Genomic DNA, 57,671 nt, shown 5'->3' with positions numbered 1-57,671 from the left:
TATATAAACAGTATATGTTCCGGCAGCCAAACCTGTTGCTGTCTGACTTGTTTGTCCGGAAGGACTCCAGGTGTATGTAAAAGGCCCTGTACCGCCAACCGTTGTTGCACTGATACTTCCATCATTTTTACCGTTGCAACTAATGTTTGCAGTAATATTTGCACCTGCTGTTATTCCTGTATGGGTATTGGCAATTGTCACTATTGTTACATTTGTGCAACCCGCATTATCGCTCGCGGTTACAGTATAAATGCCGGCTGATAATCCTGTAGCAGTTGTAGCTGACTGATTTCCGGGCATCCAGCTATATGTATACGGACTTGTTCCTCCTGAAGGGGTGATAGTAGAACTTCCAGGACTATTACAATTTGCATTATTCTGAGTAGCAGACAAAGAGAAACTTCCACTTCCACCGGTTATAGTATAAGTAGCTTTCACGCTGTCACAGCTGCTATAAGCAGTTACTTTATATGTTTCGGCACAAAGTCCGGTAATAGTATTTGTTGCATTGGTATTATTCAGTGTTATATTACCATTACTCCAAACATAATTATAACCGGGAGTTCCGCAACTTAAATTAATTGTCGCCGTTCCATTGCAGGAGCATCCGGTCGCATTTACCTGTGACTGTGTAAATGCAGGAGGAACAGGATCGAATCGTACAATAAAAGCATCGTGATTTCCTGTATGCGTATTGTCGAAATAGGCTCCGCCCCCTGGATTCACAAGAGGGGCCGGCGCCTGAATAACTTCTCCTGTAGCAAACAATCGGTTCTTGTCATCCACATCTATGCCTGGCCAATCCTGATTATTCCCTCCGTAATAGGTTGACCATACTAGAGAATTATTTTTGTTGAATTTGGTAAAAACAGCATCATACGCTCCCGCCAGTGTATTATCCAGGTAAGCTCCGCAACCGGGGTTTAATGCAGGGTAATCCGTGGAATAAGTTGTACCTGAAATAAAAATATTATCACAATTATCCGCAAAGATCGATTTAGTTGTTCTGTTTTGACCCTCAAAACTTGACCCTCCGACATAACTTGACCAAACCAGATTTTTGACCGGGGTAAATTTACTAATGAAGAAATCTATTCCGCCACCCAATGCATTATCAAAATAAGCACCTACTCCGGGATTCCGAAGTGGGAAATCCAGTGAACCGGTTCTGCCGAAAACAAAAACATTACCACCGTTATCCGCACATATTCCATATGCGCTTTCTGTAGCGGTTCCCCCTAAATAAGTACACCATGTTAAATTTCTTGATAAACCAAATTCGGCTGCAAAAACATCAGCTCCTCCGGCAATTCCAGGCTGAAATGCTCCTGCGGTTACAGGCAATGTATTTGAAGTAGAAGATCCTGTTACCAATAAACTTCCGGCAGGTGTAAATCTGATATCATTAATCTGCTCTGTGCTTCCGGCAAAAAAAGTTGACCAATTAAGAACGCCGGCGGGAGTAAATCCGATAAGCGCGGGAGCACTGGTTCCTGTTCCGATAATTGTCGGCTGATAATATGCTCCACCACCCGGATTAAAAAGCGGTGAGCCGGCGCTTAAGGCTCCGCCGATTAAAATATTTCCTGTTAAAGGATCGATGTCTATGGAATTACCGCTGGATGGGGTACCACCGGGATCTCCATAAAATGTGGCCCATTGCCTTATTCCGGCGCTGTTGAATTGCACTAAATACAGTTGAGCTGCTCCGTAATTGGCTGCCTGATTATACGCTCCCGCCTTTGCCTGTAAAGGAAAATTGCTTCCGGGAGAACTCCCAACAACAAACAGATCGCCCGCGTTGTTTAAAGTCATATCACCTATTGCTTCACTGCCGTTACTGCCATAATATGTTGACCAAACAAAGCTGTAATTCGCATCAAACTTCGCTATCCACCAATCCTGCATCCACCCACCACTTGCAGCTCCTGTATTAAATACACCCTGGAAGTAAACACCTCCACTCGGATTCAGCAACGGAAAACTTCCGGCGTTCTGCGTATATCCCCCGATGTACACTTCACCGGATTTACTGACAACAACTCCATAAGCACCGGTTGTTCCTCCTGAACCAAAATAGGTACTCCAATATATTTGAGGATCTATGTCAAGCCTTCTGGACATAGTATGATCCGGAAGTGAAAAGGAAATTGTTCGTCCATTCAGAACAAATTTAGTTTTGAGTTCCTGTCCATCCTGGTAGCTTATAGGTGCAGCCTCCGAAATAGTACCCATACCAACTTTTATGCGAACACTGCCATCGGCAAGTAATTTAATGTCCTTGTCTTTAATATGGTCGTATTGAATTTGAATTTGAGAAGCGGATGCTCCGGGGTTAACAATAAAGTCATACTTGATCCCATCTTCGGTGGTTTTTAATACCCAGTCAATACCGGGATAAATATTCTTTATAGTAACATCTTTATATTTCTTAACATCATATATGCCATCGGGGCAATTGGGATAGAAGAAATTATAATGTTCCCCTCCGGATCGTTCACCCGGAATAATATTTCCCCGATCAATTACCGCATCCTGAAGATTCGCGTCAACAAGTTGCCATTTCATATCTATTTCCTCCTGCTCCTCATTACTATCCAACTGGCCGGATCCAGCTTTAATATCATTCTCTTCATCTTCTCCTTTTTCAATTATTTTAATCTCCTTAAATATATAGCTGAGACCTTTTTCAGTGACATAAATATCCATATCAGGTGTTTCCAATCTGAATAACACAAACGGAACAGGCCGGCCATTCATGTCCACCATTTGCCCCTTATTTTCAAGAAAGCCGATCGAACTTTGCTGCACGGCCATACATTTATCAGCTTTGGCTTTTTGCTCAGGGTCAACCGTCTTATTACCACCGGCAAAAATGGCGTTCGTAATATGCAGAACTACTATAAGGAAGTAAACGTTTTTCATCGTCACATCTGTTAAGAAATGTATCAAACGAAATTTACTAATTAAATGAAGGGAAGACAAATAAAAAACACTTCAATTATTAAAAATTGATGCGCAAGATTTTTTGTATATTTATCTATTTATCAGATATTTATATAATCTAGAATAAATTTTCGATGAAACAATCTCAACTATTTACTCTTATAAGATCAATGAGCAGATCAGAGAAAGGGTACTTCAAAAAGTACTCCACCCGACATGTGATCGGGGGAGAGAATGACTATATAGTACTTTTTAATGCCATTGAAAAACAAAACGAATATGATGAAACAAGGCTTATAAAAAAATTAAAGAAAGAAAAATTCATAGCTCACCTCGCTGTTCTGAAAAAATATTTATACAAACTCATTTTAAAAAGCCTGAGAAGTTATTACGAAGAGGGCTCCATTGATTTTCAAATTAAATCATGGCTTGCCGAAATATCTATACTATATGAAAGGGGTTTGCCCGACCAGGCGGCAAGAGTTTTACAAAAGACCAAACGAATTGCAACTGAAAATGAAAAATTAATATTGCTGCAGGAAGTCAACGAATGGGAACGAAAAATAATCAAAAATAATCTTTACAAAGATCAAACCCCGGACCGGCTTTCTGCGCTGGAAAAAGAACAAGATCTGCTTCTTAGAAAATCTGAGCTTCTCAATAAACTCCTCAGTCATAGCGAAAGAACATTTTTCGCTGATTATCATCTTGGCAATGAACAGAAGAAAGTACAAATGAAAAAAATAAGTTCCGAACTGGATGCTCTTTATAAAGGGAGGAACATTGCTCACACTTCATTTCAATCTGATTTTTTATACTATAGAATCCTCAATAAACATGCTACTATACTGGAACCTCAAAGCGATCCGATAGACACTAAAAAAAAATTGCTTCATTTACTGGAATCACATCCACACGCTATTCTCAATGATCCGGATAGTTATATTGTTACCCTGTTCAACATTCTGGCAGGGGCCGAGCATTTGGTTGATACAAAAGTGCAGGTAGATATTTTGAATAAAATAAGTGAATTCGAAAACGCTAACAGGAGATTTCTATCGTTCAAAAATCAGATCAAAATATTTTCCTATTTAAGCATTATCCGGACTCATTTATTTATTTCCACTGCCAATTTTGAAGAAGGCCAGGATTATATCAACAATCAGTTGCTTAAACAAATGAAACGCTATGGGGAAAAAATAAACAGCTATGATAAAATCATTCTCAATTTTAACATACTATACATATACTTTGGAGCACAGAACTATAAAATGGCTCTGCGTTGGAGCAATAAAATCATCAATGAGTATTCCGAAAATATTGCGGATGAGGTGTATGAAACAACTAAACTGATAAATCTTATTATACATTATGAACTGAAAAACATGCTTACCATCTCCTCGGTCATATCATCGGCGGAAAGATATTTCCGGTCACGACCCTCCTCGGGTACTATTCCTCATTTTTTACAGGGAATAAAAAATATATTTTCGGCACAGGGGCATCAACAGGCAACTGAGGAAACAGAAGAATTTAAAAGGTTAAAGGACACAATACAAGAAAGTATTCGATCAGATCACGATGACAGATTTTTAAAAAATTTTGATTTCATCTCCTGGATCGAAAGCAAAATACAAGGTCGACCATTTTCGGATGTTTTGATGGAGAAAACAAACCTCTTACCATCAGGTGGCAGGAAAATCAGTGATTGAAAAAAATCAGAAAATGGTATTTAATAAAATATAACACCTCTGTGATAATCCGTCGTTTTACATTTGTAACTATTTATCTACATTTACAAACCCAATTCACCAATTAACATATATCAGCAATGACCGGAGTAAACAAAGTAATTTTAGTGGGCAACTTGGGTAAAGACCCTGAAGTACGCTACCTGGAAGGGGGAGTGGCCGTTGCTCATTTTTCAATAGCTACTTCCGAAACATATAAAGACAAAACAGGAAATAAAGTTGAATCCACCGAATGGCACAATATAGTAATGTGGCGCGGACTTGCCGAAGTAGCCGAAAAGCATTTGAAAAAAGGCATGCAGGTGTATATTGAAGGTAAATTACGCACCCGATCATGGGAGGACAAAGAAGGCCATAAGCGATACACCACCGAAATATTGGCGGATAATATGGTCATGCTGGGCCGTAAAGAAAACAACCCGCAAGCGGGTGTCAATCTGCCTTTGCCCGATAATTCTGCTCTACCGACAAGCAGTAATGATTCGACTGAGGATCTGCCGTTCTAGTTCCCGCCGTCAACAAATAAGAATAAAAAAATTACGAATGTATTTCCCTGTTCGCAATTATCCACTCCTGAATATTCAGAATTATACCGAGGGAATTTGATTTTAAGGATTTTGAGTCTCGGCATATACGGTTCTATGCCAATTTGGCGGATAAAAAATCCTTAAATTGACTAAGAACCGGTATAACGGGTTCATGAATCTTCGATTTCGTACATTCGCATCTTATTCGTTATTAATTGATGCTAAACACAATTCAATTATTCTTAGGTGAAATTATCATCCACCCATTATCGCCAGCCATAATTTTTGCGCTCTTGGGGATGCTGTTATTATTGACATTTACCACAGCAATTTCAGCGGCCGAAAGCGCCTTTTTCTCCTTGAACCCAGGCGACATCGAAGAACTGAAAAAAACAGGACACAAAACGGATGCGCTTATTATCGAACTTATTGACAGGCCCAAACGGCTGCTGGCAACTTTACTCATCAGCCTCAATTTTGTGAATATTGCCATTGTCATTCTTTCAACATTTGTGATGTCCGAACTTTTCGATTTCACCGAAAACCGAACATTTGGATTTGTCCTCCAGGTTGTGGTAGTGACTTTTTTGATCCTTATTCTCGGTGAGATCATTCCCAATGTTTACGCCATTCAGAATCCGCTTTCAGCCACGCGCCTGCTGGTGTTGCCAACACTTTTTTTTGAAAAGGTATTTTACCCGGTCAGCTCATTTCTTATTTTTTCCACTTCATTTATAGATAAACGCATTAAGAAAAAAACGCATAACATATCCGTTGAGGAATTATCACATGCCCTGGAACTTACATCAGAACAGGAAACGCCGCAGGATGATCAGAAAATTCTTCAGGGTATTGTAAAATTCGGCTTCACCGATGTTAAACAGATCATGTGTTCGCGGGTTGATGTTACGGCATTTGATCATTCCACCCCGTTCCCTGAACTGATCAAAAAAATTGAGGACTCTGTATATTCACGGATCCCGGTATATAAACAGTCGTTTGACAATGTTGCAGGTGTTTTATATATAAAAGATATTTTACCCCATCTCGAAAAACCGGATTTTGAATGGCAAACGCTTTTACGTTCGCCCTTTTTTGTTCCTGAAAGCAAAAAAATAGATGATCTGTTGCGTGAATTTCAACACAAAAAAATACACCTGGCTGTGGTTGTTGATGAATACGGCGGAACCTCAGGCATTGTAACCCTTGAAGATATCATTGAAGAGATCATCGGTGAAATAAATGATGAGTTTGACGATGACGACCTTGTCTATTCGAAACTGGATCCACAAAACTATGTATTTGAAGGCAGGATAGCTCTTAAGGATATATACAGGATCCTGGATATTGACGGAAAAAAATTTGAAGAAAGCAAAGGTGAATCAGATACGCTGGCCGGATTTTTAATTGAACTGGAAGGGCGTATTTTAGCAAGGGGCGAAAAAGTAAGTTTCAATAACCTTTTGTTTACGATAGAAGCAGCTGATAACCGGAAAATAAAACGCGTAAAGATCACTTTACCTAAAACCGATGAACACAAATAATTCTTTCCGCTTTTTAAGGTTTTCTGCCCTCTTACTTATTGTTTTGTATTTCTCTCTGTTCATTTCCTGCGATTCCGATGAAGACACTCTTTTACCCAAGCCGCGTGGATATTTCCGTATTGACCTTCCTGAAAAAAAATATCAGTCCTATAATTCCGATTGCCCTTTCACTTTTGAAGTTCCCACCTATGCTTTCATTCACCCTGATGAAGGGAAAAACGCAGAACCTTGCTGGCTGAATATCGACCTTCCCCGATTCAAAGGACGCGTCCATATCAGCTATAAACAAATAGAAAATAACCTGCCAACTTACCTGGAAGATGCCCGTTCGCTTGCCGCCAAACACCAGTTAAAAGCATCCGCGATAAGCGAAATGGTTGTTAAACACGATTCGTTAAATGTATACGGACTGATTTATGATATTGAAGGAAATGCCGCATCATCCCTCCAATTTTACCTGACCGACAGCACCCGGAATTTTTTGCGCGGAGCGTTGTACTTTATCGTACCCCCCAACAGCGACTCTTTGGCTCCCGTCGTTGAATTCATACGGAAAGATGTTTTCAGGCTTATCGATACCTTTCATTGGAAAGAAGGCGACCAGCTCACAAAACCCGCTTCCCGCTGATATCCAATTTTGATCCAATGTCGTTTAGTTAAGAAAATGCTTTGGTGAAAACCTGCCTGACCGGCAGGTTTGGAGTTTTGGTGGCAAAAATCAACTCGCCACCAAAGCACTAAAGCACCAAATCCAACTAAAAAGAAAAATACGAACGGCCAAATCCTTAACTAAACGACATTGAATTTTGATTTACATTTAAGTCAATCAATGTTAGTATTCCCGGTGGGATAGTCGTTTAAGCTAATATAATCGCATCATTTCAGGTATAACAACCATATAAATTCAAAATTTGACTTCTAATTAGGCTGAAATTGTACTTCCGGATAAATTCTTTCGAAATATCCTTTCATACCCCGACATTCTGTTTTTGCGAAATAAAAGGGGGCAAAAATTCCATTTTTACCTGAACACCAATGCCTTACATTAAATTAACTCATTGATTTTGCTGATAAATTATTGTAATTTTGGTAAACAGCATGTTGAACCCAAAATTTTATAGTGTCAGGATTATTATTTTGCTAATAGTTGGTGCTCCTCAATTATTTGCTCAGCTTACTATAAATACTTCTTTAACTCCTTCGCAACTTGTTCAAAATGTGCTTTTAGGGAATGGTGTGATAGCGAGCAATATTACTTATACCGGCTCACCCAACGCCATTGCAGAATTCGGCGGAACTACCAATATCGGAATTGCAACAGGAATAATCATGACCACTGGTGTTACCACCGGAATAAATGGCCCGCAAGGCCCAAACGGTTCACCAAGCAGTGGAATGGATAACGGTTACCCCGGTGATTCTCTTCTTAATTCAATTATTTCCGACAGTACACATAATGCATCTGTACTTGAGTTTGATTTTGTTCCCACAGGCGATACAATTAAATTTCATTATGTCTTTGGTTCGGAAGAATACCCGACTTACGCATGCAGTGCTTATAACGATATTTTCGGTTTTTTTATCAGCGGCCCGAAACCAATATCAGGTTCTTATATAAAAGAAAATATCGCCCTTATTCCCGGTACAATTCTGCCGGTATCTATCAAAAATATAAATAACCAGGGGTGTTCTATGTATCCGCAATATTATGTTAACAACGGAACGGGCAACACTCCGCTTGTGAACACAACTATACAATACAATGGCTTTACCAAACGCTTAACCGCAATTGCACCCGTAGTGTGCGGCTCCACCTACCATATAAAACTTGTCATTGCTGATGTTAAGGATGCGAACTTTGATTCGGGCGTGTTTCTTGAAGCAGGAAGCTTTTCAAGTAACAGTATTTCGATCAAAGCAAAAGTAGGATTCGGAAGTAATGACACTACTATTTTTGAAGGTTGCGGCAAATCAACTTTTATTTTAAGACGCAGCAAAAGCATGCTTTCAAAAGCTGATACGGTTAACTTCTCCTTAACCGGAACAGCTTCAAACGGAACCGACTATTCACTTACTTCGTCGAACATTACCGGGAGCAATATAATTTTTCCGGCCGGGCTGGACTCGATCCAGATAGACCTGAATGCCATGCAGGACCTTATCGCTGAAGGTATTGAATATTTCACATTAACATTGAATATCGTTCAGTGCAATAAAACCATTCAAAAGAGTGTGACAATTTATATCAACGATGTTGCCCCCCTTACTGTTTCAACAGGAAACGATATAAATCTTAGTTGCCCGGGCACAGCAATCACCATTAATGCTGTTGCCTCAGGAGGAGTCGGCATCGGCAATTACAGGTACAGTTGGAGTACCGGATCTTCCGGAAGCGGTATTTCCGTAAATCCTGCGGCAACAATTACCTATATTGTAAGTGTTACAGATACATGTGGTATATTCAGCGCAATAGACACCATTGTTGTAAACGTAAATTATACACCGCTTACTCTGAGCGTTTCCGCCAATACTGAAATTTGCCCGGGTGACAGTACAACACTTGCTGCCACTGCTGCATTGGGCATGCCCGGCTATAAATTAATATGGCTGCCGGGTAACGACAGCCTGAACAGCATTGTTGTAAAACCAAATGCAACTACAACATATTCCGTAACAGCAGCTGACAGTTGCGGACAAAAGGAAACAAAATATATAACCGTAACCGTTTCAGAAACAAATGCCGACTTTAATTATTCATTCGCTTCGGACCTGAGAGTTGATTTTTCAAATATGTCGACTGATGCGTCGAATTTTTTCTGGTATTTTGGCGATACTGCGTCTTCAACGCTCACTAATCCCAGTCATACTTACGCGGATTCCGGGACCTATACTGTAACCCTTATTGCTTCAAATGCGATCGGCTGCACTGATTCTGTTTCACGCACTTTTGTTTTATTTCCCGACCTGTATTTCTATTTCCCGAATAGCTTCACACCTAATAACGATGGCAACAATGATGTGTTCGCCGGAAAGGGCTACGGCGTTTTACGTTACACCATGAAAATATATGACCGTTGGGGAAATTTAATATTTACAGGGAATGAAACGGAACCCGGCTGGGATGGTAAAACCAAAAATGGCAAGGCGCAAATGGACTGCTATGTTTGCATATTTGATGTTGAAGATCATTTTGGACATAGTTACCACAAAATGGGAAATATAATGTTGATACGGTGATCAATTGATGAAATAAATAATTGCTTTAATTTATGCAAAACAATAAAAAATTATTTGAACTTATCCAATCCCTTTCCAAGTCAGAAAAGATTTATTTAAAAAAGTTTGCTTTCCTTCACGACAGAAATAAGAAAAATAATTACCTCGAATTATTCAACATCCTTCAAAAACAACGCACCTATGATGATGATAAACTTGCGGAAGCCCTGAAGAAAAAATCGATCTCGAAAAATCTGTCATCCATTAAGCATTACCTCTATAAGCTTATTTTACGAAGTCTGAGAAACTATCACCATGGCGACAATACTTCCATGGAAGTAAAAAACCTCATCGCAGATATCCATATTTTATATCAGAGGGGATTATACAATCAATGCAGATCTCTTATTTCCAGTACCAAGAAGATAGTTTTGAAATATGAAATGTATTCTGAATATTATATTCTGCTTAAATCTGAGATCAATTTAGTTATTGCGATACAGGGAGATGCCAACGAAATGAAAGAAATTGTTAAAGAGCAGAAAAGGGTATTGGCTATTCTGGCGAATAGCCTGACCTATCAGGAACTTTCAAACGAAACTTATTTTTATACAGCCCTTTCGGAGCAAACTGCTGCCCTGGATCAAAAAAAAGTACAGGAATTATTTCGCCATCCGTTTTTAACGGACATAAAACACGCGCAGACTTTTTACGACAAATCGAATTTTTATTTTTCCAACGGCCGGAAAAGATATTTACTTGCCGATGATAAAGCTGACGATTACCTGATTAAAAATATGGAATTATGGGAATCCAAGCCGCATTTTATCAAAGACAATGTATCTGATTATCTGGTTCTCCTGCATAATATTATGTTATTAAACGCACATAATGTAAAGAAAGCCGGGTTCATGTCGGAGCTTATCAATAAACTAAAATCAATTTCCAGTAATTCTCTTCACATTCAGGCAAAATTATTTCAATTTGCTTATATGACTCAACAAGATCAATCTACCTATTTTGGCACGTTTGAAGAAGAAAAAAAATCAATTCCATATATCGAAAAAGAATTAAAAAAGTATGATGCTGTGACCCCCTATAATATGAAGCTTGTATTCTACTTTAATACCGCTTACGTGCTTTTTGGATGCGGAGATTATAAAGCAGCGCTCTTGTGGATAAATAAAGCGCTGGACATTGAATCAAAAACAACTTCTAAATTATACATCATGATCTTAAAAATTATCAAGTTGTTCGTATTCCTTGAATTGAAAAATTTTGAATTGCTTGAATTCTCATTGAGGTCGGTCACCCGGACACAACGTAAATCATTTCCAAAAGGATTAAGCCTTATGCTGGATTTTATCAGAAAGTATCCTTCGGCAAATTCTGATAAACAGCTGATGCATCAATTATTACAAATAACGATTCAAAAATTAAACGAGATCATCAAGGATCCTGCGGAAAAGCAAATCATTGAAGCGTTTGATTTTCTTTCTTTGATTGAATCGAAATTCACAGGTCAGTCATTCGCCAGGATAGTTCAGGGAAAAGTGCAAAATAAAATCAGGGGGAAAGACCTGGTTTAAATACCCGGAGTTTTATTTTCTACGTTTCCCGGGAAGCCAAAATGCCGATATTTTCGATTGAAATTTCATTTTCAAATCCAATTTAAAAATTTTGCGTAACAAATACAAGGTAAAAATCATTCTTGCCCGGTCTTCTTTTCAAAAGATCATTCAGACCATCCCTGATCCCATTTCATGCACCCATGTGACCTTACTTTTCAGTATTAAGATTAAAATACGTGGATCGGCATTCTAATTAGACACCTAATTTTGAGAGCAATGTGGTTTTCGTTCAAACCTTTCACGATCTACATTTAACAAGCGAAAAATACCTTTGGCGAATAGGAACCTGAACTTATTGTAAATCATTCAAAGATTTCATAAGCAAATGTGATACTTGAAAATGGTGCTTGACTTTGTAAAATACTAACCACAACATACCACATGATCAAAAGAAGTATAGTATTAGCAGGAGTAATTCTCATAACCTGTTTCAGTTCATTTGCAACACATATTGTTGGCGGAGAACTCTGTTATGAATACCTTGGCGGAAACAATTACAAAATAATATTAAAAGTATACCGGGACTGCAACACCGGGAATGCCCCATACGACAGCCCTGCATGTGTAAGTGTTTTCAGCTCTTCAGGAACACTTTTAGATACCCTTAAATTAGCACTCCCTCCCACTAATGTGATCGTAACACCGCCTTCACCCTGCTTTGTTCCTCCATCAAATGTATGTGTAGAAGGGGCTATTTATACGATCACCGTTAACTTTCCTCCCAGGGCAGGAGGTTACGATCTTGTTTACCAGCGCTGCTGCCGCAACAGTACGATACTAAACCTTATTAATCCGGGCCTGGTTGGTTCGAGTTATATTGCGCACATACCTGACCAATCAACATTTGCAGTTAACAGCAACCCCCGTTATAAAAACTTTCCGCCGGTTTTTTTATGCGCCCGGCAACCCATAAAATTTGATCACTCTGCATCCGACCTTGACGGAGATTCACTCGTATATGAACTTTGTGATCCATTTGTCGGTGCCACCGCTTGTTGCCCTGTATTTGGTCCGGCCAAACCAACTGCTGCAAATTCAACTTGTCCTGCTCCTCCTTCATCATGTCCCAAAATTCCAGATGCTCCTCCATATAATTTTGTTCCATGGAAAGCGCCTTATAATGCACAATATCCCATGAGCGCTTTGCCCGCACTTTCTATTGATCCGTCAACCGGTTTGTTAACAGGTACGCCTAATATGATAGGGCAATGGGTGGTCGGGGTTTGTGTCAATGAATACAGAAATGGCATTTTGATCGGTAAACACAACCGCGACTTCCAGTTCAACGTGATCAATTGCGTAGGACTTGCCACCGTATCCATTCCGGCGCAAAGTTCTGTATGTGCCGGAAAAACAATCACTTTCCAGAATAATACCACCAACGCATCCAAATACCACTGGGATTTTGGTGTTAACGGCTCTTCAACTGATACATCCAACCTGGTTACACCCACATTCACCTTTCCCGATACCGGCAAATATACTATTACACTTATTGCCAATCCGGGATCCGGCTGTGCCGATACAGGGAAAACAACTATATCAGTATATGACCCAATTAATGCGAGCTATACTGTCCCTTCGGGCCAATGCCTGTCAGGAAATAGTTTCAATTTTAACGCTGCCGGCAACTTAACCGCCAAAGCTGTTTATTCGTGGACATTTGGAACGAATGCTTCTCCGTCTGTTTCATCAATTGTAAATCCATCGGGTATAAGGTATAATGCAGCGGGTACTTATGCGGTAAAATTAAGCGTTACCGATAATACATGTAGTGTCACTCTTATTGACACCATAAAGGTCTTTGCCCCGGTCGAGGCTTCTATACCAATCCAAACTCCTCTTTGCAACGGCAAGGTTATTACATTTCAAAACACAACAATAAACGGATCCAGGTACTTATGGGATTTTGGCGTGAATGGTACCGGAACTGATACTTCCGGCCTGTATTCGCCAACTTACACTTATACCGACACAGGTATGTATACTATTTCGCTGATCGCGAAGTCTGGCAATGCATGTCCTGATGACACAGCGAAAACCATGGTTAAAATATATGGCCCGCTCAACCTGAATTATGTAATTCCTCAGGGGCAATGTATCCAGGGTAATAACTTTAACTTTAACCTGAGTGGCAGTTTATCCGGCAAAGCCACCTACGCATGGTCGTTTGGTTCAGGCGCTACACCCCCTGCATCTACATCCAAAAATCCTACAGGTATCAGGTATAGCACGGTAGGCACTTACCCGGTTACAATAAGTGTATCAGATATTGGCTGTAATGCTGTTCATGCCGATACTGTCCGCGTATACGGAATGCCTCAAGCACAATTTACCTACACACCTAAACCTGCATGTCCACCTTTCGAATTGCAATTCACTGACAATTCAACACATAATTCTAATGGCACGCTAAGCTACGTTTGGAAATTCGGCGATGGTACAACTTCCGCGATTCAGAATCCAGTCCATTACTATGCAAGCGGAACGAATATCCATGGGTACCTGATCGTTTCTACAGACAAGGGTTGTAAGGACTCCATTGATTTCCATTTATCGGACTCTTTGTGTAATATTCGTATTCCAAACATAATTACTCCTAACGGAGATGGCAAGAATGACAAGTTTTACGTTGAAAACCTGGAGTATTATGCCGGCAGCAAATTGGTTATTTATAACCGCTGGGGACGCATTGTTTATGAGAATGGTAGCTATGTGAACGATTGGGATGGTAATGGGGTGTCGGATGGCACTTATTACTTTATTCTTTATGTATCAGATGGCCGCAAATTTCCAGGCTTCCTGACCATTTTGCGGTAACACATTAGTGGCACGATCGTTTTAAAAAACCAGCACACAATACAGATGTCATTTAAACTTGTCGGGCTTCCGCTTATACCTGACTCCATTAGAAAGGAAACCTTAAATACTGTCCATTTTAGTATACTTTTGTCTTTGTACTTTAAGGATTATGCTTTTACCTGCGGTTTTTGTAACTTAAGGTTTAGTTAGTTCCCGTTATTTAGCCAATGATCGGTATATTGATTGATCATTATCTGAATAACAGAAGTTTTCACCTGCCGGCCTTATCAAACAATGCTCAAGCGTTTAATTAAAATAGTTGTTTTTTTACTTTTCTATTCTATACCCGTTTTTTCAACGCATATTGTAGGAGGAGAAATTTACTATGAGTGCTTGGGTAATAACCAGTACCGTATTGTTTTAAAAGTTTACCGCGATTGTTACAACGGACTTCCCTGGTTCGATTCACCTGCTACTGTTGCGGTTTATGATTCGGGCAGCGTTCTTATCAGGACCATCGATCTTATTCCTCCCGGATCTGACACTTTGCCTATTAATATTACCAATCCATGCATAGTCCCCCCTGCAAACGTTTGTGTTGAACAATGTATTTATTCAGACACAGTTACTTTGCCACCAATTCCGGGCGGATATACATTGGTATATCAAAGATGCTGCCGCAACAATACCATTCTTAACCTTGTAAGCCCCGGTGACGTAGGCTCTACATATTTTACAACAATACCGGATACGACTATTGTCAAATGTAACAATAGCCCGCATTTTACAAATTATCCGCCGATCTATATCTGTGCCGGAGTGCCTTTACAATTTGACCATTCTGCAACTGATGCCGATGGCGACTCGCTTGTATATGAACTATGCGACACCTATCACGGTGCAAGTAGTTTTTCACCAATGCCCAATCCTCCATCGCCTCCACCATATACTGCGGTGCCCTGGGCGCCGGGATTTAATGGCTCATATCCCATCAAATCAAATCCCGCAATTAAAATTGACCCGAAGACAGGGATGATAACCGGTACTCCAACAATGATAGGACAGTGGGTAATTGGTGTTTGTGTCCGCGAATACCGGAATGGCGTATTGGTTGAAATACACAAACGCGACTTCCAATTCAATATAATCAATTGTTCCCATGTTATTGTATCATCTATTCCCGCACAGCAAACCTTTTGCTTCGGGAAGACCGTTAACTTTTTAAATAATAGTCTTAACGCTAATACATTTCATTGGGACTTTGGCGTACCTACTCTTACAAACGACACTTCCAATCTTAAAGCACCGGGTTATACTTATCAGGATACAGGCGTTTATGTTATTACACTTGTTGCAAACCCCGGCACCATTTGCGCTGATACGGCCACCAGTACTTTCAAAATCTATCCGCCCCTGGAGCCCAAATTTATTGCGCCGCCTGCCCAATGCTTATCCACCAATAGTTTTAATTTTAACGGCAGCGGAGTTACTTCTACGAAATCAACATACGCCTGGAACTTCGGACCAAGCGCTATACCTTCAACATCAACAAAACAAAATCCGACAGGGATAACCTTTATAAAAGCGGGAACATTTGCTGTTACTTTTACGATCAGTGATCATGGCTGTACACAAATATTTACAGATTCTGTAAGTGTATTGCCTTCTCCTACATCACAGTTTTCTGTCCTGCAAACGACTTGCTTCGGAAAAGTTGTAACCTTTATTAACCAGAGTACTAATGCAACGAATTATCGCTGGGACTTTGGTGTACCCGCATTACAAAACGACACTTCACGACTCATACAGCCCAATTACACATATCCTGATACAGGAACTTACACCATTACATTGATCACAGATCCACGAACCATATGCGCGGATACTATTACCGGCACTGTTAGAATCTATCCGCCCTTAATGCCAAAGTTCGTTGTTCCCGGCCCTCAATGCGTGTTAACAAACAGCTATAATTTTAACGGCACGGGTATTACAACATCCAGGTCCACCTATTCATGGAACTTCGGGGTAAATGCAACTCCGGCAACATCAACACAACAAAATCCGTCAGGAATAATTTTTTCCAATGCAGGAAAACAAGTTGTTCAATTTACGATTACCGATCGCGGCTGCTCACAATCATTCATAGATACAGTTATAGTGTTGCCGGCACCCATACCACAGATCTCCGCTCAGGTTGGCCAATGCATAAACAACAACAATTTTAATTTTAACGGGACAGGAAACTCTACTTCGTCGGCTACCTATTCATGGACATTCGGATCCAATGCCATTCCTACGGCTTCAACATTAAAAAATATGTCCGGCGTTAAGTTCAATGCTGTAGGAAAATTCCCGGTCACATTCAGTATTACAGATCATGGCTGTACAGTGTCAACTACCGACACTGTCACTATTTATCCTTTACCAACAGCTAAATTTGATATGCCGCCTAAAACGGGCTGCAAACCGTTCAGAGTGCAGTTCACGGACAGCTCTCTTTCACAACTTGCGCTAAATTATCTCTGGAAATTCGGCGATGGACAAACCTCAACACAACGGGATCCTGTGCATATATATACTTCATCAGGCATTTTCAATGTTTCACTAACAATTGTAGCGACCAATGGCTGTGTAGACACTATCACATTTACAAAACCTAATATAATAACAGTATTACCCGGACCCGATGCCGCTTTGAGTGCAGATCCGACTTCTACTACCATTTCTGATCCCGCCTTTGCATTTACCGATGAGAGCCTGCAATCCATACGTTGCAAGTTGTTTTTCGGAGACGGTGACAGCTCCTTTGATTGCAGTACACATCATGTATATAAGCAAGTGGGCACATATACAGTAACTCAGGTTGTGATCAATGAATATGGCTGCCTGGATACCAACTTTATTACAGTTGAGGTTACGCCTGATATCCGGGTTTGGATACCAAACGCATTCACGCCAAACTCAAGCGGATTAAATGATGTATTTATGCCAATTACCGAAGGCATTGCTCAATATCATTTTATGGTCTTTGATAGGTGGGGACAATTGGTTTTTGACACAACCGAACAGGCAAAGGGTTGGGATGGAAAATACAAGAGAGATAATTGTCCTGAAGATGTTTATGTATATAAAATTGAACTTACCGATATCAAAGAGCATAATAAAACGTATATAGGACATGTTACTCTAATAAGATAGCTTATATATTCACTGATCTTTAATATTGTCTATAAATCTACGATGAAAAAATCAAGGCCTTAGTCCAGGATTTTAGGTTTTATTTAAAATCTTTTTAATAGGAGACCTTTTTTAAGCAGCTTTTAAAGGAGTCGAAAAACTACTTCAAAGGATTTGTTGAAGGTTTTGTCGGAATTCGAACAATTAATAAATTAGAGTAAGAAGGGTTTTTGAAGATCACTTCTCATCCCTCAACTTAATACCCAACTCCTTCAACTGTTCCTCACTAATCTTAGAAGGGGCATCAATCATTACATCACGTCCGGAGTTATTTTTAGGGAACGCAATAAAATCGCGTATCGATTCGGCTCCGCCAAATAAAGAGCAAAGGCGGTCAAAGCCAAAAGCAACGCCGCCATGGGGTGGGGCACCATATTCAAAAGCATTCATTAAAAATCCAAATTGTTCATGGGCTTCTTCATCGGTAAAGCCAAGTCGTTTGAACATCAGTGCTTGTAATTCTTTGTTGTGGATACGTATAGAGCCGCCGCCCACTTCAACGCCGTTTATTACCATGTCGTAGGCGTTTGCACGCACCGCGCCGGGGTTACTTTCAAGCAGGTCCATATCCTCAGGATTTGGGGAAGTAAAAGGATGGTGCATAGCGAACCATCGTTTTTGTTCTTCGTTCCATTCCAGCAAAGGAAAATCAACTACCCATAAGCATGAAAATTTGTTTTTGTCGCGTAGGCCAAGGCGTGTGCCCATTTCGAGGCGCAGCTCATTAAGCGCTTTACGCGTTTTATTGGTTTCGCCGGCGAGTATAAGCATAAGGTCATTGGGCTGCGCGCCAAATGCTTCAGCCCATTTTTTTAATTCATCCGCGTTAAAAAATTTATCAACGCTTGATTTAATGATCCCGTCATTCTGGTAGCGTGCATAAATAAGCCCGGTAGCGCCCACTTGCGGGCGTTTTACAAATTCAGTTAATTCATCCAGTTGTTTGCGGGAGTATTCTCCGCAACCCTTCGCGCAAATGCCCACAACAAGTTCCGCGTCATCAAATACCTTAAATCCTTTTCCCTTTACTATGTTGTTCAATTCAACAAACTTCATTTCAAAGCGAGTGTCTGGTTTGTCGCAGCCATAATACCGCATAGCATCAGCATAGGTCATGTGCGGCAGCGTTGGAATATCAATTCCTTTAACCGTTTTAAACAAATGGCGCACCATTCCTTCAAATGTATTTAACACATCCGCGCGCTCCACAAAACTCATTTCGCAGTCTATCTGGGTGAACTCAGGCTGGCGGTCCGCACGTAGATCTTCGTCCCTGAAACATTTTACAATTTGAAAATACCTGTCAAATCCTCCAACCATAAGCAACTGCTTAAAGGTTTGAGGCGACTGAGGTAAAGCATAAAACTCACCGGGGTTCATGCGTGAGGGTACAACAAAATCGCGGGCGCCTTCAGGCGTTGATTTGATCATTACAGGTGTTTCAACTTCAAGAAACCCTATGCCGCTGAGGTAATTTCGTGTGGCAAGGGCCAGTTTATGACGTAATTCCAGGGCTTCACGAACAGGGTTCCTGCGAAGGTCGAGGTAACGGTATTTCATCCGTAACTCTTCGCCGCCGTCGGTGTTGTCTTCAATGGTGAAAGGCGGGGTCTTCGAGGAATTTAATACTACAATATGATTTACAAGTAGCTCGATCTCGCCGGTTGCCATCTTTAAATTTTTGTTGCTTCGCTCACGTACTGTTCCTGTAACCTGTACAACCATTTCTCTTGCAAAGCCTGCGGGTCCGATGATAGCGCTGTTCTCAATATCAAAGACCAATTGCGTTAGTCCGTAACGGTCTCTTAGGTCAACAAATGTGATGCTGCCCAGTTTTCTTTCACGCTGTACCCATCCGCAAAGGGTAACAGGTTTATTAATATCTTTAATGGTAAGTTCTCCGCAGGTGTGTGTACGCAACATAGAAAGTAAAATTAAGGGTAGTGTTTATTAGTTAAGTTTTAGCACGCAAAGACGCAAAGATCGCAAAGTTTTATAATTGGTTAACAATTCTTGAAATACCATCTTTTATAAATGTTACATTAAAATTGACGAGCAATCCTAACTTTAAATTCGTTAATCTCAAGTATGTTAATAGTTGTTTAGGATGTACCGGTGCTAATATTTCAATAGATTTTATTTCAACAATTACTTTTTCTTCTACAATAAATATCAGCTCTAAAGCCAAGATCCATCTTAGTGTTTTCATAGACTACCGCTATCCCTTGCTGCCTTGTATAGCTGATTCCTAATTTGTCCAATTCAAAGCAAATGGCTGCTTCATAAACGGATTACAGTAGTCCGGGTCCTAAAGCTTTATGAACCCTTAAAAAATATATCTACTAAAATTGTAGCTATTTCATTTTCAGTCATGTTTCTTTGCGGCCTTTGCGCCTTTGCGTGAACACTTTTTACAGTTCAATACCTATCACGAGTATATCATCCACCTGCTCATTATTGCCCTGCCAGGCTCTCAGCAGGTCGCTTAACTCATCATGGTGTGATGTTATTGGTTTGGATTGGATTGACAACAGGTGCTGCTCGAAACGTTTGGTAGTGAGTTTTTTACCCTGTTCGCCGCCAAACTGGTCCACAAAGCCGTCGGAGAGAATATAGAAACGATCGCCCTTGCCAAGCTTCAGTGAATGGTTTGTGAAGCGGAAATTTTTTTCAATTTCCATGCCCCCGATGGAATAGCGGTCGCCTTTGATTTGTTGCAGTTCATAGCTGCCTGTGTTTTTCTTTCCAACAAATATCGGGCGTTTGGCACCGGCATAATCAACTGTCAGATTTTTTTTATCGATCACGCATATAGCCAGGTCCATCCCGTCTTTCGACTCAAAACTTTCGCGGTCCTGTTTTAACGCTTTGCGCAGTTGAATATTTAAATGATCGAGTATTTCGGCCGCGTTGGATATATTTTCCTGCTTGGCGATCTCGTTTAGCAATGATGTTCCGATCATACTCATGAATGCGCCTGGAACACCGTGTCCGGTGCAGTCTACAGCCGCTACAAATAATTTGTCTTCTTTATCAAGAAACCAGTAAAAATCGCCGCTAACTACATTGCGGGGGTAAAAAAGAATAAAAGAGTTGGGTAAAATTTGTTTGAATTCCTGGGTCAGAGGCAATATTGCGTTCTGTATCCGTTTTGCATAATTAATACTGTCGCTGATGTCAGTTAATGCCACCGAGAGGTGGTCGTTGGATTTTTTCAATTCAACAGTGCGTTCGGTGACTTTTTGTTCAAGTATTAATTTTTGTTTTTTAAGCTGTTTTGTTTTGAACTGAACAAAACCAACTGTTCCGGTAATGATTGACAGCACAGATACAGTATAAAACCACCAAGTTTTGTACCAGGGCGGATCAATAGTGAATGTATATTCAATTATATTGTCGCTCCAATACCCGTCGCTGTTGATCGCTTTTACTTTAAATGTATAGCTGCCGGGGTTGATGTTAGAGTAGGTGACATAATTTTCTGTTGTAAGCGGCGACCAGTCATTATCCTGGCCTTCGAGTATATGTGAATATTTTACAACATCAATACTAATGGCCTGAAAATAAAATGTAAGCTGACTTTTGTTATGCGGTAGAACCAGGGTGGACGGCAATCCGGTTTTGCGGTCGATATGCAAACCAAGTTTCGCGGTATCCAGGTTCTGATACAGCAGTTGTATGTTGTTTAGTACCAGTTTAGGAGGGGCGTTGTTTATATAGTCCAGCAAGGGATTGTAGCGTACAAGGCCGTCATTGGTACACATCCATATAAGTCCATCTTTATCCTGTGTAATTCCATCATTGGGTATCTCAATACTTTTTAAACCCTGCTGCTCGCCGAAGTATTTATTGGATTTGATATTAAAATTCTCATCAAATGTGATCTTGTTTGCTCCTTTGTTTGTGCCTACCCATAAGTAGGCGAAGCTGTCGAAGTAAAGGGTTGTGATATTGTCAGAACACAAGCCGCTTTTTGAATTTATTGTAATAAATTTCTCTTTAGATAGAACTGTGAATCCGTCTTCATCACTTCCAAAATACAGGTTGCCAAAATTATCTTCAGTGATGGTTTGTACAGTATTACCGGCTAAACCATTGGAGGCATCATAGGTATGAAATGTTTTCCCGTCGTATTTTATAAGGCCTTTCTGAAATGTTCCTATCCATATATTTCCCGACCTGTCTTCGTAAAGTGTAAGAATGTTATTGGTGGGAAGGTGATTTTTCGAGTCCAAGTGGACGATGGAATCTTTATTAATTATAAAAACCCCGTCACCGAAAGAAGCGGCAACTATATCATTGTTTTTTGTCGCAATAATCTTTGAAATAGGATTGTTTAATGGGGTGTTACCTAATTTTAAAAACGATCTTTTAAAAAGATAAGAACCAGCTTCGGCTTCAAGATAAATAATTCCGCTTCCGCGCGTTCCCAGCCACAAACCCTTTTGTTGATCAGGGCTTTCGGTTATTACCATAACATCTTTAAGCTCTTTAAGCTCGGTGAACTTTGAAATTTTATTTTCCCTCACGATATTTATTCCTTTTTCGGTAAACACTAAAAGGTCGTTGTTGGAATTACGTTTGATGGTGAAAAGGCTGTTTGAAGCTAATCCGTTTTTTTCGCTATAATAAAGCATGGCTTCATTATGCAATATATTAATTCCGCCTCCTCCTGTTCCGATCCATAGTTTTCCTTCGTAATCGTTACAAATGCTGAGTATGAAGTTAGAGGTCAGTCCGTTCGCGTCTGTTATCTGGCTGAACTGTCTTTGTGAATATTTAACAAGTCCCTGCTGGTCGGTAGCGATCCATATATTGTTGTGCTTGTCTTTGCAGATGTCGAGGATCAGAGCCTCATCAACACCTGCTGAAATTTTAAAAGAGCGAAATTTTTTTCCATCAAAAAGGTTGACTCCCCCCACGATCGTGCCGATCCAAAGGTTTCCATTATTGTCTTCTTCAAGGCAGTATACCGAGTTGTCACTTAACCCGTTTTGTTTGGTAAACACGTCTATTTTTTTGCCATCATATTTACATATCCCGGCTTTTCTTGTACCGAACCAATAATTGCCGATTCGGTCCTGGATCATACAGAAGATCTCATTCGTTGGCAGACCATCTTTTGTTGTTATATATGTAAATTTTTTCCCATCATAGCGGGCCAGCCCGGTGTTGGTACAAAACCAGATATTTCCTTCCCTATCCCTGTATATTGAATTCACTTTGTTGTCCGGCAATCCGTTTTTATCGGAATAAAAAGTGAAGTTTTTGCCATCAAACCGGCCTGCGCCCAGTTCATCTAAGCTAAACCAAATGTCACCAACCGAATCTTCGCAGATAGCTTTTACAAGATTTCCTGGCAGGCCGTTCTTTTTGGTATAACAGGTGAAATTTCGTCCATCGAAACGATTCAGGCCACCTTCTTCGGTTCCTATCCAGATAACGCCTTTTTTATCTTGGTATATTGAATTAACGATTGATCCGTTCAACCCATTTTTCGATGAGAGTATTTTGATATTATTGTTTTGAGCATAACAACAATAACTATAAATGTATACTATCAGGTAGGTAAGAAATACAGGTATTTTATTTGAAAGGGGAAGCAAGTCGATAAAGTATTAAATAAAAAAGCCCGAAGCACAAGTTTGGGCTCCGGGCAAAGTTAATATTAAAGTTAATTAATTAATAACCAATTTTTTGATCAGTCTTACATCTGGCAATGAGATATTTAACATGTAAACACCGGCAGGTAAGTTCGAAATATCGATCTGTTGAGTGCGTTTATATTGACCCGGTGAAATATCCTCTGATCTTATTTCAGTCATTACCTGTCCGACCATGTTATGAATGGTAAAGGTATATTGCTGTTTAACATTCGGGTAATCTACGTTAAGTAACCCCTTCGCAGGGTTCGGGTAAACAGTAATCTCTTTATCAAGCGCCGATTCGGTAATACCGGTAACTGTCAATGATACATTTTTGATATTTGAAACTGATTTAACGATCGCCGCGGTTTTCAGATTTGGCGCCGAGCAAGTGAGGTTCCAGATCGTTTCCAGTTTGTATGCAACCTGTGTTGATGTAACAGGCGGGTAGTCAGTATAAACTGAGTTCGAGCCCGGAACGGAGTCAATTGCTTTAAAGTTCAATCCTGTTCCCGTAGTATCGCGCATGATACGGTACATGTTCACCGTAGCACCTGAATACTGGATCCAGCTCATGTTGATCGCATTGGCCACTCCAAGATTAGTTTGCAGGAATATTGAACCATGGTAATTAGTAAGATTAATGTCGCCCTCGTTTCCGCAGGAATCATGGACTGTTACCTTATAGCGGAAGTTAGTGGTGTTTGGATCCGCTTTAGGAACATACACGGAATCAGCAAATTCACTCGATACACCGTACTTTTGGCTTCCCACACGCGTATATCCGAGCCCCGCCACTTCGCGATAAATGATGAAACTGTCAATGTTGGCAATTAAAGGTTTTTGCCATGTTACGATGTTGTAATTAGAAGTTGAATCCACAGTAACAAGACAAATGCTTTGCTGCACTGTACCCTGCACATCTATTGGTAAAGTGGAAATTGCACCATTGCCGCAGGAGTTAACCCCGTTCACCGTAATATTACCTGATACTGCATTTGAAGTATAGTTAACGGTAATACTGTTAGATGTACTTCCCGCAGTTATATTCACCCCGGCCGGAACCGTCCATGTATAGGAAGTTGCCCCGTTTACGAGAGGGATGGAGTATATCGCTCCATTTACCAGCGGACAAGAAGTAATTGTTGCCGGGCCCGAGATAGAACCCGCGGCACCGGGAACGCTGTTTACGTTAACATGCAGTATAGCGGCTGTTCCATCACCGCATCCGTTTCCGTTCGTTCCATATACTGTTATGTCGCCGCTCACAGCAACACTTACAGGGAAATTAACAGTAATACTGTTGGTGCCTTGTCCGCTCGCGATAACTGCGCCCATTGATGAAACATCCCATGTGTAACCTGTGGCATTATTTATTGTGGGTACGGTGTATATAACTCCCACAGCTCCTTCACATGCATTGGTAATACCGGTAATAACACCTGCAGGGTCGGGAATTGGTTTCACGGTAACAGGGAAGGAAGATGATGTGCCTAAGCCACACATATTCTTCCCCGCAACTGTAATGTTTCCGGTTACCGCATTTGTGCCGAAATTAACATAGATGCTGGACGTTGAGTCGCCTGAGGTGATCGTTGCTCCGGTTGGTAATGTCCATGCATATTTGTCGGCACCTGAAATTGCGGCGCTGTGCGTATACAATACATTGGATGAGCCTGCGCATACAGGCGATACTCCTGTTATAGTAGTTGCCGCGTTTGGTACACCTGTTACAGTGATGAACGCATTTTTGGTAACCGATGATGTGGTAGTGAAACTGTTTGTAACTGTAAGGGATACAGTATAAGTACCTACAGTATTGAATGTATGTGAAGGAGTTTGTAAAGTGGAAGTGTTGTTTGCTCCTGATCCAGGGTCTCCGAAATTCCATGCCCAGTTGGTAAGTGTGCCTGAAGCGGTAGCCGACAGATCCTGGAAGTTTACAACCGAACCCGCGCAGACGCTTGTTTTGTCCGCGGTGAAGTCCGCACTTAAAGCGCAGCTTATACGTTTAATGCTTACATCGCTTGTTGTTGGTGTGCAGGCACCGCTGCTTACAGTCCAGCGCATGCGCAGAGAATCTCCAACGTTAATACCTGTTACAGTGGATGTAGGACTGGAAGGTGTTGTAATAGCTGCCGGTGAAGCGCCTTTATATAAGAAGGTCCATGCACCTGTAAATGGTGATCCCGGATTAGTGGCACCTAACGTAGCAGTGTTGCTGCATAATGTAAGTTGGTTAGCTCCGGCAACTGCAGCAGGAGGAGGTTGATTAACAGTAACGGTAAATGTTATTGTTTTTGTGGTATTGTTAATCGCATTATCAATTACATTAACTGTTATTGTTGAAGTGCCATATTGACCGGCAGTTGGTGTATAGGTCAGCGTACTGGTAGAAGCAGGGCTTGTGTAGTTGACTGTAACAGAAGAAATCAAAGAAGTGTTACTTGAGTTTGCATTAATCGATATGTTTTGATTGCCTTCGCCTCCATCTGTAATGCCCGTTAAATTAATTGTTTGAAGACCTGCGTTCTGACAAATGCTTGCAGGATTAGGTATAGCTGCTATTGTAGGAGCTATGTTATTTGTAACAAAGTTTTTCCAGCTTATACCCGCAGTTAAATAATTAATATCACAACCCGAACCATTGAATTCATAAATATTATAATAATATAACGTATAAGAATTTAATCCGGTAACGGTAACACTAGTCCCTGTACCTTTATAAACGGCATAGTTTCCGCCACCTAAATTTTGTCCGCTGCCATATACTGAACTAATCGTTGAATAATCGATCCCGTCAAACGGAGCTATTGCCGGAGCATTATATGGTCTGACAATTACAATCCGGTTAGAGCCATTTCCATTTGTCCAGTTAAGCGTTGCCGTGGTCGTGGTTACAGAGGATGAATGATTGGAAGCAGGTGTGCTTGGTTCCCCAGAAAGAGTTCCGTTCATTTCGTTATTAAATACAGAAATGTTTGTTGTTCCCGATCCGGCAACAATATCGCTTTTTCCATCATTATTAAGATCGGCCACAGTTATAGAAGGAGTAGGGTTAACACCCGGAATGGTATAATCAACTTTTGAGTTAAAGGTAAAGCCTGAAACAGATGTATTCTCAAAAACAGAGAGCCTTGAACCTACACTGGCAGTGTTGTAACCTATTGTAAGATCCGGATAAGTATCTCCATCAAGATCGTTAATTGCAATATCGCCCGGCGTGTTGGCTAAACCTGTGAGGGTTACGCCGGAAGCGAGTGTTATTACTCCCGCTGTGGAGTTATTGCGTACCACTGAAACACCGCTGGTGCCATGGCCGATACAAATGTCAGCTTTTGTATCATTGTTTATTTTTCCGATAGCAATGGCATTAATGGCGCCCGAGGCCGATGGATTATAATCTACACGGGCAGCAAGCGTAACGTTGCCGCTGGTACTTGTATTCCTGAATACGGATAATTGATTGGTGCTGCCCGAGCAGGCAACAACAATATCTGATTGAGATAATGCATCGCCGTCAATGTCGGCAACAGCTACTCTCCCGGAAATGGTTCCTGCAGGAAGCGCTTTGTCAACTCTCGGGGCAAGACTTAAATAGCTGTTAGAGCTTGTATTCCGGAAAACAGATATGCTGTCGTTGGTATAGCCTACAATAATATCAGGTTTTCCATCCAGGTCAATATCGCCTGTGGCAAGAGAGATCGGGGCCACGAGTGTATTATATTCAAGCGGAGGGTAAAAATAAATAGCGCCGGAATATCCGTACCCTTTAATAAGCGAAATAGAATTCATGGATTTATTGGTTACGGCAATATCCAATACTCCATCTCCGTCAAAATCATTCACGGTTATAGCAGAAGGCCTGTATTTAATATACATTAAGACACGTGAGCCAAATGAGATGTTTCCACCTACGCTTGTATTACGGAAAGTGGAGATATAATAGCTGCTTGTGTCAACGGTAAGTATGTCAACCAATCCATCGTTATCAAAGTCTGCAAGGGTTTGGGCTGTAACATTGCCATAGGATGTAAGTGAATTGGTCAGGTTGTATGATGATAAGTTGATGGCACCAGGACAATTTTGAGTGACTACAAAAGGCTGAGCGGAATATCCGGTAAGATTATTTGCTGTAACTGAGATCGGTTTGAAGGATGCGCCATTCGGTACAATAACAACCAGTTGATTCGCTGTTGCGCTTAGCACAGTTGCCTTTGTAGCTCCAAAATATACAGTGTTAAGCGAAGCAGTGGTGTTGTAATTTGTACCTGTAAGTGTTACTGTCGTACCCACGGTACCGCTTGCCGGAGTAAACGATGCTATGGTAGGGATTCCAATAGGAGAGGTAGTAACATTACCAGTTAAATAACTTGATGTTAAATAATTTTCGTTCGGATAAGTGCCATTATACTCAAATACATCAAAATTATAAGTTGTATTTGGACTAAGTCCTGTTACAGTAACCGAATTACCTGCAGCATTGTATACAGCATAGTATTTGTTGCCAATTATAGAGCCGTAAGTGAATGTTGAACTGGCATAATAGCCGTAGGCGGTTTGATCAAGAGGGAGATTGACCAAAGCCCCGGAATATACCCATCCGCTTGTGTTTGTAAAGTTGCTCGCGGCAGTTGTCGATGCGAAATTATATAAAGTACCGTTGCTTAATGTGTTCAGGGATGAGTTGGTAATAACTGAACTGGAAGATGAAGCTCCTTCATCCAGTTTCCAATAACCTAAAAGATTGCTTTCATTCCCATATAATGAACGGGTCATATAACTGTTAATGGTAGAAGATGCCATTGCGTAACCCCAGATAGAAACCTCATCCAGCTGACCGTTGTATAGATTGCCGCCGGCCATACTTCCAAGTGTAAACTTCTTGGTTGTTGTACATGGCCCTGAAGAACCATACCATGGCGAAGACGATCGTAAAACCCCATCGATATACATTTTACTGCTGCTGTAATCAACCACGTAAGCAATATGATGCCATTTGCCATCGGCAACGGAATCATTGTAATTGCTGCTGAGCCAGGTATAGTTGGAAGGATCTTTTCCGTAGAAACCATGCACAGATCCGCCATCAAGGTAAAGCATATATCCGTTCCAGGATCCCAACATGTATTTGTTAGCAAGGCCTATGAAGCCATAGGTTTTTTGGGTGGTTTTAACCCATGTGGTAATGGTTAAAGGGAAAGCATTTAAGGTTGAATTATGCGGAACAGCAACACTGTCGTTTACCCCGTCAAAAGCAAGGGCGGTTTGTTCTTTGCCAGCCCTGACTGAAACAAGTCTATTAGTGCCATTACCAGAAGTGAAAGTTGCTGTAACTGAATTATTGGTAATTGCGCTGAATACCAGATTTGATGGAGGAATTGTAGGTTCAGCTGTGGCTGTTGTCTTATTGCCGATCGCATGTACTGATGTAAGGTAATTAGCAGTAATGCCTGACCCGTTGTATTCGAAAACATATACATTATAATTTGTTGCAGGCGTAAGTCCGTAAATATTTACAGAGTTATTGGAGCCCATGTACACCACATAATATTGACCCGCGATCTGAGTTCCGCTGCCAAAGTTAGCGTTTGCTGTATAACCCGTTTGGTCAACAGGTGCCGTATTTCCTGAGCCTGATACTACCCATCCTCCGGCTGGTTTTGAAAAGGATATAGCGCTGGTTGTATCAGTAAAGTTTACCAGTTTACCATTGATGCCAGTTGTATTTGAAAGATTCACAGCAACGGATGTGCTTATATCGCCGTCATTAAATCTCCATAAGCCTATCAGGTTTATATTTGACGGAACAACATTATCAAACAAATTGCTTTTAATATTCGATTGTGTTCTTGCGACGTTCCACAGGCGAACCTCATCCAATTGTCCGGTAAAATAATTTGTGGTTGTTACTGAAGATGAATAAGATGCTCCTATTTTAAGGTTAATGGAATTATCGATGGAGCCATTTGCCAGGGCGTTGCTGGCGGTGTGTTCAACTTCTCCGTCAAGATATACTGTGCAGGTGGTGCCGCTTATGCGATCAACCACAAGGGCCGCGTGGTGCCAGCCGCCATCAGTTATTTTTGTTGGTGCAGTGCCATAACAGGAATTGCCGCTTCCTCCGGCTCCACCGGTAACTTCATAGTATAACCTGTTTTGTGTTGTAAGTTGAAGTTTAAAGCCAACCCCATATGCTGCAGCGGCATCACTTTTTCCAATGATCTGTTGAGTAACACCGCTTACAGATGTTTTAAACCAGGCCTCAGCTGTAAACGAGCCGGTGCCCATATTCAAAGCAGGTTTATGCGCCACATCAACATGGTTTGTTCCGTTTACCTCGATCGCGGTTTTGTTCCCGAAATTTTGCTTGATACCTACCAGGCGTGTTGCCCCGTCTCCGTTTGCCCAGCTGACGGTCATGGAATTTGCAGTAACATTGCTGAATACAAGGCCGTTTGCGGGAGCTGTGGGTTCGGCGGCAGGTGTGGTAAATGTTGCAGTGCCATATGCAGATGTAAGATAATTATTGGACCCGCCCAAGCCGTTATATTCAAATAATGAAAAGGCATATGTGGTTGCCGGCGACAAATTAAGAATAGTTACGGTGGTGCCGGAGCTATTGTATACTGCATAGGCAGAACCAACCAGGTTACCGCTTCCGTAGGTAGTAGATGCAGTGTAAACGGTACCATCAACCGGAAGATGAGTGTTGCTGACAGCCTGTTTAACAGTTCCGATGCGATAAGCTCCGTTGCCCGCAGTCCAGGATACCTTGACAGATGTAGGATTAATATTGGACACAACCAATGAAGTTGGTTTTGTTGTTGGCTCATTGGTTAATGTGTAATGGCTGCCTCCCCAGTAATATGAATAATTGTATCCGGTAAATACATTATAAGTGTAAGTGTATATGCCTACAGTATATGAAGTATTGATCGTTAATCCTGTAATGTTTACAGAGCCACCGCTGCCTTTAAAAACCACATAACTTCCTGTTCCGGTACTGGAGCCCGCTCCGAAAGAAGGATTTGCGGTATAATTTATAAAACCATCAACAGGTCCGGCGGGTGATGCATTTGCTCTCACAACCACAAGGCAGGTTGTGCCCGGGAGGGAAACGACCATTGAGTTGGTTGTGATATTGCTGAAGGTTTGAGCAAAAGATATTGCAGAATAAACTGTGATGGCAAGTGCAAATAATATTTTTTTCATTTGTATATAATTTTTTAAGTTACTGTTTGTCAGATGGAATACGCTATATATTCATGTAGGTTTGTATACCAGCAATAATATGGCTATTTCATGGAAAATGGTTAGGGATTTAACTTAATTTAAAACGAACCGTAGTTTTTTACGGAGAGCAAATATATATAAAACAGAGTAACAGGGCAAGCCTTAATTTGTGCGAATTTGGTTGAAAATCAAGTGTTTTTTTGAAGAGCTTTTTTTCTTAGGATTTCTATGAATGGCTTGTTCTCTAATTTACTGTCGATCCAGGATAGGTAATCAAAGTATTCCATTGCTTTTTTTGCTTCGCGATGTTTAATCAGGGCGGATAGTTTAGTTTTAAGGAGAACAAATGAATTGAAGTTTTTTGTTTTGCCTGAATGAATTTCTTTTTCAAAAAATACAACTATCACGTTTGCAAATTCGGTATAATACCCGTTTTTCTGCAAAAAATTCTTTGAGGCCCTCGTTAGGTTTGGTAAAAGATCGGTATTGCCTAACTCATAATGAAGAATTAGAATAAACAACCTTGCATCCGCCTGGATATCGATACGGTTTGGCTTATTGAAATTAATGACGATGTTCAGGTTTTGGAGGGCTTCGCGATACTTTGATAAATAGAAATAACCTAAAAACAGGTTTATGTATACCACCAGGTCGGCACCGGTTGTAGGCATCTCCTTGTGTACTTCATTTTTTACTTTTTCCCAGGAGTCAATGGCTTTTTCAGGGTGTAATAATATTAATTGGGCGTCCATATAATTTGCTAATATCACCCCTGCGAAATACGAGCTTAAATTTCTGCTTTTCTTTTTAGTAGGGAGTGAAATAAAAAAACCACTCGCCTTATTAAAAAAAACTTCTATCTCATCGGATCGGTTTATTTTGTTTAATGTGGTAATAACACGCGATAGTGCAGTTATGTAATTTGAGGCTCTTGAAAACAGGAGGTCCGGCTGCTGTTCAAGATATTTTACGAATTCGTTTTGCAGATCGAACGAAGAATTATTCCACTTTCCGGTTAACATATTTATAAGATGCCTGGTGTCATAATAGTAGTTCTTCGATAAATAAGTTTGTGCAAGATTTTTGTTTTTTATCAGCTGTAGATCTGAAATGTGTTTCACTTTTTTTAATAATGCAACACTTTTTAAATTATCAGCGTACAGGCTGTAAATATTACTTACCCCGAGCCATATATTCCTGTACTCAATTGTGTTTTGGATGGAATGAATGTATTTTTTTTCAGCCGCTGTTTCTTTATCAATGATCACAGCTGTTCCGTCTTTTATGTTCAGATGCCGGGCATGTGATGCTTTGAGATAACTTATAGATAGTAAGTAAGGATATTGTTCATGTTCAATAGCCAAAGCTTCCGCTTTTAACAGATAGTGTATGGATGAGCGGTACAGTGATTTTTCTAATAATAATTCAGAGTAGTGGATCAGGTTTTGGATCTTTCTCTTTACGGACGAATCGTTCGCATAAATTGAGATGGCGACAACAATTTTATCATATAATTGACTTTTGACTTGTTTCAGGTTCTTAATTCCACCCGTTTTTTTCAACTTTTTTATAAGTTCAGATTCGCTATAAGCTCCCATAGAATCAATAGCGTCAAAAAGAGTTATAAAATTACTTTTAGGCTTTTTTATATCAAAATTGAGCTTAAAGCATCTTTTTTCCTGGGATGTAAGTGACTTTATCAATTGGAAAAGTTCGTCGGAAGGGGTTTTCATTTTTTATCTATTGTAGTATAAAAATAAACTATTTTTGACAATATCACTTTAAAAAAAATATATCATATCATTTACTTTAGGATTGTTATGATTTGACTTGTCAAAGGGCCTTTTATATCTTTATAAAACAAGGATGCCCAAATTTTTTTGCATACAATATCAAAACAAAATCACTTGACAAATAAAAATTACGTAGATCAAATTCGCAAGGGAAAAGAATTATTGCCTGCCAGCCTTCGGTTTGTTTTATTTATTTCGGTTAGACTCTGTTTAGTTTCCATTCTTTTTATTCAAAGCAGTTTTGCACAACGAGCTATTGGCAAAGGCGATCAACAAACTCAGGCGCCTGATATTTCCCTGCGTGGAGCCGGAATGAACTTTACCCAAAACAAAGGACAGATCGTTGATATGGCCGGCAAAGTACGCCCTGATATTTTATTTAAAGGAGATGGGGGAGGAGCCGATATATATATCCGCAAAACCGGGATCAGTTACGTTCAAAGCAATATTGGAGAAGTAATGCATGAAATGCATGAACAGGCTGAGGAGCGTATGAAGAATAGTATGCCCGGTGGTGCACAAAATAGTATTACGGATGCAGAACCGGTAAATGAAGAAGTGGAAAAGGAACTCCTTCAGAAAATACACAGAATTGATATTGACTTTGTAAATGGAAATCTGAGCCCCCGGACAATTGTAAAAGAGCGATTAGAAGGTTATTCTAACTTCTATTATGCACATTGTCCAAAGGGCATAACCAATGTTAATTCTTATAATGAGGTAACAATAAAAAATGTTTACAATAACATAGATGTGAAATATTATGGCGGCAAACAAAATGGGTTAAAATACGATATAGTGGTAAATCCTGGAGGCAATCCCAATCAAATAAAACTAAAATACAGTGGAGCAAAGGAATTAAGAATTGATCCCGATGGATTGGAAGAAACACTAATAATTGAAACAAGTATTGGACGGCTTGGTGAGTATATGCCAAAGGTTTATCAAAATATAAATGGTAAAGTTGTTGATGTTAAAGCCCGGTATATCCTTAACGGTACAACTGTGAACTTTGAACTTGAAACCATGCCTGACGGCCGGCTGGCCTGGAACCCGGAACTCCCTTTAATCATCGATCCCTGGGTAAGCTATTATGGCGGCGAAAGTAATGAATGGGGACATGCAGTTACTAATGATCCTTCAGGTAATGTGGCGTTTGTGGGAGAAACATATTCGTATGCTTTTCCAATATCTGTTGGCGCTTTTCAGACTTCCCTTATAATCAAACCTGGCAATCATTACAGTGCCAACATTGATGCTTTTGTGGTAAAAATGAATCCGGCCGGAAATCGTCTTTGGGCTACATATTACGGCGGTACTGAAGGTGATTACGCTCATGGCGTTGTCACTGATGCTGCCGGAAATATTTCAGTGTCAGGTCAAACAACGTCATTAGATTTGCCGATAGGTACGTCAGGTGCCAATGTTGTGCATCAAAATTCATTTGCTGGTGTACTTGATGCGTATTTGTTGCAATTAAATCCGGCAGGTATGCGTTTATGGGCCACTTATTATGGGGGCACTGATAAGGATTTTAGTGGCGATCTTGCCAGTGATGGAAATAATGTTTATTTGTACGGTGAGACTAAATCTTTAAATGGTATTTCAACAGCAGGTTCTTTTCAATCTGCATTTGTGGGTGTGCAGGATGTTTTTGTAGTGAAATTTGCGGCAAACGGCAATCGCATTTGGGCAAGTTATGTGGGAGGGAGTAATTATGATTGGGAAGGTCGCATTGCCTGCGATATTTCCGGCAACATTTATCTAACAGGTTGTACCTGGTCGACAAACTTCCCGACTTTTGCAGGCCATCAAATGGCCTTGGCCGGAGGCGGCCAGGACGCCTTCCTGTTTAAATTTAATCCTGCCGGTGCCCGCTTATGGGCTACATATTACGGAGGTTCAGGGACAAATGATAACTACGCCGGCTCTACATCGTATCGTACTAACGGAGCGGGAGGCGCCGTGGCATGCGATAAGTCGGGAAACGTTTATATTTCAGGATGTACAAGTTCTCCAAACAACATCGCAACAGGAGGGGCGTATCAAACAGCATTGGCTGGTTCTTCAACAAATGCGTTCCTTGTAAAATTCAATAGTACAGGAACAAGACAATGGGGAACTTATTTTGGTTCAGGCGGTGAGTGGATTTCTGATATTTCTACGGATAGCAACAGCAATATTTATATTTTCGGAGAGATGGAAGACAATTGTGTTGCCCGTTCATCCTGTGCTTACCAGCCCAATTGCGGTAATGCTGCGGGAGGAGAAGATGAATTCATCGCGAAATTCAGTACTACCGGCTCATATCTTTGCACAACAAATCTGGGAGGTGACGGAGAAGAAGACCTGGAAGAGGGGGGAGTAGGCATTTCCATATTCGGAAATTACTTATATGTAGCGGGCAGCACAGCTGGGCCGGCATGGCCCGCTATGTTAGGATTCCCCGTTACGTCAGGCGCCTTTCAAACAGACTTTGGAGGGGGAGGAGGTGCCAGTTATGGAGGAGGGGATGCTTACATTGCTCAACTATGTATAAATATTTGCGAAGCAAAAGTCCTTGGTCTGAATTTTACTCCCAGTCCTTCAAAAGTATGTGCCGGTGTACCAATTACTTTTACGCCAGTTGTGAACAATTCATGCGACACTACTGGATATAAATTTCAATGGACATTTCCCGGCGGAAACCCTTCAAGTTCTACTGCTGTTAAGCCTGTCGTTACCTATTCTGCTTCTGGAAATTATACGGCTAAACTCGTACTTACAACAATTTGTAAGAAAGATAGTATTACAAAAGTGCTTTCTTCCTGCGTATGCACTGTCATGGCCAATGCGGGGGTCACAGCGCACGTTACCTGTAATGGCAATAAATTGGGTAGCGCAACTGCCACTGTAAGCAGTGGCAGCGGAGGGCCTTATATCTATAACTGGAGCAATGGTCAGACATCCTCTGTTGCAACCGGTCTTACTGTTGGAAATTATACTGTTACAGTCATTGATGGAGCTTGTTCGGCATCATCTATGGTTACTATAGTCGATCAATCAACTCTTAAAATAGCAAAAACAAGTACTAATATTTCCTGTCCTTCTTCATCAGGGGCTGTTGCTACTGTTACTCCGAGTGGCGGAGTGTCACCATATTCATATAGCTGGAGTAATGGCTGGGGTGGAACAAATTCCATAGGTGGCCTTGCTGCCGGAGGTTATACTGTAACTATTACCGAAAGCAATGGCTGTACCGCAACAAGTACATTTAATATTACAGGGTCAACTCCATTTGTTTCAGCAGCCTTTACAATATCACCTTCCGGTACAGTTTGTGTCGGAACAGCTGTAAATTTTATAAATACCGGAAATGTTACAGGGTCCAAATGGGGTGCTTCTTATACCACCTGGCTTATTTCCCCAATAACTCCTGCCAATGTAAGTGGAAGCACTGTCGATTTTTCATATACTTTTTTGACCGCAGGAACTTATAATATTACCCACGACATTGATACCATGGTTGGTAATGGAGTTTGTTATTCCAGGATAACGCAGGTAGTAAAAGTAGTTAACTGTAATGGTCCAATCATAACAACCACAGGCAGTTCAGTGTGTCCTGGTTCCTGCGCTACAGTAACATCGAGTGGCTCAGGCGGCACTGCTCCGTATACCTATTCCTGGAGTACCGGAGCTACAACGCAAAACATAGCTCCCTGTCCCGTGTCTACAACTACTTATACAGTAACAGTAAGAGATGCCGGTGGCAACACATCTACTTCAACAGCAGTTGTAACAGTAAATCCTGCTGTAACTGTCACTACAACTGCAACGAATATATCCTGTAATGGAGGAACAAATGGTTCAGCGGCAGCGGCAGTAGGCGGTGGCAGTTTCCCTTATGTCTATACATGGAGTACGGGTGCTACCACATCTCAAATCTCAAATCTCACATCTCAGATATATACAGTTACAGTAACTGATTCAAAAGGTTGTGTTGCTACTTCTACTGCCTCAATAATATCACCGCTGGCTTTAACCGGACAGTTCACCAAAGGCACGGCTAACTGTATAAATTGCGGGTGTAAAGAATGGATCCTTGTAAATGCTACTGGCGGCACAAGCCCGTATAGTTATACCTGGCCGGATGGATATACCAACAGGTATAAGAACAGGCTTTGTCCGAATTCTTACTTTGTAAATATAAAAGATAAGAATGGGTGCAGTGTGAATGTTAGTTTAACGGCACCCTGAGTGTTACATAGAAAACTATTTTAAAAATGGATATATTGAGAGTTGAGAATTATACACGCTATGTTCAAAAGGAAAAAAAATTATTGTCTGCCGCCTTTCGTTCTGCTTTATTGATGGCAGCAGGGTTTTGTTTGGTTGTAACTTTATTTATTGGTAAAGGCTTTGCACAGCAGGCTATTGGTAAAGGTAGCCCACAAGCTCAGTCGCATAGCGCTTCACTGCGCGGTTCCGGGATGAACTTTACACAAAACAAAGGTCAGATCGTTGATGTGAAGAATCAACTCCGCCCCGATGTTTTATATAAAGGAGAATGTAAGGGAGCAGATGTTTATTTACGTAAAACAGGCATCAGCTATGTGCAAAGTAATATGGATGAAGTAATGCATGACGTGCATGAAGAGATTGAGGAGTTGGAAAGATCGGGTGGATTCGGGGATCAATCTGAACAGGAAAGGATGCGGGAACTTTTAAAAATGAAAACTACAAAGCTGCATCGTGTTGATGTGGATTTTTATGGTTGTAACCCTAATGCTCAAACTCAAACAGCCGAAGAGGTTGAAGGGTATTCAAATTATTATTATCCACACTGTCCACAAGGCATCACCAATGTAAATTCCTATAATGAAGTGACCGTAAAAAATATTTACTGCAATATTGATGTAAAGTATTATGGAGGTAAAGAAGGAGGATTAAAGTATGATATTGTAGTGAACCCCGGCGCCGATCCGGACCTGATAAAGTTGAAGTATTCAGGATTTGAAAGTATAAAAATGAGGGGGCAAAATCTTTTAGTTGAAACATCTGTGGGCACTATGGAAGAAAGTATCCCAAGGGTTTATCAGCTAATAAACGGAAACGTAGTAAACATCAAAGCAAAATATGTTTTGGGTTTGAATTCAAGGGAAAAACATCAGGAACTGAATGAGGCATTTGTTTCTTTTTCTGTTGATACATACGACCCTTCTTACCCCCTGATCATTGACCCCTGGGCATGGGCAACTTATTATGGAGGTAATAATCAGGAAGCATGCACAAGCCTTGCTGTAGATGCGAATGGAAATGCGCTGATCACAGGCTATACCTCTTCCGCAAATTTTCCTGTGGGAGGATCGACGGTATTTCAGGGAAGCCTTACCGGAGGTGTCGGATCTTCGGCACAAGATGCCTATGTGGTAAAATTTTCTCCTGCAGGAGCAAGACTATGGGCTACTTTCTATGGTGGAAATAATTACGATTATGGATACGGAATAACTGCCGATCCATCAGGCAATGTGTTGATCACAGGCTTAACAAACTCCGCAAATTTTCCTGTAGGGGCAACCGCCGGCAATACGGTATTTCAGTCAACGTATGGTGACATCGCAGGAAGCTCCTCTTACGGAGATGCTTTTGTGGTTAAGTTTTCTCCAACGGGGGCCCGTTTATGGGCTACGTTTTATGGAGGAGGAGCAAGTGATTCGGGTGCCGATATAGTAACGGAATCGGGTGGAAATATTGTTATCACAGGAACAACAGCTTCAATCAATTTTCCTTTGGGTGCAACTGCCGGAAATAGCATATTTCAGAACTCTTCCGCGGGAGGTACAGACGCCTTTGTGGTGAAGTTTAACCCTACCGGTTTGCGTATATGGGCAACCTATTATGGAGGAAGTGGAGCGGAGAATAGCCTTTGGCCATTCTACGGAATTGCCGTTGACCTTTCAAATAACATTGTAATTGTCGGAAATACAAGATCAACTGATTTTCCTGTTGGAGCAACTGCCGGTAATAGTGTATTTCAAACAGCTTTTGGAGGTGCCACGTTTGCAAATGACGGGGATGCTTTTGTTGTGAAATTTGCTCCCAATGGAATACGCTTGTGGGCTACCTATTATGGAGGGAGCGGACATGATGGAGGGCATGATGTAGCAATTGACCTTTCGGGCAATGTGGTAATTTCCGGAATGACTTATTCGACAAATTTTCCAATCGGGGCGAGTGCTGGCAATGTTGTTTATCAGGGTTCTAATGGCGGATCGTACGATGCTTTTGTAATAAAGTTTTCGCCTACAGGACAGCGTTTATGGGCCACTTATCATGGGGGGAACCAAATGGAGGTGGGATATTACTGCGCTACCGATAATAACGGGAATATTTATATTCTTGGTGACTTTGAAGATCAGGGTTACGGCAATTTTCCAATGAATACCTGTGCGCTTCAACCCGTGTATGGTGGAGGAATAGAAGATTGGTTTGTTACTAAATTCAAACCAACCGGTGAGCGTATTTGCAGTACGTTTATTGGAGGAAATGTAATTGAGGATGACCTTGATCTGGGCGGCGGTATTGCTACTTATCAAAATTACGTATATGTGGCAGGTGGAACAGGCGGAGGTTTTCCTGTTACTGCCAATGCCTGGCAACCAACATACGGAGGAGGATCAGCGGCTAATGGATTAGGAGATGCAGTTGTTGGAAAATTTTGTGGTAACAGTTGTGGAGCCACTAATAGTACTACTGCAAATTTTAATACTCCTGCCGGCATCTGCAGTAATTCTGTTGCTCAGTTTACTTCATCAGTAACCAGCACGATTACTTGCGATACTAAAAGTCAGCTCTATAAATGGTACTTTCCGGGAGCATCACCTGCAACCTCCACTCAGCAAGATCCGAACAATATCAGCTATTCTGCTCCGGGTACATTTACCGTGTCTTTGGTGGTTGATGGCGTATGCAGCCGTGATTCTGTATCAAAAGTAATAACAGTAACCAATTGCAGCTGTAACATGACAGTGGTAACAAGTGTAACTTCTAATGTTACTTGTAATGGATCCAACAACGGCAGCGCGCAGGTAACTATCAGCAATGGTGCGGGTGGCCCATATTCCTATAGCTGGAGTAATGGTGTGAATTCAAATACAAACAGCCTCACCTCTCAGATATCGGGGTTAACTTCCGGAACTTATACTGTGACTGTTACAGAGGGTTTATGTAAATCGGTAACATCAGTAACCATTACACAACCCTTGCCCTTATTGGCAGGACTATCTGCCCCGCAGTGGTCATGTCCTCCAAATACAGCTTCAGTCACTGCCAATGCATTCAATGGAACGCCTTCCTATACATATACATGGAGTAGCAGTCAGACTACGCAAGGTGCAACAAGTTTAGTTCCTGGTAACTATACTGTAACGGTTCGGGATCAGGGCGGTTGTACCACTAGTCAAACAATGAGATTGAGTCTTCCTCCCGCATTTACTGCAAGTGTAACAACTACAAGTATAAGTTGTACAGCAAGTGGTGAGGCAACACTTTCTGTAACGGGAGGCGTGCCTTCTTTTTCCTATAGCTGGAGTAATGGATCTACAGGTAATCTGGTTTCAATTGGAAACAGTACAAAGATCACAGGACTCGTAGCTGGCGCTTATACAATTACTGTAACAGATGGTATAGGATGTACTTCAACCCGGGTTGCAAACGTAACGGGCACAAGTCCCGTTTCAGCAACATTTACATATTCTTCTGCATGTATTGGCTCACTTGTAAGTTTTACAAATACGGGAACCCCACCCGGGACTGGAGTTACATATAATTGGATTGTTTCTCCAATAACACCTGCAAATGTAAGCGGAACAACAACAAATTTTTCTTATACTTTTTTAACGACTGGTACTTATAGTGTTGAACACACAGTTGGCAGTGCCGGGTGCACTAACAAAGTAATAAATAATATTACTATTATTAATTGTACTGGTCCTTCAGTCACGGCCACCGGCAGTGCAGTATGCCCCGGCTCCTGCGCCACAGTTACGTCCAGTGGGTCGGGTGGCAGCGGTACATATACTTATTCGTGGAGCAATAGTGCAACAACACAAAACATAAGTCCGTGTCCTGCAACAACTACCACATATACAGTAACAATAAGAGATACAGGTGGCAGCACATCTACTTCAACAGCAGTTGTAACGATAAATCCTGCTGTAACTGTTACTGCAACCGCTACAAATATACCCTGTAACGGAAGTGCAAACGGCTCAGTCTCTGCCGCCGCCGCCGGTGGCAGTCCCGCATTCACCTATAACTGGAGTACGGGTGCTACAACATCTCAGATCTCAAATCTCACATCTCAGATCTATACTGTAACAGTAACAGATAACAAAGGCTGTACATCCGTTTCAACAGCTACTGTAATTTCTCCTTCCGCTCTGGCAGGTCAATTTGCTAAAGGAACTGCCGCCTGTGCGGGCTGCGGGTGTAAAGAATGGATTATGGTAAATGCAACAGGCGGCACAAGTCCGTATAGCTATACCTGGCCTGATGGATATGTGAACAGGTATAAGAATCATCTATGCCCTGGAATGTATATTATAAATATCAGGGATAAAAACGGGTGCAATGCAAGTGTCAGTCTTACCGCACCTTGATGACTTTTGCCTTTTCACGCATTATTTCCGCAAATGGTCTGTTTTGAATTTTACTTTCAAGCCATGAAATAAAATCAAACTCCTGTGCAAGGAACGATTCTTTATTCCTGTCATGGATCAAGGACATGTTCTGCTGAAGTTGTTTAAAAGTATTTATACGCTCGTTCCTGTTATTTGGCCATATCTTTTCCTTTAAAAAAAAGTTTAATGCTGTTTTTTCAAAATCATTCAGTAGGTTGTTTTTTAAATCCCATCTCAATACAGATTTTGATATGCCCGGCAAAAGATCATAATTACCCAGTTCAAAATGTGCCAATAAAAAAAGCAGTCTTACCTTTTTTTGAATATCCAGCCTCGCACTATCTTTTTTGTTTAAAATTTGATTTGCATAAAATAATGTTTGACGATAATTGGTTAATAAAAAATAGCTGTAACATAAGTTAAAACATATGCCCGAACTGTTGCTCACAGTGCGTTGCGATATTTTTTTCTTTAGACTAGAATGAGCTTCTATAACCTTATCTGGTTTAATTAAATCAAGTTGACCGCCCATATAGTTAAGCGTAAGGTTCGTAAACATTTCGATTAATCGACCATCCTTCATTTTTAATGGCAATGATGCATAAAATGCCTGCCCCTTATCAAATGTTTGTTCAATTTCTTCCGTTCGGTTAGTTTTAATTTGAACTATCATAAAAATTGATAATTCACCTAAGTAATTTCCCGCGTCCATTGCTTTTGGAAACTTCAAATTGCGTCTTTCTATATAATCCAACCACCCTTTTTGCTTCTTATATAATCGGTCATCCCATTTGTTAAGGACATTGGAACAGACAAAACGGATGAAATTAGTTGTTTGTAATGATGAAAAGGTCAGTGTCTTATTAGACGATGATAATAAAGGTGACTTCATTATCGATTTTAAAGTATTTCTGTCAACCTTGTTTGAGTTACCTATACCCTTGTCATTTATCAATTTCACCATAACTCTTAACTTTTGTAAATCAAAATGATTTTTAACATGCCTTATATAATCATTTATTTTAACTGCATCAGTCATCAGATAATTTTTCATCCTTTCCTGCAGTTCAGATTTTCGTATGATATTTATTCTTAAAAAGACGATCAATATCAAATACTCATGTTTCTCGTTTTCAGCGGCCAATTTTTCAGCTTTTATTAATAATTTAAGCGCAATTTCGATCAGTTTTTTTCTCTCAAGCAATTTAGTCTGGTGAAGTAATTGTTGCAATTCACTTTCGACAGAATCTGTACGATGATAATCCGATAACGATTTTAATACAGCCTGAAACAAATAGCCCTTCATAACTTTAAAATGCTTATTTCTAAACTGCTGCTTAAGCGACAATTCGTTATATATTGTCTGATTATTAATTGCATTAAAAAGATTGATATAACTATTACCACTTTTACTTCTCGATCGCTGCATCTTGAAATAGCGTTTTTCGTGAGCATTAAGGGATTTGATCAGGTGAAATAATTTATCGGATGGGGATTGCATAATTTATTAAAGAAATAGTAGATGTATAAACATAGTAATTTGTTTTCAAAGACCTTACCTATGATATAATATTTATAGATATATATTCAATTTTACTATTTTTTATGCATAATATGGATTATAACTACTATTAAGAACATTACCTTCCATTAAATATTGATTGATATATTATGATTTCTGGTTTAAATTTACACTTTAGGAAAGTCTAATTTGCATCATGAAAAATTCAAATTTTAATACTGCGCTTAAAAACATATTATATATTTCTGTACTACAGTCGCTACTTTTTGTGAATTATGTAGGGGCCAATACCAATTTAGGTAAAAATACAACTGAGGCGAAGAAGCAACCTGCCCAAAGCCAACGCGGAAATGGCCTGCGTTTCACCCCAAACAAAGGACAAATAGCGGATATGAATGGCAAATTTCGTCCGGATATATTATACAAAGCCAATGGAGGTGGGTCGAACATATATCTGCGTGAAACAGGTTTAAGTTATGTATTTACCAACATGGGAGAAGTAATGCATGATGCAGAAGAACAGGCAGAAAAACTGAAAAAAGAAGCTTCAGCTCCTCTTGACCAAGCTAATGAACAGCATGGGAAATATGAGGTAATTCAAAAGCAAACATTGAAAATACACAGGATCGATATGGACTTTGTCAATTGTTTGCCCACTCACCCATCTTCTGCAATATTAACGAATGATATAACTTCAGAACAGGCGGGAAATAAAAATCTAACTTTTGTCAATGAAGATGAAGTGGAAGGGTACAACAATTATTACTATGGCCATTGTCCTATGGGAGTAACACATGTAAAGCAATACAATAAGGTAACCTATACAAATATTTATAACAACATCGATGTAAGTTATTATGGTAACCAGGAAAACGGATTAAAGTACAACATCATTGTAAAACCAAACGCAGACGCTAACCAGATAAAACTACACTGGACAGGCGCGGAAGACATACACATTAACCGCGCAGGAAATTTAGTTGTCAAAACCAGCCTGAACGAATTTTATGAATCCATACCTAAGGTGTATCAAAATATTAATGGGAAGATTATTGATATAAAAACAACATATGTCTTAACCCGAATATCCGCAGGGGAGGTAATTATTAATTTTTCATTTTCTATTTATAATTCTTCATTTCCTTTAGTGATCGATCCCTGGGTTTCCTATTACGGTGGGAGTGATCCGGATTTTGGTTGTTCTGTAACAACGGATATTTCAGGTAATGTAGCTTTTACGGGACAAACTGCCTCAGTTGGCTTACCTGTTACTGTAGGTGCTTTTCAAACAGTTTTTGGCGGCGGCGGTGTTGGTATTTATGATTCATTTATAGTAGAAATGAATTCAGGCGGCACCATGTTATGGGCAACCTACCTGGGAGGATCAGGCAGCGAAGGACCTACAGGAGTTGCTTCAGATAACTTTGGTAATATATTAGTGGCCGGAACTACACGATCAACCAATTTCCCAGTTGGTGCATCCGCAGGAAATGTGTTGTACCAAAGTGCAACAGGTGGTTCAAGTGATGCTTTCCTTTACAAATTTTCTCCGGCAGGACTAAGGCTATGGGGCACTTATTACGGAAGTACCGGCGGGGATTCTGGTTATGATGTTGCTACTGATGGTTCAAATATTTATTTATATGGCTCTACGTCTTCAACCACTGGTATTTCAACTGCAGGTGCTTTTCAAGTAGCACTTAACGGGTTCGGAGATGTTTTTCTGGTAAAATTTACATCCATTGGAAACCGTACCTGGGGCAGCTATGTAGGTGGTTCCAGTGGAGAAAATTGGGGAAATGGTGGCATCTCTTATGATACCGTTACAGCAAGCATTTACTTATCAGGAATAACGACTTCAGCAAATTTTCCTGTTTCTCCAGGTTGTCACCAGCCTCTTTTTGCGGGCGGATTTTACGATGGGTTTTTATTTAAATTTAGTTCAGCAGGAGCCCGGTTATGGGCCACTTACTATGGAGGAACGGCTCAGGAGTATTACACATGTATGAACACATGTGATGGCCTTGGTAATGTAATATTAAGTGGTGTTACCAATTCAATGACCGGAATCTCTTCCGCTGGAGCTTACCAGGTAAGCAATGGTGGTGGCGGACTTAATATTGATACGTATGTGGTTAAATTTAATAGCGCAGGAGTTCGTCAATGGGGAACTTATCTTGGAGGAAATGTCAATGAATATGTTTGGGGCATAGCTACCGATGGGAATAATAATATATATATCGCCGGAGATTTTGAGGACCAGGGTCCCGGGAATTATCCCATCAGTCCATGTGCTTATCAAACTGCTTTTGGCGGCGGCCCGGTAAACGAAAATGAAGATCAGTATATAGCAAAATATGATCCCGGTGGAAAGCAGCGCTGTATAACGTATATGGGTGGGAACCTTGAAGATGACGCGGATAATTATGGGAATACAATTACTATAGATGGTAATATATTATACCTTACAGGTTTTACTCATGGAAATTACCCCGTAACAGCAGGTGCTTTTCAAACAGTGTTTGGTGGCGTTGTTGGTACCTGGGGAGCTTCCGATGCCTTTATCAGGCAGCTGTGTATTAATCTATGTGAAGCTAAGGTGCTTGGCTTAAATTATTCTGCCAGCGCAACTGCCGTATGTGTTAATGCTCCTGTTACATTTACACCAACGGTAAGTAATTCCTGCGATACTTCGGGATATAAATTTCAATGGACATTTACAGGCGGTAATCCGGCAAGTTCTACAGCTATAAATCCAATAGTTAGCTATCCAATAGCCGGAAACTATAGTGTACAGCTAACTCTTACTACAACTTGCAAAAAGGATAGTTTAATAAAAACATCATATATAACTGTTACCTCTTGTGGCGGTATCACTGCATTGGCTACCGGAGCAAGTATCTGTTCGGGAGCTTGTGCTACTGTATCAGCAAGCGGCAGTAATGGAACATTACCATACACATATTCTTGGAGCAATAGTGCAACCACGCAAAATATTAACCCTTGTCCTTCATCAACCACCGCTTATACGGTCACAATAACCGATGCGGGAGGAAATACTGCCATCTCCACTGCTGCTGTAACGGTAAATGCATCTGTTGCTATCACTGCCGCACCAACTAACATAACCTGCAACGCCGGTACCGATGGAAGTGTTATCGCAAATCCAGGAGGCGGCACCTCACCTTATACTTACAATTGGAGTAACGGGCAAACCACGCAAACCGCCACTGGTCTTCCTGCTGGCAATTATTCGGTAACTGTTACTGATTCGAAAGGCTGTACTGCCACTTCTACTACTGCAATAATTTCGCCTCAGCCTTTAGCGGGTCAATTTACAAAAGGAACCGCCAATTGTACAGGCTGCGGATGCAAAGAATGGATCATGGTTACCGGCTCGGGTGGCACAAATCCATATAACTATGCTTGGCCCGCCTCGGGTGGATATACCAACCGGTATAAAAACCAGCTTTGTCCGGGCGCATATTCGGTAAATATTACTGATAAGAACGGATGCAGTATAAATGTTAATCTTACAGCGCCGTAAGTAGTTGTCGGTTGTTAGTTGTCAGTGTCAGTTGTCGGAAAATGCAAATTTGAAAACCGGGAATAACAACCAACAACTACCAACCAATAACCGCCTCCCCAACCATCCATCCTCATTTTAGTGCTCTTGTCCTCTTCATTTATACTTTGGCTCAATTTCAATTGATAGTAAAGTGAATTTTGATAGTTTTGTATCATTATATAGAACTATAACACTTAAATACATACACATGAAAAAGTCGCTTTTTATTTATTTTATGGCAATTGCAACTTCAATTGCTGCTCAAGCTGTTAAAGTAAAACAGATTGAAAAGGTCGTAAAAAAGGGAAATGAACTTGTGATCCCTTACCAGAAATTTTTGCTTGATAACGGTTTAACAATTATCGTACACGAAGATCATTCCGATCCGGTTTGTCATGTTGATGTAACTTATCATGTCGGTTCTAACCGCGAACAGGTGGGCCGTTCGGGGTTTGCTCACTTTTTTGAACATATGATGTTCCAGGGGTCGGATCATGTGGCTGATGATGAACATTTTAAGATAGTAAGCCAGGCTGGTGGTACAATGAATGGTACCACCAATTTTGACCGGACTAATTATTTTGAAACTCTTCCTTCCAACTATCTCGAGACAGCACTTTGGCTGGAAGCCGATCGCATGGGCTTTTTGCTGGATGCTGTAAGTCAAAAGAAATTTGAAATACAACGCGCCACCGTTAAAAATGAACGTGGCCAGAATTACGACAATCGCCCTTATGGACTTATCGGCGAAAAGACAGGTGAAGCTTTGTATCCCGTTGGACATCCATATTCCTGGACAACCATTGGCTATATTGAAGACCTTAACCGGGTTGATGTTAATGACCTGAAGAAATTTTTTATGCGTTGGTATGGCCCGAATAACGCGGTGCTTACAGTAGCCGGAGATGTTAATACAAGTGATGTGATTAAATTGGCTGAAAAATATTTTGGCCCTATACCCAAAGGGCCTGAAGTGAAGCCGATCCCTAAACAGCGAGCTGTACTTGATAAGGATCGTTATGTATCGTACGAAGATAAGATCCGTTTCCCCATGCTGTATATGGCTTTCCCTTCCGTAAATAATTATCACCCCGACGAAGCTCCGCTTGACGCTTTGTCTGCGGCCCTGTCTGATGGTAAAACATCTCCGTTCTATCAAACATTTGTTAAACCACAGCTTGCTCTGCAAGCCAATGTTAACAATCCTTGCAGTGAGGTTTCCGGACAGTTTACGATCAGCGTTATTGCTTATCCCGGTAAAACACTCGCACAGATGGATTCACTTGTACGTGTGACTCTTAATGATTTTGAAAAGCGTGGTATTACTGATGATGACCTTAAGCGTTTTAAAGCGCGGTTCGAGTCAAATGCGATCAAGTCCTTAAGCAGTGTAAGTGGAAAAGCATCTAAACTGGCTTCATATCAAACATTTGTCGGAGACGCCAACTATACACAAAAGGATCTCGATCGTTACATGAAAGTTACAAAGGAGGATGTGATGCGGGTATATAAGCAATACATTAAAGGAAAATCTGCAGTTGTTTTAAGTGTTTATCCTAAAGGTCAGCCGCAAATGAAGGCCAAACCTGATAATTACCAGATCCCGGCGCGTAATGTTGAAAATGTTAAAGAAAGTGACGAGTACAAAAATCTGACTTATAACAAAGCAAAAGATAATTTCGACAGAAGCAAACACCCAACACCCGGTCCTAATCCAGTTGTTAAGGTTCCTGATCTTTGGAAAGAGAAAATGCCCAATGGACTTAACCTCATAGGTACAAAAAGTGATGAAGTACCCAGTGTATCCATTCAGATTAATATTGAAGCAGGCCATCGTTTTGAAGACGAGAATAAGGCGGGTATTGCCATGCTTACTGCCAATCTCATGAACGAAGCCACTACCGCTCATACGGCCGAACAGATAAGTGATGAGCTTGACCGCCTGGGAAGTTCTATAGAAGTCAGTTCGAATGAAAACAGTATTACAATGACGATCAATTCACTTAAAAAGAATGTTGATGCCACCTTAAAACTTGCGGAAGAGATGCTCCTGCATTCTAAGTTTGACAAAGAGGATTTTGAGCGCTCAAAGAATGAACAACTTCAGCTTATCGCCGATCAGTCTACAAAACCAACCGTTATTGCCAATAATGTGTATAACAAATTGTTGTATGGCGAAAAGAGCATCATGGCTGTTCCTGTTTCCGGTATCACATTAACTGTAAACTCAATTACACTTGAGGATGTGAAGGATTATTACAATAAGAATATTTCACCCGTTATTTCACAGGCAATTGTTGTAGGCGATATCAGCAGGGAGGAAGCCCTTGCCAGGCTTGATTTTTTGAAAAACTGGAAGGAGATAAAAGTTGAGCGCGGTGTCCAGCCCTCAATACCTGCTATTGATAAAACAAGAATATATCTTGTAAACAAAGAAAAGGCCCCTCAGTCAGAGATACGTATCGGCTACCTGGCTCTGCCTTATGACGCTACCGGTGAATATTTCAAGGCGTATATAATGAATTACCCTTTGGGTATGGCGTTCAGCAGCCGTATCAATCTTAACCTCAGGGAAGACAAAGGCTGGACCTATGGAGCACGTTCAGGCTTTAACGGTTCAAAATATATTGGTCCTTTCACTGCCGCTGCAGGCGTTAAAGCGGATGCTACAGACAGTTCTGTGGTTGAATTCATGAAGGAGATAAAAGGGTACACACAAAGTGGTGTAACCAATGAAGAGCTTGAATTTACCAGAATGTCAATGGGTCAGAGTGATGCTTTACGGTATGAAACACCTATGCAAAGGGCTTTTTTCTTAAAGCGCATACTGGATTACGATCTGGATAAAAATTTTGTTGAAAAGCAGAACGAAATATTAAAGAATATGACCAAGCCTGATGTTGACGCCGTCGCTAAAAAATATTTGCCGTACGAAAAAATGCATATTGTGATTGTTGGTGATAAAGCGAAATTATATGACAGGATGGTGAAACTTGATTACGAAGTAGTTGAACTCGATAATGACGGAAAGCTTGTTAAAACTGAGCAAGCGCCGATCCTGGCTCCGGATAAGGAGTTGAAGAAATAAAAAAGACCGAAGTCAGAAGTCCGAAGTCCGACGATGTTTTTTTACTCTGGTCTTTGGGCTTCTGTCTTCCGACCTTTTCAAACCTATAATCTCTTCTTGAGGAAAAACTCTTTCAAAATACTCGAACACTCCTGTTCAAGCAACCCACTCACAACTTTTGTTTTGGGATGGAGCAGGGGAGTGCCGACTATTGAATAGCCCCGTTTAGGATCACTTGCACCGTATATAACTTTACCTAATTGAGTCCAGAATCCTGCCCCGGCGCACATTGCACAGGGTTCGAGGGTTACATACAGAATGCATTCATCCAGGTATTTTCCGCCTAGGTAACTTGCCGCCGATGTAAATGCCTGCATCTCGGCATGGGCGGTAACATCATTTAAACGTTGCGTATAATTATGGGCGCGTGCTATGATCTTGTTGTCACAAACAATTACTGCCCCAACAGGTACTTCATCCGCATCAAAGGCTTTACGGGCCTCTTTTAGGGCTTCATGCATAAAATGTTCGTCAGAGATATGTAAAGGGCCGTTCATAACAGATCAGGGTTTAATAATAAGCATTTAAGCGTAATCTGGAACACAGCTGCTCTTCTTTTTTAACGAATGGATGATATGACCGCCTGGCTTTATTACCTCTATAATGAAATTTGGGCAATTATATCCTGATGTATAAATTTACGCAATGGCCATAAATACAAAAGGGTACCACATTTAAGTGATACCCTTTGTGTGTTTTTAGGTTATATTATTTTACTATAGTCACGTTGCCTTTCAACCTAACCTCTGTATTTGTTTTGAGACAGGTGGCTCGTAAGTAGTACACATAAGTACCGGACTCCATTGGATTGCCTTTTCTTGTTCCATCCCAACCACTTGTCTGGTTGAAGGCTTCAAAGAGCAGGTTACCCCAACGATCGTAAATAGCCCAGTAGATATCTGTTAAGCCGTTACCTTCTACGAAGAGCTTGTCGTTCTTACCGTCATCGTTTGGCGAGAAGATGTTCGCGATGTAAACATCTGATTCATCATCACAAGCCTGTCTTACAGTTACAGTCATCATTGCTGTTGCTGTACAACCGTTGGCATCGATAGCAGTTACTGTATAGGTAGTCGTAACTGTTGGTGTTGCTACCGGGTTAGGACAGTTTGTGCAATTTAATCCTGCGCCAGGCGACCATGTATAAGTTACACCACCACTAACGGTGATCGAAACGAACTCACCCGCATTTATCGTTTGTTGAGCAGGGATGACAACCAGTATAGAACTTGATATTGTTCCAACAATTGCAGTTGAACTTGTTGTACAACCATTTGCATCAACAATAGCAACCGTATACGTTCCGGCCGACAGGTTAGATATTGAATCGGTAACACCGCCATTGCTCCAGCTGTAAGTGAACGCCGGTGTACCTCCTGCAACTACAACTTTAGTACTTCCATTATTGCTGCCGCAAAGCGCTGCATATCCGGATGCTGTGCTGGCTAAAGGTGCAGGGTTGCCCATCGTAACTGTTGAAACACTTGAGCAACCTTTAGAATCCGTCACAGTTGCAGTATAGGTAGAATCTGCAACAAGTGAGGAGATTGTAGTGGTAGTTGCACCTGTGCTCCAGCTATAAGTGTATGGTGGAGTGCCTGTTGCTGTTGTAGCAGATACCGTAGCTGTTCCGTTTGTACCTCCGTTACAAAGTGGAGCAGTACCCGTAGCAACCGCCACCGGACCGTTTGATGTGCCGATTGTTACTGTATTTGATTTACTGCAACCATTCGCATCTGTAACAGTAACTGTATAAGTACCTACAGATAATCCTGTTGCATTATCACCGGTTGTGCTATTATCCCAAACATAGGTCATAGCACCTGTACCACCAGAAGAGAATGCTGTAGCCGAACCATTGCTCTTGCCGCAAGCCGCATTCGAAGATGAAGTTGTCGGTGTAGCAAGTACTGTTGGCTCAGTAACAGTTACTGATGCCGGAAGTACACATCCGTTTGCATCTGTAATTGTTACATTATAAGTGCCGGCAGCTAAACCGCTGATAGTACTTGAAGTAGATGAAGTAACTGCAGGTGTTCCGCCATTCCAAACATATGTGTATGGAGTAGAACCTGTGCCGGTAGTTACCGTTACTGTAGCGGTACCATTTGATTGACCGAAACATAAGTTATCAGTTCCTGTAATAGAAGTCAGAACAGGGCCGCCTACGTTGTTTACTGTAGCTGATGCGCTTACAGTACAGCCATTATCATCAGTAATAACCACAACATAATTACCTGCAGATAAACCGCTGATCGTTTGACCAGGACCACCCGGAGTCCAAGCATATGTATAAGGAGCAGTACCACCCGTTACATTCGTAACAGTTGCGGTACCATTGCTTTGTCCGCAAGCCGCCTGAGTCGAGGAAACTGAAGGAACAAGTGCAGTCGGCTCAGTTATAGAAGCAGTACTTACAGAAGTACAACCGTTTGCATCAGTTACAGAAACCACATAAGTTCCTGCAGCTAAACCTGTAATTGTTGCACCTGTACCAGAAGGTACATTGCTCCATGCTATCGTTACAGTACCTGTAACATTAACAGTAGCAGTGCCGGTGTTAGCACCATTACAAGCCAGATCGCTTTTTGAAACACTGATTGGAACAGATGGAACCGCGCTAACCGCAACAACATCTGTTTTGCTGCAACCTGCTGCATCAGTAATTGTAACAGTATATGACGAACCTCCAGCTAAGCCAGTAATAGATTGGCTGGCACCACCTTGATTCCATGTATAAATATAACCACCTGCGCCACCATTTGTAGTGGTAACACTAGCAGTTCCATTATTCTGTCCGCATGTAGCGTCAGTTTTGGAAGTTGTATTGGTTATAGCAGTAGGTTCAGTGATACTTACTATAGAGTTGGCTGCACAGCCATTTACGTCAGTAATAACTACTGTGTATGAACCAGCCGGCAGGCCTGTAACAGTTTGTGTTGTGGCATTATTGCTCCATAAATACGTCGAAACAGTTGCACCGGAAAGAACTGAAGTAACACTTCCATCGGCACCTCCATTACATTTTACATCATTCACCAAAGAGGCTGTTGCAGTTCCTGCGCCGATATTTCCAACTATAGCAGTTGTACTTGAAGTACAGCTATTGCCGTCAGTTACCACAACAACATATGTTCCCGCCGCAAGTCCCGTGGCAACAGCAGTTGTTTGGTTGAATGCTGCCGTATTCCATGAATAGGTAAATGTTCCGGTTCCGCCACTTGTAACCGAAACTGTAGCAGTACCATTAGAGGTATTACAAATTGCATCTGTTGCAGATGAACCCAAAACGATCGGAGCAGGCTCGGTAACTGTAACCGTGCTAACAGCGGCGCAACCACCTGCATCCGTTACTGTTACGTTATAAATACCCGCGCTTAATCCACCAAAAGTTGTAGCGGCAGCACCACTTGGGCCACCATTACTCCACGCATAAGTTAAAGGAGCAGTACCACCGGTAGCAACAACAGTAGCGGTGCCATTGCTGGCTCCGTTACATAACAATGGAGTGGTTGTTAAGCTGGAGATAGTAGGAGAAGGGTTATTGCTTATGGCAACAACATCTGTTTTGGAACAACCGCTACCATCTGTGATGGTAACAGTATATGCACCTACACTAAGCCCTGTAGCAATATCTGTTGTTTGACTGCCTGCGTCAGACCATACAACAGTATGCGATCCGGTACCTCCCCCATATACAACAGTTGAAGATCCATTATTGTTTCCGCATGTTGCGTCAACTTTTGTGGTAGAAGAAGTTATAGCTGTAGGTTCAGTGATAGTAGCCGTGCTTGTACTTGTACAGCCATTGAAATCAGTCACAGTTACAGTATAGGTATCAGCAGAAAGATTAGTAGCTGTAGTTGAAGTACCCCCGGAGCCACTCCATAAATAAGTAAACGGAGGAGTACCACCATTAGATGGATTACTTACATCAAGAACTCCGTTATTTTGTCCATTACAGGTAATATTAGAAATCAGAGTAGCGACAGCCACCGGGCCGTTCAGGTTATTTACAGTAGCCGAAGCGCTTGAAGTACAACCATTCGCGTCAGTAGCGGTAACCGAGTAAATTCCGGCACTTAATCCTGTCGCAGATGCTGTTGTTTGTCCTGAAGCACTTCCACTCCATGCATAAGTGAATGGAGTAGTTCCGCCGGCGGGCGCAACTGTCACGCTTCCATTGGCACTTCCGCAGGTAGTTGCAGTGGTATTTATTGTTCCTGTAATTGCAGCTGGTTCAGTAATTGTAACATTGCTAACAGTGGTGCAACCACCGGCATCCGTTACACTTACATTATAAGTACCTGCAGTTAAGCCGGTTGCAGTGGTAACACCTGATGTACCATTACTCCATACATAAGTTAATGTGCCATTACCACCACTTGCAACAACCGTTGCAGTACCATTATTATCACCATTACATTTTAATGCAAGAGCAGTTAAGCTGGTAATAACAGGAGCAGGGCTGTTACTAACATTGGCCTGATCAACTTTTGTACAACCGTTTGCATCCGTAGTGGTTACTGTATACACACCGGGTTGTAATCCGGAAATTGTTTGTGTTGTTCCTCCCGGAGGCGTACTCCATGTGAAAGTATAAGAACCTGTACCGCCACCATTGTTAACCGTAGCGGTCCCTGTAAATGTACCGCATGGAGCTGAAGTTGTAGATGTAGCGGATGTAATTGCTGTTGGTTCTGTAATAGTAACAGAACTTATCATTTGACAACCATTATTGTCGGTTACAGTTACTATGTAAGTACCTGCTGTAAGACCATTAATGGTTTGAGTTGTCGGGCCGCTATTCCATGTATATGAAGAAGCAGTACTTCCGGATACACTTGCCGTCGCACTTCCGTTATTTCCTGCATTGCAGGAAATGGTAGAAGCGGTAACACTTGCAGTTCCAGGAGCAATATCATTTACAATAGCTGTTGTAGTAAACGTGCAACTATTACCATCTGTTATTGTAACAACATAAGAACCGGAAGCCAATCCTGTAGCCGTTGTAGTTGTTTGATTATTGGCACTAGCATCCCATGTGTATGTCAGAGTGCCTGTACCACCGCCACCTGTAACAGTTGCCGAACCATTAGAACTTCCGCATGTAGCATCTGTTGATGTGGTTGATCCGAATATAGCTGTAGGTTCAGTAATAGAACCGGAAGATACAGTTTGACATCCGTTGGCATCCGTAATGGTTACAGTATACGAGCCTAATGTAAGGCCGGTTGCTGTTTGTGCTGTTGAGCTGGATGTCCAAGCGTAAGTGAACGGGCTGGTTCCGCCACTCATGTTTGCTGTAAGCGCACCGGTGGTTCCACCGAAGCACAATACATTAGATTGTACTGCCACCGAAGCTGCTCCGGCTCCGTTTGTGCCTATAACAGTTGCAGTTGTTACAACAGTACATCCGTTAAAATCAGTAACGGTAACCGAATATGTACCTGCCGTTAATCCGCTGGCAGTTGTAGTGGTTTGTGAATTAGCATTCCATAAGTAAGCATAAGGTGATGTCCCACCTCCGCTGGTAACAGTTGCAGTTCCGGTAGCAGCCGTACAAATTGCAGTTGTTGCTGTTGTAGAAGCTGTTACAACAGTAGGTTCGGTTACAGAAGCTGTGGCTGTGGAGGTACAACCATTTAAGTCAGTTACTGTTACAGAATAAGTACCTGCAGTAAGACCGGTCGCTGTTTGTCCTGTACCGCCAATTGGTGCCCATGCATAAGTGAATCCGGGAGTTCCGCCTGTCATGCTTGTTGAGGCAGTACCATCAGTTCCACCATTACATTTAACACTTGTCGGAGCAATACTTGCAACTCCGGGGCTTTGTGTACTTATAGTAGCAGAAGTTGTTGTTGTACAGCCATTAGCATCACTTACAGTTGCTGTATATGATCCCGCCAATAGGCCGGTAGCCGGCGAGGTTTGTCCGGAGGCAGCACCACTCCATGTATATGTATATGCTCCGGTGCCGCCTGTTGGTGAAACACTAACGCTTCCATCAGGTTTACCGCAGTTTGAATTAACAAAGGAAGAAGTAGCCGCAACGGCTGTTGGTTGCGTAATTACAACTGTACTCACTGCCAAACACCCATTCGCGTCAGTTACTGTAACTACGTATGTGCCGGCAGAAAGACCTGAAGTAGTTGTAGTATTATTTGTTGGTGCGTTGCTCCATGCATAGGTTAATGTGCCGGTTCCTCCATTCGCAGTCGTAACCGCAGTACCGTTGGTGCCGTTATTACATAAAGGAGGGGTGCCGGTTAAAGTATTGATAGAAGGAGCAGGATTATTACTAATTGTAATTATATCAGATTTAGTACAAGAATTAGCGTCTGTTACAGTAACAGTATAGGAACCTGCAGACACTCCGGAAATTGTTGTGCCGGATGTACCAGGAGGACTCCATGCATAAGTATATGTACCGGCACCACCTGTAGCATTAACGGTAGCACTACCCGTAACAGCTCCGCATGCCGGTTTAATTTCCGTAGTCGTCACTGTTATAGCAGTAGGTTCCGTTATAGTAACTGTAGAGATATTCGAACATCCTTTGCTATCAGTTACAGTTACCTGGTAACTGCCTGTGCCAAGACCTGTGGCAGTTGCCGCGGTTTGGGTATTATTCCATGCATATGTATAGGGAGCAGTGCCGCCACTTGGATTAGCCAAACCGCTACCAGTTGTCCCTCCGTTGCAAGCTACATTAGTAGGAGTAGTGGTTAAAGCAAGAGACGAATTCACCACTACAGTATATGAAGCGGTTGAAGTCGGACATCCGGCATTAGTTGCAGTAACAGTGTAAGTAGTTGAACCTGTTGGAGCAACTGAGATTGTTGAGCCTGTTCCGCCTGTGCTCCAACTATATGAAGTTCCACCGCTAGCAGTAAGGACAACGCTGCCTCCCGCACAAATTGATGAGCCAGTAATAGTTGGTGAAGGCGTGGGGCCAATATTATAAACAAGAACAGAGTCGCAACCAGCCTTATCTGTTACAGTAACAGAATATGTGCCTGTACACAAGCCGTTCCTTGTATCGCCGGTAACTGCGCTGCCACTCCATGCATAAGTATAGGGGGCATTTCCTGCACTTGCATTTACTTTAATAACACCAGTACAACCGCTTACACATGTAGTAGTAGAGGCATCTGTTGCAACCTGCAGTACATTAAGAGTGCCTGCAGTGATGGTTTGAACTGTAGACGCAGTAGCACCTGTATTATCGGTAACGGTTACAGTATATGTACCAGGGCAAAGATTGATCGCAGCATCGGTAATCGCGGTTGGGGGATTGCAAGAACCTGTTGCAGTTTGGTTAGTTGCACCGGGAGGGCCTGTAAGGCAAAGAGTGATTTGCTTATAAGCGGTACCGCCTGTTCCACCTGAGCTGTTCCAGGCATATGTGTATGGTGCAGTTCCACCGGTAATCTTAAGATCAATTGCGCCATCACAACTGGTAGCGCAAACGGCGTTTGTACTTGTTGGAGTAATTACAACCTGAGCAGAAAGCTTCGTTGTAAGTTGACACAAAATCATAGCAACTATGATCGGAATGACGGCGACAAATGTTTTGGTATTCGTTGCAAACACATGCGCAGTTTGAGATAGGGAGAGGGCCCCCGCAATTGATTTCCCCGTTGTTTGTGTAGAAGTCATATTACTCATAGGTATAATTTTTAGAATGTAACTTGCCTTTGAAAATTCAATCGCACTAATATAATAAATTAAATATCTCTTTTACAAATTTTAACTCAATATTAATTTTAACTCAATATTATTTTTCTAACCTTATTTCAAATATTTTATCACATACTGAATAGTTCAGTGCTAAGTACCTGATTTATAGCGAATTTTTTTTTAAATAAAGCAATTTAGGCCAATTTTAAGTTAATTTAGATGATTTTAAGGTAAGTTCAGCTTGTTTTTAAGCTATTATTTCGTAATTATTTATAAAAGAATAAGTTACAACATTTATTTTATAAACCAAGACATTTCTCTCAAAAAAAGTTTAAAATATGCTTAAAAAACAGGAATTTATGTTAAAACTAGGAATAATGAGGCTTTCTTTAAAAAAAGATATATTCGGCATTCATGCTGCTAATTAATGCATAGATACCCAACTTATTTAAAATAAGGTTTCAGTCCCGATTTTACATGAGCTGATTTCATACTCATGAAATAGCCATATACCTTTTGGCATAACCAACCGAAATGAATATGGCGTATTCCATCTGACAAATGGTAACTTAAAAAATTATATACAGATGAAACGGGAAAATTTGAGGAAGCTACTCGTGTTACATATGAAAATATGGTGTGTGCCATGAAACAATAGACCTGTAAGTTTATTGTATGTTGTATAAAAGATGATAGTAGGTCTATCACAGTCGCTGTGTAAGCAGAGGCTGTAAACCGCCTCTCGGTGCTGGTTTAGTAATAAATTGGTATTGAACGGAA

Annotated in this window: 20 protein-coding genes and 1 pseudogene (1 of these 21 running past the window's edge); 12 read left to right on the top strand and 9 right to left on the bottom strand. The window is 41.1% G+C overall.

Features of this window, described 5'->3' with window-relative positions; genetic code table 11:
• Nucleotides 1-2,925 carry the 5' portion of a SprB repeat-containing protein gene (locus tag HYU69_03280; protein MBI2269359.1) on the bottom strand. Its footprint begins 1,770 nt before the window's first position, so only the first 2,925 of its 4,695 coding nucleotides appear in the window; its start codon is at nucleotides 2,923-2,925; its stop codon lies off the left edge, out of view.
• Nucleotides 2,926-3,116: 191 nt separating this feature from the next.
• Here HYU69_03280 and HYU69_03275 point away from each other — a divergent pair, with 191 nt between their 5' ends.
• The 8 genes from HYU69_03275 to HYU69_03240 all read left to right on the top strand — a co-directional run bounded on the left by HYU69_03275 (nucleotide 3,117) and on the right by HYU69_03240 (nucleotide 17,618).
• Nucleotides 3,117-4,658 carry a hypothetical protein gene (locus HYU69_03275; protein ID MBI2269358.1) on the top strand — a complete coding sequence of 514 codons (1,542 nt, stop codon included), beginning with the start codon at nucleotides 3,117-3,119 and terminating at the stop codon, nucleotides 4,656-4,658.
• A gap of 119 nt (nucleotides 4,659-4,777) precedes the next feature.
• Nucleotides 4,778-5,203, top strand: a complete 426-nt coding sequence (locus tag HYU69_03270; GenBank protein ID MBI2269357.1) for a single-stranded DNA-binding protein — start codon at nucleotides 4,778-4,780, stop codon at nucleotides 5,201-5,203.
• A gap of 239 nt (nucleotides 5,204-5,442) precedes the next feature.
• Nucleotides 5,443-6,768, top strand: a complete 1,326-nt coding sequence (gene gldE / locus HYU69_03265; GenBank protein MBI2269356.1) for a gliding motility-associated protein GldE — start codon at nucleotides 5,443-5,445, stop codon at nucleotides 6,766-6,768.
• The gene (gene gldD, locus HYU69_03260; GenBank protein MBI2269355.1) at nucleotides 6,755-7,396 is read left to right on the top strand and encodes a gliding motility lipoprotein GldD; all 642 of its coding nucleotides are present in this window, start codon (nucleotides 6,755-6,757) and stop codon (nucleotides 7,394-7,396) included. The genes gldE and gldD overlap by 14 nt, the downstream gene beginning before the upstream one ends.
• Before the next feature lie 470 nt (nucleotides 7,397-7,866).
• Entirely contained in the window at nucleotides 7,867-10,005 is a 2,139-nt protein-coding gene (locus HYU69_03255; GenBank protein ID MBI2269354.1) for a choice-of-anchor L domain-containing protein, read from the top strand.
• A 32-nt stretch (nucleotides 10,006-10,037) separates the two neighbouring features.
• Nucleotides 10,038-11,573 (top strand): hypothetical protein, encoded by a 1,536-nt coding sequence (locus tag HYU69_03250; GenBank protein ID MBI2269353.1) that lies wholly within the window; start codon nucleotides 10,038-10,040, stop codon nucleotides 11,571-11,573.
• A gap of 423 nt (nucleotides 11,574-11,996) precedes the next feature.
• Nucleotides 11,997-14,435 carry a gliding motility-associated C-terminal domain-containing protein gene (locus HYU69_03245; GenBank protein MBI2269352.1) on the top strand — a complete coding sequence of 813 codons (2,439 nt, stop codon included), beginning with the start codon at nucleotides 11,997-11,999 and terminating at the stop codon, nucleotides 14,433-14,435.
• Nucleotides 14,436-14,711: 276 nt separating this feature from the next.
• Complete coding sequence (locus HYU69_03240) at nucleotides 14,712-17,618, top strand: PKD domain-containing protein (GenBank protein MBI2269351.1); 2,907 nt, start codon at nucleotides 14,712-14,714, stop codon at nucleotides 17,616-17,618.
• A gap of 216 nt (nucleotides 17,619-17,834) precedes the next feature.
• Here the strand turns inward: HYU69_03240 and aspS are convergent, their stop codons facing one another.
• The 5 genes and pseudogenes from aspS to HYU69_03215 form a co-directional block, all read right to left on the bottom strand.
• The gene (gene aspS / locus HYU69_03235) at nucleotides 17,835-19,580 is read right to left on the bottom strand and encodes an aspartate--tRNA ligase (protein ID MBI2269350.1); all 1,746 of its coding nucleotides are present in this window, start codon (nucleotides 19,578-19,580) and stop codon (nucleotides 17,835-17,837) included.
• A gap of 70 nt (nucleotides 19,581-19,650) precedes the next feature.
• Nucleotides 19,651-20,030, bottom strand: a pseudogene (locus tag HYU69_03230) (GxxExxY protein).
• Between the two features lie 38 nt (nucleotides 20,031-20,068).
• A complete protein-coding gene (locus tag HYU69_03225; protein MBI2269349.1) occupies nucleotides 20,069-23,146 on the bottom strand; it encodes a SpoIIE family protein phosphatase in 3,078 nt (1,025 codons plus the stop codon).
• A gap of 189 nt (nucleotides 23,147-23,335) precedes the next feature.
• The gene (locus HYU69_03220) at nucleotides 23,336-30,517 is read right to left on the bottom strand and encodes a VCBS repeat-containing protein (protein ID MBI2269348.1); all 7,182 of its coding nucleotides are present in this window, start codon (nucleotides 30,515-30,517) and stop codon (nucleotides 23,336-23,338) included.
• A gap of 209 nt (nucleotides 30,518-30,726) precedes the next feature.
• Nucleotides 30,727-32,271: a hypothetical protein gene (locus tag HYU69_03215; protein MBI2269347.1), complete on the bottom strand. Its 1,545-nt coding sequence runs from the start codon at nucleotides 32,269-32,271 to the stop codon at nucleotides 30,727-30,729.
• Between the two features lie 174 nt (nucleotides 32,272-32,445).
• Here HYU69_03215 and HYU69_03210 point away from each other — a divergent pair, with 174 nt between their 5' ends.
• Nucleotides 32,446-36,567 (top strand): SBBP repeat-containing protein, encoded by a 4,122-nt coding sequence (locus tag HYU69_03210; protein MBI2269346.1) that lies wholly within the window; start codon nucleotides 32,446-32,448, stop codon nucleotides 36,565-36,567.
• Between the two features lie 26 nt (nucleotides 36,568-36,593).
• Entirely contained in the window at nucleotides 36,594-40,970 is a 4,377-nt protein-coding gene (locus tag HYU69_03205; GenBank protein ID MBI2269345.1) for an SBBP repeat-containing protein, read from the top strand.
• Here the strand turns inward: HYU69_03205 and HYU69_03200 are convergent.
• Complete coding sequence (locus HYU69_03200) at nucleotides 40,957-42,339, bottom strand: hypothetical protein (GenBank protein ID MBI2269344.1); 1,383 nt, start codon at nucleotides 42,337-42,339, stop codon at nucleotides 40,957-40,959. The genes HYU69_03205 and HYU69_03200 overlap by 14 nt on opposite strands.
• 370 nt (nucleotides 42,340-42,709) lie before the next feature.
• On the opposite strand from HYU69_03200, the gene HYU69_03195 reads away from it, so the two are divergent.
• Nucleotides 42,710-46,060, top strand: a complete 3,351-nt coding sequence (locus HYU69_03195; GenBank protein MBI2269343.1) for an SBBP repeat-containing protein — start codon at nucleotides 42,710-42,712, stop codon at nucleotides 46,058-46,060.
• A 229-nt stretch (nucleotides 46,061-46,289) separates the two neighbouring features.
• Nucleotides 46,290-49,169: an insulinase family protein gene (locus tag HYU69_03190; GenBank protein MBI2269342.1), complete on the top strand. Its 2,880-nt coding sequence runs from the start codon at nucleotides 46,290-46,292 to the stop codon at nucleotides 49,167-49,169.
• Between the two features lie 83 nt (nucleotides 49,170-49,252).
• Here HYU69_03190 and HYU69_03185 read toward each other — a convergent pair whose 3' ends face one another.
• Both HYU69_03185 and HYU69_03180 read right to left on the bottom strand, forming a co-directional pair.
• The gene (locus HYU69_03185; GenBank protein MBI2269341.1) at nucleotides 49,253-49,705 is read right to left on the bottom strand and encodes a nucleoside deaminase; all 453 of its coding nucleotides are present in this window, start codon (nucleotides 49,703-49,705) and stop codon (nucleotides 49,253-49,255) included.
• Between the two features lie 211 nt (nucleotides 49,706-49,916).
• Complete coding sequence (locus HYU69_03180; GenBank protein ID MBI2269340.1) at nucleotides 49,917-56,879, bottom strand: gliding motility-associated C-terminal domain-containing protein; 6,963 nt, start codon at nucleotides 56,877-56,879, stop codon at nucleotides 49,917-49,919.
• Nucleotides 56,880-57,671 lie beyond the last annotated feature (792 nt).

The sequence above is a fragment of the Bacteroidota bacterium genome (assembly GCA_016183775.1).
Taxonomy (GTDB): Bacteria; Bacteroidota; Bacteroidia; order JABDFU01; family JABDFU01; genus JABDFU01.
The sequence above is the reverse complement of the archived record's forward strand: the minus strand, read 5'-3'. Positions and strand labels throughout refer to the sequence as shown.

Bases quoted from the DNA above. Each gene is read 5' to 3' on its own strand.
- gldD (MBI2269355.1), top strand. From the start codon at position 6,755: ATGAACACAAATAATTCTTTCCGCTTTTTAAGGTTTTCTGCCCTCTTA.
- HYU69_03190 (MBI2269342.1), top strand. From the start codon at position 46,290: ATGAAAAAGTCGCTTTTTATTTATTTTATGGCAATTGCAACTTCAATT.
- HYU69_03185 (MBI2269341.1), bottom strand. From the start codon at position 49,705: ATGAACGGCCCTTTACATATCTCTGACGAACATTTTATGCATGAAGCC.
- HYU69_03215 (MBI2269347.1), bottom strand. From the start codon at position 32,271: ATGAAAACCCCTTCCGACGAACTTTTCCAATTGATAAAGTCACTTACA.
- HYU69_03220 (MBI2269348.1), bottom strand. From the start codon at position 30,517: ATGAAAAAAATATTATTTGCACTTGCCATCACAGTTTATTCTGCAATA.
- HYU69_03255 (MBI2269354.1), top strand. From the start codon at position 7,867: ATGTTGAACCCAAAATTTTATAGTGTCAGGATTATTATTTTGCTAATA.
- HYU69_03195 (MBI2269343.1), top strand. From the start codon at position 42,710: ATGAAAAATTCAAATTTTAATACTGCGCTTAAAAACATATTATATATT.
- HYU69_03245 (MBI2269352.1), top strand. From the start codon at position 11,997: ATGATCAAAAGAAGTATAGTATTAGCAGGAGTAATTCTCATAACCTGT.
- HYU69_03275 (MBI2269358.1), top strand. From the start codon at position 3,117: ATGAGCAGATCAGAGAAAGGGTACTTCAAAAAGTACTCCACCCGACAT.
- gldE (MBI2269356.1), top strand. From the start codon at position 5,443: ATGCTAAACACAATTCAATTATTCTTAGGTGAAATTATCATCCACCCA.
- HYU69_03240 (MBI2269351.1), top strand. From the start codon at position 14,712: ATGCTCAAGCGTTTAATTAAAATAGTTGTTTTTTTACTTTTCTATTCT.
- HYU69_03180 (MBI2269340.1), bottom strand. From the start codon at position 56,879: ATGAGTAATATGACTTCTACACAAACAACGGGGAAATCAATTGCGGGG.
- aspS (MBI2269350.1), bottom strand. From the start codon at position 19,580: ATGTTGCGTACACACACCTGCGGAGAACTTACCATTAAAGATATTAAT.
- HYU69_03250 (MBI2269353.1), top strand. From the start codon at position 10,038: ATGCAAAACAATAAAAAATTATTTGAACTTATCCAATCCCTTTCCAAG.
- HYU69_03270 (MBI2269357.1), top strand. From the start codon at position 4,778: ATGACCGGAGTAAACAAAGTAATTTTAGTGGGCAACTTGGGTAAAGAC.
- HYU69_03205 (MBI2269345.1), top strand. From the start codon at position 36,594: ATGGATATATTGAGAGTTGAGAATTATACACGCTATGTTCAAAAGGAA.